The sequence below is a fragment of the Kovacikia sp. CALU 1929 genome (assembly GCF_056784235.1).
Genome location: NZ_JBXBCF010000069.1, coordinates 57,672 through 115,342, shown reverse-complemented (window position 1 = coordinate 115,342; position 57,671 = coordinate 57,672). Strand labels below are relative to the sequence as shown.

Genomic DNA, 57,671 nt, shown 5'->3' with positions numbered 1-57,671 from the left:
CTGATAACCCTGAAATTTCACGCTGGTGAGGGTTTTGCCTGCCAGTTGGGCGATCGCCTCAAAGTTGGGCGGTGTTGGCTGAAGCTGACTGTATGCCACCAGGGCGGTGAGAGCCTCGGCATTATCGAAGCTGCTTTGCCAGGTGCCATTCCGGCGTTGGGCAAGTAGCCCTTGCAGTCCCCGGTCAATTACGTCGGGGCGGGCTTTTTGGGCGATCGCAAGCTGCAATGCCTGTGCCTGGGCAACGGTTGGAGAATTGAGCCAACCCCACCCCTGGGGCAGGTTGACCGTTGCGGTGCGTCCCGTTTCCGAGATCGTTTCCTGGATCTGGTCTGCCATTGCCGTGGCTTCCTGCTGCCAGTTAGGAAAGCGGAAGAGGTAACGGGCCAGTTTGATCTGAGTCACTGGGTCAAACTGAGTACGGGCAGCATACAGGTCTGCCAGAAAGTCGCTGCGCTGGTCGCCCAGTTCTGCCAGGGCAATCAGTGCCTCCAGGCGAATCTGGTTCTTGCATAAGGACTCTTTGCAGAAGTCGTATTGTCCCGGATTTGCCAGCAGGTTGCTGAGGTAGCTTTTCAGGGAGGCTTCTAAAGCTGCAATTCGTTGAGTCTCAACCGCGGCGCGGGTCGCCTGGGCGATCGCCCGCGCTGCATAGGGAGTGACAAATGGATCTGACCGTTCTGCTCCGGGATAGGCGGCGAAACCGCCATCTGGTTTACGCAGCCTTTGCAATCGCTCGATTGCCTGACTTGCCTGTTGCTTCGGGGTAAAGCCTGCGAAGGTCTGCCCATAGGTTTTGGACAGCACCTCCAGGTTGGCTGCGATCGCCAGTTGACTGGCAGCCGGTTCTAAAAAGGGCAGATCGGCTTGATCTAACACTTGCCTGGCTGGAGCAGTCAGGGTTGGCATCAGGGTACTGGCAAGGGAAATATCCAGTCCGCCCACGTCTTGCGCCACATCCTTTTCAACGTTGATCGGAATTTTAGCTTCGCTAGTAGTAGAACCGGCTTCAATCACCTGCTCAGTCACATTCTGGGTGCGAATCTCCAAAGGTACCTCAAAGGCATCGGTGGCGCTGCCCAGTTGGGCATTGAACTGGACTTTTGCTGCACCACTACCCTGCACCTCAACCGGAAAGCGGTAAGCAGTCGTGCCAGCGTTGTTTACCTGTCCCTGGGCGCTACCATTCTTGTCAAGCTTGAGTGGTGGGGTGACAGTGCCGTTGACCGAGGCATTGCCCCCCTGCCCGGTGTTGTTGGTGACGGCAGCCCCCATCTGGAAGCGATCGCCCGGACGGGCAAACTGGGGCAGCAAGGGACTGGCAATTAACGGCTTGGTGCTGATAAAGGTGGCATCACCCCTGCCAAAATGCAGATTGCCATCGGTGGCAACGGTCATCACGCGCCAGGTAGTCAGGTCATCGGGTAGTTTGAAGGTGACTGTGGCATTGCCAATCGCATCCGTGATGACAGAAGGATTGTAGTATGCCAGCGCCTTGAAGTCAGTACGAACGCGGGTACTACCTGCACCGGGGGCAATTCCGCCCCCATAGCCCCAGCCTTTTTCCAGAGGGGATGCCAGCGGCTCGATCACTACATCCGGACGGTTATCGCTCAATCGGGTGGAAATGGGTTGCTCAGCATAGACCGTCTTTACCAGGTCGGGGGGACGGAAGCCAGTCAGTTGTAACACCGCTTCATTCACCACCATGACGGTCAGTTGACCCTTAGCAGGTTGGTTTTGGGCATTTCTGAGGGTCAACCGCACCGTTTGATCGTCCCCTGGCTTGAGCGTAGGGGTTACCTGGGTATCCACCTGCAAATACTGGGTATTCAGATCCGTGGTGAAGGGGGCAAAGCCAATGCGGACCAGGTTATTCAGGCTGCCAGGTTCGATCTGTGCCAGGGGCTTGCCCTGCCTGACCAACACCGCTTCCACTGCTGCATTCGGAATCATGTCGGGGGTGATCTGAAACTGTACCTGGGGTGCGCCGCCGGTTACTTTAGTCAGTGTCCGGTAGAGGGTGTTGTGGCGCACGACCGAAAAGTAGAGTTCTCCATCCGGGTAAGGTGACTGAATCAGAGCCGTGGCGGTATCGCCTAAGCGATAGCTTTTTTTATCCAGCTTGATTTCCAGTCGGTTGTTGCGGTAGCGACTGCCCCAACCCACGGGAGAGTCGCCCGTTGCCCAGATTTGAATGTCTGTCGCGCTGGTCTCATTGCTACCACCCAGCATTGCCCGGATGCGGTAAGAGCCAGAGATGGGCGGAGTCAGGAGTGCTGTTTGAGGTTGCACATCTGCCTGCACATCTTTGCTGTCTACCGTTTTGTATTCCACCTGGTTTTGCTCGATGCGGCTCCCTTCCACCAATCTGGTGACACGGCTGTAGTTCATCTGCTGCAATTCCAGACGGACTCGTTGGCTGGGATAGGGTTTGCCAAAAGCATCAGTGACAATTACCTTCACCGGAAATTCTTTGCCAGCCGTTGCTACAAAGTCACTCTGTAGCCCAATCAGGCGATCGCCTGGTAGTGCCAGAAATGTTTTGGAATCGGAAACCGAGAGGTTGGATACATCGGATACCTGGGCATCCACCCGGTAGGTCATCGGGTAGGGCAGGTTTTGTTCAACCTTTACCGTCTGGCTACTTTGCCCACTATTGTTTAACACCTGACTGGTTTGCAGCACATCGGTAGCCACCACAGGCGCTTCTTCTGGCCAAAACCACTGCCGCCCAAAGGAGAACTCCTCCCAACCCCTGGGCTGAAACTGGGTCTGCTGTCGGGTCACATAGTAATTCGCCTTACCACCCTCCACGGGAGAACCAAACAGATAGGTACTTTGAGTTTTTGCCTCAATGTTTCTTCCCCCCAGCGCAATCATCGTTGGAGTGGACACAGCCTGAATGCCTCTCCCCGGCTCCTCTGCCCCTCTGCTCCTCTGCTCCTCCGCCCCCCGATCCTGCTCTCCTCCACTAAGAGACAGTTCCACTTTGAAGTTGGGTGGCTTAAACTCAGCCACGCGAAATTCACCCAGAATCTCAACGCCGTTGCCTGCTTTTGCTTTGACATAGTGGTAACCCAGGGGTTGGCTTGGCTCCAGGGGCAATTTCAGCGAAAAGGTGCCAAAGTCATTGGTCGTCTGAGTTCCCAGTTTTTTGTTTAGTCCATTGGGACCTTCCAGGGTGAGAGTGTAGCTGACCTTTTTATCCTGCTTCAAGGCACCGTTTTGCAGGTAGTAGGCAAATCCAGTCAGGGTAACGGTTTCTCCAGGTTGGTAAAGTTGGCGATCGCTAAAAATCGTTCCCCGTGACTCTGGCTTGGTACTCTGCCATCCGGCATCAATCCCGTACTCGTAGGCTCCGCTGTACTCATTAGTGCGGGTAAATGCCCAGTCGCGCCCCTCTTGAGCAATGACTAACAGCTTGGGCGGTTCTGCAAAGCGGCTTCCCCCCATGCATTGCTGTAAGTTCTGGGAAGTCAAGAGCAGGGTGCCATCCTTACCCGTGGTGCCCGTCGCACAGGCGGAGGCATCCCCTGGAGCGGTTGCCTCTAAGCGAGACTGATAAATCTGAACGGGGGCATTCGCCACGGCTGAGCCATCGGAGAGATGGTGTACTCGCACGATGCCAGACTCCGGAAACCACTGGGCAAACACTCCCAGATTGGTCAACTGTACCAGCCCGTAGGTAGTCGGTTCCCGCCACCGTTCCTGATTACCCTCTTTATAGGCGTTGGTGCGTGCCTGGACACCGTAAGCCAGCATTCCCGTAGCCCCCCCCAGTTCCTTTGGCAGTGGCACGGTGATATCAGTTGCCTGATTGTTCGGGTTCTGGATAGGTGTGCTTCTCCAGGCGGAAGGGTTGGGCAATAGTCCACTGCCACCCTCTTTGGGATAGGCAGAGTCATAGTAGACCAGGTCAGTCGGCTGAACAACTGAGAATGCAGACTTGTAACTGGACAGGTTGACCGTAGAGATGTTCAGTTGCAGGTCCTTACCCGTCGGAAAGATATTTAAGCCGGAAGGTGCCCAGATATCGGGGGAAACATCTCCCGTCTCGTACTGTAAGGTGACGGGTTTACCCAGGGTTTGCCCAAATTTGTCCTTCAACCCAGAGCCAAGGGTAATGGTGTAGGTGGTTGCCGGTTCCAGTGCCCAGGGATTGAGGTTGATGGTGCGATCGCCTTCATACGCCTGCACCAGAGGTACATCCTGCTTGGGAGCAGGGTTGATAGAAATACTGGAAATCGCCGACTCTGCACTTAGCCCATTGTTGAACTCCAGTTGAGCCGTTCCTTTAGCAAACCGCCCATATGCTCCACCGGCATCGGGCTGACCGTAGTAACCCAACTTCTGAAAGGCTAACGGTGAATAGGTTTCAATCTGACTGGCAAACACCGCTTCACTTGGTAGATTGCCCCGTGCCGGACGCACACCCGGAGCCACCTCTAGCCGGTAGCGTGTGGATTTTGCCAGTGCTTGCTGCGGCTCAATGGCATAGGTCCAACGTTTTTCAGACTCATCGAATTGCTCTGCGGACGATGGGTTTTCAGGGTTGTCCTCCTGCTTCTGCAAATCAACTTTGAGTAGTACCCCTTTGGTTTCTCCGGGCAGCATCAGTTTCAGATGCTCTTTAAGTGAAGACAGGTCTAGCTCGGTGTTAGAGGTGATTTTGAGGACAGGCTTGGTATCAAACGGTTCAACCGTTTCTCCGGAAGAAGAACCTGTTGATGAACCAGGCAGGTTCATTAGCTTAATTGCTTCGGTATTGAAGGTCCAGGCAAGGTCTTTGTCGAGGCGATGGTTTTTTAGATCTGCCAGTCCGGCTTTGAGGGTTACTTTTACTCGCGTTGCCTGGGGAGTTGCCTTGTCTGCCTGAAAGCCGACCATGCGCGGGGTCAAAAAGCGAAACTGACCCGGTAGCGGTGGTAGGATTTCAAATTTTTTGAGGATGTCTTGCTGGTCTTTGCTCTCCAGGCTTTCGACCGGGACGAGGGGTTCCTTGAACCGAATCCGGATCTGAGCCGTCGGTGCGGCTTCTCCCAGTGGACTGATCTGTTCAATCCAGTCAGGCAATTGGGGGTTTGTCAGGGGCGTTACCATTGGCAACGGCGCACCCCCAGGAGTGATATTTGCTGCACTACAACCACCCAGTTTGAAAACAAGGATGAGTCCAACCAGGAACAGCCCAATGAACTTGACCCGACCCCAATCACGCATGAACTCTCTCCCCCACAGGCAACGCTAAAAACGCTGATGACATCATACCTACATGGGAAGTTGCTTGGCTTTCCGGGATGATCAATAAATCTTTACTGAGGGTGGGTATCGGGCACTTAGGGACTCGCAAATTAATAAAGTTCCAACGTCATTCCCGCGCAGGCGGGAATCCATCGTGGAGCAGATTGTCTAGCGGGTACTTTATTTTTGGGCACATCCCTAACAACCAACCACACCCCTGTCTATCCACACGTCTTGTTGGCAAAATCACAGTTATAAATTGCCGGAGCTTGCCAGCTTAGGGGAATTTCCAGTAGATCTCTTGTGCCGGTAAAGCCCTGGCTGATGAATAGCAGCAGGGCTATGGAGTTGAGAATAATATGGACGTTGCGCCAGCGATTTTTGCGATCTTGATAGATTTCTTGAACAATTGCCAGGGAAAAAATCATCAGCATGATGGCAGCCATGCCGAAGTAAAAGTGAGACACGTACCATTCATCGTTCCGACGAAAAATTTCAGGCTGAAAGCCGAGAACCATCACCCCCATACCCGTCAGGGTGGCAAAAATTGCCCGCCAGATTTTAGATCTGGCATTGTAGAGAATCACCAATGAGGCGATCGTGGCAGCAAACATGGCAAGGATGAAGTAAAACCGAAAGGGATCCTTCGCCAGCACTTCAGCTTTATACATCTTTGTAAATAGTGGATGAGCCAGCCCAATCAAAGAAATGCCAACCACGGCTCCACTCAACCATTTACCTAGTTGCACATGTTCCTGCCCAACCACGGGCGCAATTTTGCTTTTCCCATCCTCCTTCACCTGCAAGCGACGCTGGCGGGTCTGCCAGGCTAACCGGGTTACCATTCCAATCAGAGGAAAGATAATCACCACTGCCAGTGCCGGATGTACGATTCCAAGAAGGTCTTCAAGATTCAGCATGGAACATCCCCCTGTGGTTAAGAGAAAGCTTGAGAAGTCTGGAATGGTAGTAGATTAACAGGTTGGAATGAATCTATGCTGAGTTTTGAGAGAATATTAGCTGAAATGGTTTATATAGCTATCGTCTTCGCCAACGGTTTGCATTTCTAGCAGGTGGTTTGCGTGGATTAGACGGTCCGCGATCGCCTGTCGCCATCGCAAACTGATTCTTAAATCTGCCAACACTTCCTGAGCCTGTTGCCGATAAAACGCACTTCTAACAATGTCTACTTGCTCTAGCAATTCGAGATTGTCAAACACAGTTTGAGGAGGAATGGAGTCCATAGGGGTGAGGGTTGGGGAATGGGGAAGTAGGTCGTCGTTTGTCATTCATTTGTCATTGGTCATTCGTCCTTTGTTGCCTGTAAATACTAATGACTAATGACCAATGACTCCTTCACTAACAGCCATTTAGGGCAGATCGGTGCTGCCCATCAGGTAGCGATCGCATTCGCGGGCGGCTTCCCGTCCTTCGTTAAATGCCCAGACAACCAGGCTCTGACCGCGACGGCAGTCACCAGCGGCGAACACACTGGGAATGCGGGTGGTGTATTTGCCATAGTCGGCTTTGATATTACTGCGGGGATCGCGATCGAGTCCGAGGGCATCGATCAGCATTTGTTCAGGACCGAGGAATCCCATTGCCAGCAGCACGAGTTGAGCCGAGATCACTTTTTCTGTACCGGGGACATGCTTGGGAATGAACTGACCTTTATCATTCCGCTCCCATTGCACCTGGACGGTATGAATCGCTTTTACATTCCCGCTGTCGTCCCCTTCAAATTTCGTTGCCGTTGTGGTGTAAACACGGGGATCATCCCCAAATTTGGCAGCGGCTTCTTCCTGACCGTAGTCCATCTTGTAGACTTTGGGATATTCGGGCCAGGGATTGTCTGAGGCACGTTCCTGGGGAGGTATGGGCATAATTTCTAGCTGAGTGACGCTATTACAGCCGTGGCGCAGGGATGTTCCCACACAGTCAGTACCCGTATCACCACCGCCAATGATGACCACATCTTTGCCTGCTGCCGAGATAAAGTTCTCATTTGGCTGTTCGTCCAGAATTGCCTGGGTATTGGCGGTGAGGAAGTCCATAGCGAAGTGAATGCCTTTCAAATCGCGCCCTTCAATGGGGAGATCACGCGGTTTGGTGGCTCCAATACAGAGGACGACGGCATCAAAGTCATTCAACAACTTCTCAACGGGCAAATCCTTACCAATCTCTGTATTGCAAACGAAGGTGACTCCTTCCGCTTCCAGCACATTCAGCCGCCGCATCACTACGTCTTCTTTGTCCAGCTTCATGTTAGGGATGCCGTACATCAGCAAGCCACCGGGGCGATCTGCGCGTTCGTAGACTGTGACCCAGTGTCCGGCAGTGTTCAATTGAGCGGCGGCGGCCAATCCAGCGGGACCAGAACCAATAATGGCAATTTTTTTGCCCGTCCGTTTTGCTGGAGGATTGGGAGTAATCCAGCCTTCCTGCCAGCCTTTTTCGGCGATGGAATACTCAATGTTTTTGATTGTGACGGGTGGGTTATGGATACCCAGCACGCAGGAACCTTCACAGGGAGCGGGACAGACTCGTCCGGTAAATTCTGGGAAATTGTTGGTTTTGTGCAGGCGATCGAGGGCTTCTTTCCACAATCCGCGATAGACCAGATCATTCCATTCCGGGATCAGGTTGTTGACTGGGCAACCACTTGCCATGCCACTGATCAGCGTACCTGTGTGACAGAAGGGTGTGCCGCAGTCCATACAGCGTGCGCCCTGGGTGCGAAGTTTCTCCTCTGGCATGGGCAGGTGAAACTCATCCCAGTTACGGATGCGATCGAGTGGTGCCGTTTCGGATGCTACTTCACGCAGGTACTCAATAAAGCCAGTTGGTTTTCCCATTAGTTATGCCTCAGTTTCAGGGTTAAGCTGGTAGTAGAAAACAATCATTGCGCTAATTCGAGGATTTAGGGAAGAGAATTATTCAAAATGCAGATACCAGAGAATCCAAGTAGTAACGATATTCGCGATGCGTTGATTCAGTTGCGAGAAGAAGTCAGTCAGCTTAACAGTAAAGTTGAAAAGTTAGACTACAAGTTTGATGCTTACCAGAAAGGTACAGACGGTATGGTGAGAATGGCAACTACGATTATCATTGCGACCGCTTCGGTAGTGGTTCTCTCTAGCCTCAGCCCTGAAATCACCGCCATTATCACTGCGTTATCAGCCAATACAAACTAAGCAATCCTTAAGTTTAAGCATCCTCCATCTATTGCGAAATCGCCTTATAATATCGAATCTTTAAAGAGTTATAATTTGCGCGATCGCTCAATCAAACTTCGACCACCTCTGAATCCTTACATTTTTAACCAGGCAAAAATTTGTTCTACGGTTAAGCTGAGTTCAACTCCAGGCAATACAGTCAAGACATCTTGGTTTTGAAACAATTTCGGTTGTTGATTGGGTTGAAAAACAATAATTGAGCGATCGCCGGGATCAATTACCCATCCTAATTTGCAAGCATAGGTCAGGCAGTGAAGAATATTTCCGGTCACACGATTAGAGCTTTGATCGGGAGCAAGGATTTCGATCGCCCAATCGGGAGCAATCATTACATCATCAATTAGCTCTCCATTCTCATCGAATTCAATGTGTTCCCATTGCAGCACTGTTACATCCGGGATAATCGATCGTCCTCCAAAGGTGCAACGCAGTTCAGGAAATGCATAGGCGACTTGCTTGTCCTCAGCCACTTCGTTCACAGTACTAACCAATTTACTTTGAAGCCGGGAGTGGCGTGTTTTGGGCATTGGCTTCTGAAAAATCTTGCCATCAATATATTCACTAGCGGGTTTTGTTTCTGGTAATTTCAGAATCTCCTCTAAAGTTAGTTTTTTAGGTGAAGTTTGTACCATGAGGGATTGCCTCTAAATTCATAATTTCATTTGGCTGATAAATTCCTGATAAAACTGCTGATGTGACCCAGAAAAGTTATCCATTCCTTCCTTCGTTAAATAGCCCTTACTTCTACCTGTATGGGGATTTTCGACATAGCTATCAATGTATTTCGGATAATTTGGATTTTCATGCCAGGTAATATTGAAGGCGGCATATTTTGGAAAGAATGTCATGTTAGCGTAAGCCTTGATGTGATCGTGTATCCACCAGGCTAGGGCAGTCCAGTCTTTTGTGCGATCGTAGTAGGGAATGAAAGAAGTCACAATCACACAGGCAGTGGCACCCATAAATTCACCGTCTTTCCGATCCCAAATATGCCCCGCGTAATTTTTCTTGTTTTCTGCACAGCTAAAATCCTTTTCGTTTCCCCGCTGATTTACATCGCAGGAACGGTAAGCAGAGCGGATGCTCATTCTGCCCAGTACATCTTGAATCGGTTCCAGAACGCGTTCACAAAGGTTTTTGCCTGCCGCGATCGCCAATTCCGGGTCATCTGGAATATTTGGAATTCCCTCAATTTGAGAGATTTCAGAGTAAAGAAATTCACGCATGAAAAAACTTTTGGAGAGCTGAACCCGCCCCAATTCCTCTAAACTCTTAACTTTGTCTGGTTTTTTCGTGAGCATTACTTCTGATTAGCTGATTTTCTTTTTTTGGGGGTTTGGGCGATCGCTAATTTATTATGGGAAATCCACAGTTTTATTAATTAACTTGCGATAAGGAACGAACGGTCAAAATTTCGTCAGCGCGTAGAGGCTCAATAGCAGACACCGGAACAGTGACAACAGCAATGGTTTCACCGATTGCATTAAAGACTTCCAAAATACAACCTGGCTCTCCACCTGTGGGATGGGGAACAAAATCAATTAACGTCGCAATATCCCCAACTTTGAGTTGATGCTCTGGGAGATCACGGGTTAGAGCGATCTCCTGGTATAGCTCAATTGCCATGACGGGACTCCTTACGGGGCTTGAGAGTGACAAACTGATACCAATTTAAACAGTATTCAGGGCAGATAGGGCATCGAGAATAAATGCATACCCTGTGATGGAAGCAATTAGCTCAGGAGTTAACTGAGCAATCAGTTGATCAACTTTAAGTTGGAGTTGGTCGACGGTATATGATCTTCTTTGTGCGGTGGGTTTCATACAAGTCTTCCTCGCTTGTTGGGTTTGTATACTTCAAGCTTATGGGTGTCTTGTCTCACCGCACTTTACTTTTTCATCATAGGGACAACCTACATTGCAGAACTTTTAGGTTACTCTACTAGTGCTTCACGGCAAAAACTTTATGTCAGCGGGGTACGTGGCTCAGTGGACACCCAGCCCCACTCATCCCCCATCCACGTCACAGGGGCACTTGCCAGAGCCGCTCTGCTGGATGCAGTCGGGGCATGTAGCCATAGGTTTGATCCAGGGTCTGCCTCAATTTCAACCCAGGGCGGAAGGCGATCGCTGTTGCCCCCCGAATTTTGGCATCAAAGTCTTTAGTTTTGACCCAGCCTATATCCTGGTTCGCTAGCAGAAGCGGAATATCCTGATTGAGCAAATAGCTGAGGGAAATGAGATCGCCGGTGTTGGTGTAATCATCTCCAATATCGCTAATAACAATCGGCGAAGGACTGTTGCGAATAATTTCAGCGGTTTCCCCGTTGAAGTAGCTCAGATCCCTATTCCACCAGGTATAGGAAAAGGCGCTGACGGTTAGAGATGCCAGACTACCGAGCACTAAAAGAGCGAATGCACTATTCCAGAGCCACTGTTTAATCGAATGGAGAGACAGGATCTGAGAGCCTTGCTGGTTGTGTTGCAGCAGAGAGAACCCGGTTGATAAAAAGTAGGCAACTGCCAGTTGAATACCGGGATAGGAAGAAACCAGATAACGACTGACCGCGGACCGCTTGCCTCCCAGAATCAGGTCAGGCAATGCCAGCACTAGAAACGGCACCAGAATGGACGTGAGCACAAATAGCCAGGTTGAGCGATCGCACCGACGACAGAGGGTGTAGATGGCGATGCCAATCAAAATCAATACTGGAAGTCGCCCCAGAAAGGTCAAAGGGTTGCTAAAACCCCAATCCAGATCGAAGAACAGGGAGGTGAAACTGAGCGTCCATAATTTCGCCAGATAATCAATACCTGGGGAAATTTTCGACCAGTCGGTAGTTGCCAGTGCCCGTTGGCGATTTGCCAGCAGGACATACCCCCAGGGTCCGAACAGAATCACACCAGCCGAGATCGCCAGCCAAAAGCGCCCAACCATTCGCCCTACATTGGTATAGCGGGGTTTCTGGTCAATGGATCGGCGAGTTTCTGCCAGGGCTTCAATCCCTACATAGACCACCTGCCCCATCACCGTCAACCCAAAAAATGGCTGCGTATACAGCCCCAGTGCTACTGACAGGGCATACCATCCCCAGGCAACCCATCTCCTTCTCTGCCCTTCTCCCTCTTTGCCCCTGCGTGCCTTTGCCTCTTGCCGGAGAGCGCGCAACAGTAACCATTGACTAGCAATCACCAATACAGTCAGCAAACTGTACTGCCGTGCTGTTTGGGCAAACAGAACATCAAAGGGAGAGAGTGCCAGCAGAGTGGTTGCCAGCAATGCCACCCCAGCAGAAGCAAACAATTCCCAGGCAAGGGCATACATCAACGGCAGCGCCAGCAGGCTAATCAGGGCTGGAAGAAACCGGGATGCCGTCAACGAACCGCCAAATGCCTGCATCCAAAAGCGGGCGATCGCAAAGTAAAGCGGCGGATGCTGGGGATCTTCCACGGCTAGCGAGTGAACTGTATCACCAAGGGTACTGTCTGGCTTGATCTGCTGAAAGGCTTGCAGTTCGCCCATGGAACCCACACGATTTTGAAACAGATCCTGATCGATTTCTCCACGGGTGTATCCCGCAGCCCGCATGGAAGTGTAGACCTCGTCGTGCCAGTACACCTTATGGCTGAGGTTGATAAAGCGAAATGCGATACCGACCAGCAGTAGAAAAACCAAAGTTGCTTTAAGCCAGTTAGGGAAACGCACGCAGGTAAACCCCCGTTGATCAGGCACAAATATAATCCGACAGTCTAGAATAACCCAACAGTTTAGAACAACCCGATAGTTACAGCGAGTTTCATTTGCCTGGAGCCTACGGCAATAGCCTATGTATTCTATAAACAGCTACAGCAATTCTCAGCTTTGTTAGGTACGTTATTGGTCATTGGTCATTGGTTATTGGTCATTGGTCATTGGTCGCCCACAAATGATTAATGACTAATGACTCATAACAAACTGCTAGCTTATACCGCATCAGCATGAGAACCGCTGTAGAGGATGAACTCAGTTTGTAGCAGATTTGGTATTTTCCAGAGCACATGATGAAAGAACTCTACCCGCCGATTGAACCTTACCAGACTGGCATGCTTCAGGTCTCTGAGCTACACCAGATTTACTTTGAAGTATCGGGTAATCCAAAGGGCAAACCTGTTGTGGTGCTGCATGGAGGTCCCGGTGGGGGCAGTCCGCCCTTTTATCGTCAGTACTTTGACCCAGCCCGCTGGCAAATTGTTTTATTCGACCAGCGGGGGTGCGGGAAAAGCAAGCCCCATGCAGAGCTACGGGAAAACACAACCTGGGATCTGGTGGCAGATATTGAGCGGCTGCGATCGCACCTCAACATTGATCAATGGGTCGTTTTTGGTGGGAGTTGGGGTAGCACCCTGTCCCTCGCCTATAGCCAGACCCATCCCGATCGCTGTTTAGGACTCATTTTGCGGGGAATTTTCATGTTGCGCCGCAAAGAAATACTCTGGTTCTACCAGGAAGGTGCCAGCTATATCTTTCCCGATGCCTGGGAAAAGTACCTCAAACCGATTCCCCCGGAAGAACGCCATGATCTGCTGACGGCTTACTACAAACGCTTAACCAGTCCCGATCCGCAAATTCGGCTAGAAGCTGCTAGAGCCTGGTCTATGTGGGAAGGCAGCACCAGTAGGCTACTGCAAGACCCCAATTTAATCGCCCGATTTGGCACCGCTCAGTTTGCCGATGCCTTTGCCCGGATTGAGTGTCATTACTTTGTGAATGGGGGTTTTCTGCAATCGGAAGATCAATTGCTGAAGCAGGTCGATCGCATCCGCCACTTACCCGCGGTGATTGTGCAGGGGCGCTATGACGTGGTTTGCCCGATGATTACTGCCTGGGAACTGCATCAAGCCTGGGCAGAAGCTGAATGGATTGTGGTTCCCGATGCTGGGCATTCCATGTCCGAACCGGGAATTCGGAATGCTTTGATCGAGGCAGGCGATCGTTTCGCAGCGTAGGCTAAGCTCACTTCCGCTCCGGGTGCCTTGCCTCTTCGCGGGGGATACCGAGCCGATTTACCTCTGCAATCAGTTGGTACAGCCGTCCGAGGTCGCGCTGGTTGAAATGAAACACCAGGCGGGAAACGCCTACCGAGGCATCCTGCGCTTCTTGCGGCAGGGGAGCGCTCTTTTCAATCCGCCCTTTGATCAGGATGTCGCTAAAGTTCTCATTCAGCCACTCTACGTTCTCATCCGAAAGCTCGGAATTGAGGCGAAGCACCAGTCGGGTGCCGACATAACGGCAGGAGTGGAAGACCCGGTAGAAGCTGGCGATCGCCTCACAAGCCACGTCTACCCGATCCGTAATGGTATATAAACTAGGGTCTTCCGGGCTGATCAATCGCCGTTCCAACAATTGCTTGTTAATATAGGCGCTCCAGTCGTGCCAGTAATCTCCCCCCGGTCTGTCAATCAACACTAGGGGCATGGGAGCCGACTTACCCGTCTGGCTCAGGGTCAGACATTCAAACGCCTCATCCTGGGTGCCAAAGCCGCCAGGGAAGAGTGCCAGAGCATCACTTTCCCGCAGAAAAAAGAGCTTACGGGTAAAGAAGTATTTGAATGGGATGAGTTTGCGATCGCCCTCAATGAAGGAATTGGCACCCTGCTCAAACGGAAGCTGAATGTTTAACCCAAACGATTTATCCCGTCCGGCTCCCTCATTGCCAGCCTGCATAATGCCGGGACCTGCCCCCGTCATCACCATAAACCCCTGCTGAGTAATGGCTTTGGCAAATTCGACTGCCATCTGATATTCCACCGTGGTAGGGGCAATGCGTGCCGAACCAAAAATCGAAATTTTGCGGATATGACGATAGGGATAGAAAATGCGGAATGCCCGCTCCATATCCTGAAGGGAAGCATTGCAGATTTTCCAGTCGAGCCGGTCAAAATCATCCTCTGCCATGCGAACGATGGTGGCGAGTGCTAACTGAATTAACTCCCCATGCTTTGTATGGGGCAAGCGATCAAGCAGACGAAGCACATCGGCATGAAGCGACTCAGATGCATTTGGCAGTGGAGATGTAGCCATGAATCCCTCCAAACGGGCAGCATTCTATTGTATCGAGATTCGAGGCTTTCTCGTTTACGTAGCGTGCCCCTGTTGAGAGAAATTTATGCTGCCCTTTGGCAGACCGAAAAACCAGATCTGGCTCTGTCAAGCCGTTGACCGCTATGAAAAGGGATGGCTACCGCTCCATATCCACTGATGACCAATGACCAATGACCAATGACCACTAACCACTGACCACTCAAAGGCTGCAAAAGGGGATGGCTACCGCTCCATATCCACTGCCCCCATCAGCTTCAGGCTGGTTTTTTGTGCCTCGGTTAGCCCTGTCGCGGCGGTAATATTGGTTCCTTGGTAAGGGCGCAGTCCCCTCAAAAGCTTGAGGCATTCGCCGGTGGAGATGTCCCAGAGGCGAATGGTTTCATCTTCGCTACCGCTAATCAGAATCGGCTGGGGCTGTGGGGCATGGGAAAAACCAGGGTGGTTCATCGCGCTAAAGGTGAGGGACCAGATGTGGCTGGTATGCCCCTCCAGGGAAGTGAGTAATTTGCCAGTCCGACTTTCCCAGAGCCGAATGGTTGAATCTTCTCCACCACTGGCGATCACTGTACCGTCTGGACTGAAGGCAACCGCCTGGACACGGCTATGGTGTCCATTCAGGACATGCAGGCACTCACCCGTTTGCACATCCCAGACGCGGACGGTGCGATCGCGACTGGCGCTGGCAAGCCAAGCCCCATCTGGGCTAAAGGTCAAATCCCAGATCCGCTCTGTGTGTCCCTCCAACCTCTGAATTCCTTTGCCTGATGTGGCTTCCCAGAGTTGAATCACCGGGTCATCCCCAGCACTGGCAAGGAGTTGCCCATTGGGGCTGAAGGCAGTTGAAAAAATGCGTCCCCTGCCTTCCCGAAGAATATTACGGCATTCTCCGGTGGCAACATCCCACAGCCGAACGGTAGAGTCAAAACTGCCGCTGGCAAGAGTAGAGCCATCGGGGCTGAACTGGACTGAGCAGATCCAGTGGGTATGTCCCTTCAGGACATGCAGGCAATCACCAGTGTGAACATTCCACAGCCGAATTGTTTGGTCAAACCCACTGCTGGCAAGCAAGGCTGGCGTATTTCCCGGCAATGGGGCTGGAGCAAAGGCAACAGCAAGGACCCAGTTGGTATGCCCATGCAGGGTTTTGAGGCATTCTCCAGAGTCCATGTTCCAGAGTCGAATCAGATTGTTTGCGCTGCCACTTGCCAGGATCGGAGTGATCTGAGAAATTTCTGGCTGTTGCTTGGAATGGTGACCTCCAGGGGTCTGGGGCTTTCCATCGGAGGGGGTTACTGGGATCTCTGGTTGTCCCTGATTGGCTCCTGGCTGACAGGGGCGGATTGTGACCGTTAGAACCGCATCACTGTAACCCTTCAGGGTGGTCAAACACCGTCCGGTACGGCTATCCCAGAGCTTGATTTGCTGATCCAGGCTACCGCTGGCAAGCAGGTGATTGTTGGAGTAAGCGATCGCCCAAACATGATTTTTATGTCCTCGCAGGATCTTGAGGGATTCTCCAGTACGGCTGTCCCAGAGGCGAATGGTATGGTCTTCGCTGCCACTGGCAATCCGATAGCCATCGGGGCTATAAACGACGGAGCGGACATAGCGGGTGTGCCCTTCTAGCTGGTTAAAGCAGACCCCATCGGACAGTCGCCACAGCTTAACCGTGGCATCGGCTCCGCCCGTAGCAAAAGTTTGCCCATCGGGACTGGTCGCGATCGCCCAAACTCCCCGGCTCTGGGCATTCAGGGTTTGCAAGCATTCCCCCGTATGGGTATCCCAGATCTTCAAACAATCATCCCCACCGCCGCTGACCAGCCGTATCTGACTCAAACCCGACTTGCCCGCCCGCAATTCTGGTGGCATTACAGGCACAAAGGCAAGCCCGCCTACCCAGTTCTGATGCCCGATGAGAGTTTGCAAGCATTTTCCGGTAGCCGGTTCCCAGAGCTTGACCGTACCATCGGCGCTGCTGCTTGCCAGTAAAGTTCCATCCGGGCTAAACACAACCGCCAGTGTCCAATCACAATGTTCCTCCAGGGTTTGCAAGCATTGTCCGGTTTCCGTATCCCAGAGTCGAATGCAGGCATCTTCACCGCTACTAGCCAGGAGACTACCATCGGGGCTGAGGGCAACACAGCTACCCCAGCTAGTCTTAGTCCGAAACTTAAGCCACTTTTTACCCTGATCAATTTGCCACAGGTAGATATCACTCATATCAGTTGCCGCCAGGAACCTGCCATCGCGGCTCAGATCGACGGACCAGATGTTGCCCAGAGTTTCTGTAAACACTGATTTAGTGAGGTCTGTATGGGCAAAGTTAACTCCATGCAGAGGCACGCCTTGAAGATCTGCCTGCCACACCACCAAATTAGAAAAGTCATAGCCGCTCAGATCGATGTTGAGGTGACGCATCAGGTTAAGCAAATTACCCGCTGCGTATCCCGGCGTGTGGGCAAACTCTGCCCGTAGTTTCTGGAGGATTTGCTTTAGCTTCCGTTCGACATTTTTGAGGGTGTGGAGTTGTTCGTAGAGGCGATCGCCAATTCGCTGCAAAATAATCCGCACCTGGCTTTCCCGGATGTAGCTTTTGGTCTGTGCTTTGATGAATCCATGGCTCATTAACAGGTTAATGTCCTCGGCGCAAATTTCCTGGCAGACCTGTTCCACAAACTGCTCAATCAGGTACTCCATCACGACGGGTTGTTGGGTAAACCCGTGGGGACTGCATTCAATCACAAACCGTCGCCCCAGCGATTTGAGCACTTCTGGCAACTGGCGCTTGAGGCTGGGAGAAAGGATGTCATCGCGCAGATCGGACAGGGACACCAATTCCCGATTAATTGCCAACCAGTACATCACGTCTTTTTCGGCATCAGACAGACGGTCAAGCTGGCGATGCAGCAGATCCCGAATGTCATCAAAGACCAGGGCACCCTGGTTGAGGGCATCCAGAAATAAAGAAACCTTACTGTTAAACAGATCTTTAATCACCGAAGCTACCATCTTCAGTGCCAGAGGATTACCCGCGTAGTGCCCGATCAGGTGTTCCCATTCGGTGGCTGATGCAGAGAAGCTACCCCGGATTTTGAACAATCCCTGCACATCCTGGCTGGTCAATCCTTGCAGTGGAAAGGATCGGACTGGGGTGTATTCCCCTGCTTGAATGTCTACTTCCTTCGGTTCTTCTCGACTGGTCAACACCAGGCAACTCTGGTGGGCAACCTCTCCTACCAGCATCAAAAGTTCACCGTAGTCTTCGTAGCCTTCCCGATAATGTCCGGCGGGGTGGCTGTTTCCCGGATGAGATAGACCATCTTGCAAAATCATTTCAGCGTTGTCGAGGATGAGCAAACAGCGGCGCTGCTTCAGATACTCCATTAACTGAGACAGTTTGCCATCAACACTTTCTGCGATCTCAACGCCTTCACCATTGGCAAAAAATTGGAGCAGGTTAGTCAGTAGCTCCCTCAGGGGTGGAGCATTGCGCAGCGATCGCCAGATCAGCCAGTCAAATTCTTCCTGCACCTGCTGTGCCAGCTTGACAGATAGGGAGGTTTTACCAATGCCGCCCATTCCCAAAATGGCAACCAAACGGCAGCGTTGGTTCTGCCTCTCCGGAGAAGAATCGCCCACAATCCACTGGGACAACGTAGATAGTTCGTCCGTGCGTCCAAAAAAAGTTGAAACATCAACCGCCTCTCCCCAATCGCGGTGCCTGACATCTGGGGGAGGAGCAGCGGGGCGCTTGGAGTGATGACGCACCCACCGCCCAATCACTGCCTTAAAGTTTTGTCGAGTCACCTGTTCAGCAAAAGCATCGGATAACAACCGCCAGATCTGGGCACCGACCGCACGAATATATTCAGTTGCAAAATTCCAGTCTTCTGCAATTTCAGAATAGGTTTTTCCTGACCATGCCTGCCGAAAGACTAATTCTTGAGTGTCATTCAGCCGAACAGGGTGTAAAACGTTATCAATAATCGTCAGGGCTTCTTCAAGAGTCATCTTCAAAGCACACCCGAAACTTACTTTAATTAAACGGAACGTAGTAGTCAGTTTGCTCACCCGTTTTGATGAGGTAAACACTGAAAACAACTGCTATAAACGTAAAGATGAGTGCATAAGAAACATCCTTTTGATTGCTTCTTTCATTGCGACCACCCTAAGTTCAAATCACTTTAACATCACATCTTCGACTCGTTATTGTGTCTGATTGAACCAGATTCTGCCATTACCCGTCGGGGTAGTTTTTCTATAACGAGAGTTTCTTTGCCAATCAACAGGCTTACAAAGTTGTGTAAATAGGTGAAACTGCACCGTAAGCTAGCTACACAGCTACAGTTTCTTACAAGGAACCTATTACACTTTCTTACTGTCAAATCCAGATCTGACCGTTAAAGTTTGGATAAAGACAACAGTAAGACAGTCAACCAAGAATGGAGTGCTAGGAAGCAAGCATTATCAGTGTGAGGACGATTTCAACCTATTTGCTTTCAGTTCAGGTGGGGCGTTCATGAGTTCCCCAACTGATTGATTTAATTTGTCCAATTTAACAATTCATCCAAGCCCCCGGAGTGAATGATGAGTCTTTCAGATGTGAATCATCCTTTAGAAGGTTCCGAAACCTTTCTTCAAGCTGTTTTAGAAGGCTTTGTCGATGGCATTTTAGTGTTAACTGATCGGCAAGAAGTCATGTACGCTAACGCAACCGCTGACTCGATCTGTACCCAACTCGACAAAGAGAAGATAACCCCATTGCCCAAAGAGCTTCAGCAGGTTTGTACGGCACTGGTTGAAAGTAAAGATCTGTATGGCGATCGCCCCCTGATGATTGAGTCAGATGTGGATACTGGAAAAACCACCCTGCGCATCCGGGCACAGTGGCTCAAATTACAAACTGCTCAGCATCCCTGTATTTTGTTACGGCTGCAAGACCAGGATCAGGCATCTCAGGGATTGGCGATCGCGGAGGCACAGAAATGGAACCTGACCCCGCGTGAAACCGAGGTCTGGCTCCTGCGTCGGGCAGGTTGCAAGCGGCGGGAAATTGCAACGGAGTTGTATATTGCAGAAGACACCGTCAAGAAACACCTGAAAAATATCCAGTTCAAGCGCCAGTCTGTGCTGGATGAGGAAGAGTGGCAGTCGAGTCAGGCATCTTGAGAGTGGAGAGTTGAAAGTTGAGAGTTGAAAGTTAAGATTTGGAAACATTGAGTCTCTTTTCTTTATTCCTCTCTGTTGATTCTCAATTTTTAATCTCAACTCTCCACTCTCAATTCCCCCTCCTCCAATGACTATTTCTCTCTCTCTAGATGCCCTCGATCGCTATCGGCAACAATTTCCAGGACTGCGAAATAAGGCGTATTTCAATTACGGTGGACAAGGTCCGATGCCGGAGGTCGCGATCGCGGCGATTCTTCAGTCTTATCAGCAGGTGCAGGAGTTGGGTCCGTTTTCGGGTAAAGCCTATGCCTGGGTTGTGGAGCAGATGGAGGCACTCAGACGGGACATTGCGGCTGAACTGGGAACCTCACCCGAAACGATTACTCTGACAGAGAATGTCTCGGTGGGTTGCAACATTGCCCTCTGGGGAATTGATTGGCAACCCGATGACCACTTGCTGATCACGGACTGTGAACATCACAGTGTGATTGCGGCTGTGCAGGAAATTCAGCGTCGGTTTGGGGTTGAGGTTTCAACCTGTCCCTTGGGGGAAACACTGAATCAAGGTGATCCAGTGGAGGCGATCGCCCGTTATCTGCAACCGAATACCCGTTTGGTTGCCCTCAGCCATATCCTGTGGAACACTGGACAGGTTTTGCCTTTAGCGGAGATTGTGTCCGTTTGCCATCGCCATCCCAGCCATTACCCGGTCAGAGTTTTGGTTGATGCGGCGCAATCGGTGGGCGCGATGCCCCTTTGCCTGGATGAATTGCAAGCAGATTTTTATGCTTTCACCGGGCACAAGTGGTGGTGCGGTCCAGAGGGGCTAGGTGGACTGTATATTCGACCAGAAGCCAGGGACAACCTTCATCCAACCTTCATTGGATGGCGTGGTGTTACCACCGATGGAGCAAGTTACCCAACCGGATGGAAACCGGATGCACGGCGGTATGAGGTGGCAACCTCCGCCTTTCCCCTGTTTGCCGGACTGCGGGCGGCGATCGCGCTCCATTCCCAGTGGGGCACCCCCCAGGAACGGTACCAGCGGATTCAAACCTTGAGCCGCTATCTCTGGGAGCAACTGATGGATTTGCCCCATGTTTCCTGCCTGCGGCAGTTTCCTCCAGATGCGGGACTGGTCTCGTTTCAGCTACCGGGTCAGTCCCACAAGCAACGGGTGCAATATTTAGAAAATCAGAACATCATGGTTCGGACCATTCTGAACCCTGACTGTGTTCGCGCCTGTGTTCACTATTTCACCCTGGAGTCTGAAATCGACCAGTTGGTTGAAGCAATTCAGGAAAGTTTTCTCTATTGAACCTTTTGCCCTGATTTTCCGTCTAACTCTATAACAACCACGTCACTGATTTGGCGTTGCTGAATAGCAGGATGAATTGGAACAAAGTTTCAATTCATCCAAGCTCTAATTCGTACCCAGAATCAGCAACGCCCTGATTTCCTAACCTGAGGTAGCCCCCGGTTTCTGACAAAATAACTGGGGCAATGAGAGCAAGTCTAACAAGAAACTGAGGAGATCTTTGTTGCCTTGCTTGGGCAATTTCTGGTTGCTATGGATTTGTTACACCTGTGAGTTTACTGGACAGAACAATGAATGCCCCAATTTTTAACGGACGGATAATTTTCAATCTTCTGGTTGTCTTCATGAGTGTGGGAACGATCGCGGCGGTTTCTCCCATGCCTGATGGAGTACCACCCATCGTTGGCTCTACGATCAATATTCCCCTGGATAAAGACATGCTGGGTGTGTTTCTGGCAAAGTGAAGCAGCAGGGGGCAGGAGTCCTGGAAGTTAGATCGGTAAGCGATCGCAACTCATGAACAAGGGCAGAGATTTACCCTACCATCCTTCCTCCCTGACCCGACACCTTCTACTGGCGAACAAAACCCGCACTGATTCCCCGTTCTGGGTCTTTTAGAAACACGTCTGGATTGACTAAGGTTGTGCAAGGAATTGGGGTACTCCAGCACAGTTCATCTGGCTGCTCTGGAGACCAGTAGAGAAAGTTGGGGGCTTGTCTCTGGACTACCGGAACACGCCTGAGGGGTGGGGGCAAAACAAGTCGGGATAGGGAGTTGCCATGCAAAGTAACCGCGACCAGCAGGGCAGGTAGTGCAACGGCGATCGCCCACCTGACCTTGAACCTTTGGATCAGGTCAGGGTAGCGATTCCAACGGAGTTTAGCTGAAACCCAATCATGACAGACCAGTGCCACCGACAGGGCTGGTAACAGGATGAGATAGGACAGGGAGAACCGGAAAAAGGGGGCTGTTTTCAGGAAAAATGTGATGCCAGTGATCGCGATCGCGATTACCCAATATTTTCCTGCATCACTTTCGGTTGCTCTTCGCCTGAACAGATAAACCAGGCAAAAACCATTGACGATCAGCATGAACGCCATAAAGCGGGTGGTGGTGGATGTGTTTAACCACCGCCAGGATGCCCACAACCAGCGCGGCATTCCGGCTGGTGGCTCACCAAACCAGGAATTCCATCCATGGGTGGCTTCAGCGGTTTTCTGGGCAACTGTTAATGGCAATGACCAGGGCAAATCGAAACAAAGAACGGAAGAGGGGTAGAGGGGACAACCGGAAGTCTTAATATTATAGGCAAACACAGGGATCAGCAACAGGATTGCGATCGCGCTGGCAACCACGAATCGATGGAGCTTAAACCCTTTCCTGTAACTGTAAAACAGGCTGGCAACAAACAGGAGCGGAATTGCCGTCAGCTTCATCGTAACCGCCCCGATCGCCAGGAACAGAGGAATTAGCTGAATATTCAGAAACTTCTGTTCTGAATATTCAACATTGATTGCTTTACTGTTGCAAATGGTTAGAAAGCACCAGGCAATCACACTTACCAGGAGTAGCACTGGTATATCCGGCGAGGGCGATATAACAATAGTATTGACTCCATCCAGCCGCGCAATGGGTGGAATCATGAGCAAGAAGATAACCATAAACCAATCGCTGATGGTTCCCTCTTGTTGCAGTATCCGGTTGGAGTGAAGCAGGAATTGGCAGACCACAAGCAACAAAGCAAACCCATTGGTCATTGCAGTGGCTCGTGCATTCAGTAGTTCTGGATTCAATGGAGCGGCTAAGGCAAACCAGGAGGATGTAAATCCATAGTTTGCAAATATAAGGGCAATACCACGAACACTACCGTACTGGGCAAGCCACTGAATGTTGCCATAGTGATAAAGCCCTGTGTCGATCCAGGTCACTTCTTGAGTCATCCAGGTAGCTACCACAATCATCACTGCCAGCAATCCTGCCAGGAGCTTGCGAAGGTCTCCCTGGGTAGGTTGGGTTGAGGCAGGAAACCCAACATCTGCATGGGATACTGCCAGAAGTTTGCGGGAGTTTCCTGATCGTAGAATATTGGCAAGTTCTGTGCGGCTGGCGCGAAATGCTAACGCGCACAGGCACAGAATGAATGCCACGATCGCTCCAACCAGGGGTGACAGCGGCAGAAACAGGGAAGTGGTAAACAGGGCAATGGTCAGTGTAACCACGCCTAACCATTCTGCTATTATCAGGCGATCGCCAATCTGGTTGAAGCGGTCTGCCCTCAAACCATTGAGCAACCCCAGCCCAATAATGCCACTAATGATTAGGAGTAGGGTCCAGACCGCAATGAAATAGAGCATGGAAGCGCCTAAATGATGTCTATGGCTGTGTGTTAACTCCCAAGTTTAACGGATCGGATGGGTGCTGTCGTTTCTCCCAAAAGAAGCCAAACACGTTGGCAACCTGGGACAGAAATAGCAGGCAGGTCAGCAGCAACGCCGAGGGGGGAGCCGTAACCCCAAACGGATGGGTGAGAAGTTGAAAGTAGAAGGTCAGAGGTTCCACCTTCATCGGATCGCAATTGCGCCGCGATCGCACTTGATGGAAACAAAACGCACCCCGACCATAGTTAAAATGCTGTCGCCAGAAGGATTTGAGCGACAGTTTGTGAAAGTGATGAATCTGCACTTTGGGCGCATAAACCATGCGATAACCATGATGCAGCCAGCGATCGCACAATTCCCGATCTTCCCCCGCCGCCAGCGGAAACGAGGTGTCAAAACCGCCCATTGCCTGAAAGCGATCGGCAGGTAAGGCAAAGTTATTGGAAGCAAAAAATTTAGACTGATGCCAATTCGCGTTGTAATAGCCGTACAGATAATCAATTAACACCTGGCTGGCAGTGGAAAACAGGTTATCTGGTAGGGCATTCAGGGTTTTGCCCCCAACTAGACTATCAGGCGTTTTGGCAAAACAGGTTTCCAATGCCTTCAGCCAACCAGGTGTTGGGGCACAGTCATCATCGGTAAAAACCAGATATTTTCCCCTGGCATGGAAGGCTCCCGCATTACGCGCCTTCGCTGGTCCACTATTGGACTGCCGGATAAATCTGAGATTCAAGTTGGCACAAAAAGGAGAAATAACTGGTTCCATTGAGGTTTCACTCCCGTCATCCACCACAATTACTTCAAAGCGATCGCGGGGATAGTTCAGCCGATCAAGCGCCTGTAAACAGTTCGTCAATCGTTCAGGGCGCGCATAGGTGGGAATGATAATGGAGAAGAGAATGGATGGGGTTTTCATGGCTTTGTTCCTCACTCTCCAATGCGGCTGTAGCGATCGCTGACGAAGCGGTTTAGCAGGCGATCGCCGTGAATGAAAACCTTCTCCAGGCGATGGCTGTGCCGACCGAGTAGCAGGCTTTTGACGAGGGGTTTGATGTATGCCTTGTGCCGCCGAAAGCCTAATTTCTCATACCGTTTTTGGAAGTATTTATCATCGGTTAAATCCCATTTGCTGCGGAAGTGCTTGAGGCTGGCCAGATCCCAGGCATCGCTCCAGCGCAGCATGAAGAAGGGCAGGTCAGACCACTGGAGGGGGGGACCCGGAACGTAGGTGACGATGACGGAACGTTCTGCATAAATGGTGCCACCGGCACGAGTCACCAGCATACAAAAATCGAGGTGTTCACGGGTGCTAAGTAAGTTTTCATCCAGCGGTCCAGTGCGTTCAAAGATGGCAGTCCGAGCCAGCATACAGTGGAACTCCACATAGTCACACTGGGTTTGCTGGAGGCGATCGCTCACTTCTCCCACACGCCGATTGGCAAAATCGCTCTTGTGGTGGAACCGGCGCACGACAGTATTTTCGACTGCCTCTTCCTTGATATAGGTTTTTCCACCAGGATTGTGAACCATTTCGTGAATTGGTTGCCCAATGCAGGTCAGCGGTCCCACCACAGCGGCTCCGGTTTCTTCGGCACATTGGATGAGTCCCTGTAACCAGCCCGGTGTCACTATCACATCATTGTCAATGAAGACGACATAGGGAGTGCTAACCTGGCGCAAACCAAGGTTTCTGGATTGATTGGGGGAGAGGTAGCGATCAACTCTGATTAGTTGAAACTTCTTTTCCTGAGATTGTTGTTCAAGATATTGCTGAATGTGTGCAGGAGAACCCCCATCAACATAGACCAGATTGAATGGAATATCTGTGTACTGGTATATGCTTTCCAATGATTCACGAGTATAGCTAAACCGTTCGCGAGGAACGACAACAATCGTGACCTGGGGTTGACTAACCTGTGAAGTTTCCATTGGGAGATCTCCTGAGAATGGATTGAACGAATTGGTTTAATGGTGAAAATTCAACTGCTCTTAGATGGCTCTATGAGCATTCTCCATGAGTCTTCGCGCAGGCTTTTTAGCAGAGGCAGGGTGATGCGCCGGAGGACATAACGGGGGTGGATTTGCAGTGCCCGTAACAGGTTTAACAATGCTGCCTGACGCTGACCCAATTCGTAGGATATAAGGGCATGGTTGTAGATAAATTCAGCAAACATTTTGGGGTGGGCATTGAAAATTGGTTGATGTTTGCGGACAAGCTGATTAAAACTGACCTGACGGAAAGTGGGGTCGCGAGAAATACGCGGACCTTCATGCACCAACTGTTGATAGGTCACAGTCGGCAAACCGAGAATGGAGCAAACGGGATTCAAGCGCAAAAAGATTTCGGTATGCACACGGGATTGGAACGATTCGTCATACCCACCCAGACTGAGCAGCAATTCACGCTCCACCACCAGGGTTTGTTTGGAGAGAAAGGAGTGCCCTGGTTCGATCGCCTCCAAAAAGAAATGCTTTCCCTTTGGTAGCGTTGGGGGAATACGTGTCTGTTTCACCTGCCCATTCAGACCCATCACTTCTAATCCAGATAGCACGGCAACGGGTGGGGGCAGGGTGGTTTGGGCGAGGGCAGCCAGGGAAACTTCTGCCATGTGGGGTAATAATTGGTCATCGTCATCCAAGTAGGTAATCCAGCGTCCGTGAGCGGCTCTGGCTCCGGCATTGCGGGCGGCGGCAGTGCCCCGATTTTCGGGGAGGCGAACCAGGCGCAGGCGGGGGTGATCTGGTAACTGGACTGGCTCCGGTGAACCGTCATCAACCACCACCACTTCAGATGCCTCCACCGTTTGGTTGAGCGCACTGTCTACGGACCGTGGCAGCAGTTGAGGGCGATGGTAGGTTGGAATGATGATGCTAATCAGCGGGTTCATAATCAAGTCAGGAAGAAGTTTTAGAGCTTTTTGATGTCCCAGGAGCGGGGTTGGTAGAAGAAGCAACGACTGGTCGATCGCGTGGATTCCACCTGGAATCGGAAAGATTGCACTTTATCGAAGGTAAAGACACCTCGTTTGAGATAAACATTGGCGCTGTAAACCCCTGGCAGCATGCAACAGTAGGGCAGGTGCAACCGGATTTCGGAGTGACCGGGAGCGACTTCCAGACATTCGTGGTCACTGGCGGAGGTCATGGTCAATACGCGATCGCCACCTGCCGAAGCCGAGGAGATGGATAGACCGACATTCAGGTTGTCAACGAAATCATGCGCCTGACATTCGACACACAGGTAGACCGGCTCTCCAGTTTTGAGCGTTTCTACCAGATTTCCGGCTTCATCTTTAAAGCAGAGAGAGCGGATATCCAATCCCCGACTTTCGGCGATCGACTTTTCGGGCAGAACCATTCGTCCCAATGCTTTTTCGGTGCCATCCAGACGCAAATCCGCTTCGTATTGGCGAATCACTTCCTGGGAGTCACCCTGGGCAATTAACGTGCCATTTTTGATGTAAATTGAAGTGTCACAGACATTCAAAACGTGGTAGGGATTGTGGGAAACCAAAATAAACGCTGTTCCTTTTTCCCGCAGTTGAGCCAGCCGCTGGTGGCATTTCATTTTGAATTTAATGTCGCCCACTGCCAGCACTTCATCAATCAGCAAAATATCGGGATCAATATAAACAGCACAGGCAAATCCCAATCGGGCTGCCATACCCGAACTATAGGACTGCACTGGAGCATCAATCGCTTCTGCAATTTCGGCAAAATCAACAACAGCATCAAAGCGTGCCTTAATTTGTTGAGTCGAAAGACCCAGAATAGACATATTGGCGTAAATGTTTTCGCGTCCAGTCAAGATGGGGTTAAAACCGGCTCCCAATGCGATCAAGGGGGCGATTCGTCCTCGCAACCGCACCTGTCCAGTGTCCGGTTTAATTAAGCCACTAATGATCCGCAGAAGCGTACTTTTACCGGCTCCATTGGCACCCACTAAACCGAGCGCCTCACCCCGCCGAAGCTGAAAGTGAATATCCTTCAGTGCCCAAAATTCACTTTGACGCAGTACTCCACTCTTGCGTCTGCCGCCGGTCAGGTCTGTGGCAATGTCCTGGACTCCGTAGAACAGCGATCGCTTTAAGTTGCGGCAGAACTTTTTAGAAACCCCTTCTACCGAAATCACCGTATCGTCTGTTTCCAGGGAAATGGGAATCGTTGGCTGGGAAATTTGAAGCACCATCAGGAACTCACCCGCTCAATCACATAGGGCATTGCTACTCGAAACGCAATCCAGGTCAGGATTAATCCAATCAAGGTAAATCCGCTCACTAACCAGAAACCCGGCACTTCAGTTAGTACACCTGTAGTTGCCAGTTCTCGCGTCGTCACCAGCAGCGGTGTTACTGGATTGAATTGCACCAATGCCCCAAACAATCCTTCCCTGGGGACGGGGTAAACCACTGGTGTAATAAACAGCCAGAATCCTGTGAGCATACTCAAACTCCTGGAAACATCTTGATACAGCACCCCAACCGGAGCCAGCAAGACTCCCACCAGTGTTCCCAGCATGACCAGGTGAATCAGGGCAACCGGAGCCAGAATCAGCGTCCAGCCAACCGGCACCCGAAAGTAGAGAAACAGTGCCACAATCAACACCAGCTTGATGGCAAAGTTGAACCCCACCTCTCCTATCTTTGCCAGCACGATCGCCTCCCTGGGAAAATTCACCCTGGACAGCATGGGTTTTGCCAGGGCGATCGCCTGCACTGGACCTGTGACTGACTCAACAAAGGTTTGCCAGAGAGCAGTACTGAACATGACATAGGCGGGATAGGGAATATCGGTTTCGCCCACGGTAAAGACATTGGCATTCTTTGCCAGGGTAAAGCCGATCGCCATCCCAATTGGCGGCAGGAATGCCCACAGGACTCCTAGCATGGCTTGCCGATATTGGGCGCTGATATCACGTACCATCAACCGCCACGCCAGTTCGCGGGAGGCAAGCAGGTCATGCCACATGGACTGGAATAGGAAGCGGGGACGCCTTAGTAAGCTATCGGGAGTGTAGATGATTTCGGGGGGCATGGGAGGGGGAGGAGAGGTTGGTAGTTGATTAGTTGTTGGTTGTTGGTTGTTAGTAGGGAAGGGGAGGGAGAGAGGGGGAAAGGGGAGAGGGGGGAGAGCCAACCGCTAACCGCTAACAGCCAGGAAACGTTCTGCCAGGTCAAGGGGGTTTGGAACCTGACAGAACGGTTTTTAACAGGGGTGGGGGGGAAGGGGGATGGAAGTAGCGTTGTTGGGTTTTGGTGTGGCGGTGGGTGAGGTAGTGGTTGAAGGGGTGTTCGAGTCTGGCAAGGGCGCGGGTCAGGAGGGGGCTGCCAATGCCGAAGGTAAGTTTGCGGACGAGGGGTTCCAGGATGGTGCCGTAGCGTCGCCAGCCCAGACGTTTGTACTTAGTTTGGAAGTAGCCATCTTCTGAGAGATTCCATTTGTCGCGCAGACGGTGCAGGCTGGCAAGAGTCCAGGCATCGCTCCAGCGCAGCATGTAGTAGTGCAGATCGGTCCATTCCAAAGGTGGTCCAGGAACGTAGGTGACTAAGCAGGCAGGTTCAAAGTAAACGGTGCCGCCTGCTCCACGAACACCCATGCAGAAGTCTAAATGCTCTTTGGTATTGAGGATTTGTTCATCCAGGGAACCCAGGCGATCGCACACCTGTGTTCGCACCAGGACGCAATGAAATTCTGCTAATTCAGTTTCTTGACGCTGTAACTGAGGGCGCAGTTGATCAACGGCATGTCCCTGCTGATACATCTTTTCCCGCAGGCGGTGTCTGCCAGTGCGGTCAACCCAAACATGAGACTCGCCTCCAGCAAAGTGAACTTCTGCATGGAGCGGTTCATGCTGACACATCAAGGGTCCTACCACCGCCGCATTGGTTTCTTCAGCACATTGCACCAGTGCCTCTAACCACCCGGGTGAAACAATAACATCATTATCGATAAAGACCACATACCGAGTTTTGACCTGTGCCAGCCCTAAGTTTCTTGCCTGGTTGGGATAAAGATAACAATCAGTCCGAATCAGTTGAAACCCTTTGTCCTGAGACTGTTCTTGCAGGTAATGCTGCACCTGAGCCGGTGAATTGCCATCCACATAGACCAGATTGAAGGGCAGGGTGGCATGGGCGTAAATACTTTCTAGCGATCGCTGGGTGCAGCTAAACCGTTCGCGGGGAACAACCACGATGGTGACTAAGGGTTCAGTGGCAGAGGTCATGTCCATTGGTTTCTTGAATGGATTAACTAACAGACTCAAGATTTAGCTGAGAAATTGATTGGATTAATAGATTGGAATCGGTATGGCTCAGATGTTGATAAATGTTGACTAGGCGATCGTTTAATTGATGAATGCTAAAGTGAGTTTCTACATAAGCGCGACCGGATGTGCCCATTGGTTCCCAATATTCTGGATGAGCCATTAATTCGCCGATTTTTGCTGCCAGAGCATCCACATCCCGTTCTGGCACCAGAAACCCAGAAATACCATCCTGTACCAGTTCTGGAATGCCGCCATGATAAGTACTGACCACGGGCAAACCCATTGCCATTGCCTCCTTCAGGACATTCACAGGTGCATCCTGATTCCCATCCTGAGCCGTCACACTGGGAGCGACAAAAATATGCGATCGCTCTAAAATCTCAATCAACTCCTGCTGTTGCTTTTGCCCCACCAGCCTCACCTGAGCCTCTACCCCTAGCTCCCAGATCAGCCCTTGCAGATGCCCTCGGAGGGGACCTTCCCCAACAATGGTGTATTCCAGATTGGGGTAGATAGACAGCAATTTTGCGATCGCCCGAATGCTGTATTCAATTCCCTTCTTTTCAACCAAACGACCTGTTGTAGTAATTCTGATGGTGCCGTCTGGGTCGGGGTAGCGCGGCTTAAAGACAAACCGACTGCAATCAATGCCTGATCCATGTACGGTAATTTTGGCAGGATCGCAACCCAACTGAACTGCCCGTCGCCGGAAAAACTCACAGTTTGTTAAAAAGAAATCTCCCTGGCGAAACAGTTGCCCATAGACCTGTTCACCCTGCTCCTGCACATAGGTACTGATGTCATAGCCACGAAACACCGTAATTAATTTGCCCTGCAACGCCCCCACATCTCGCAGGAATAGGGCAGTTAATCCATCCGTACCAAACTGAGCGTGAATGATGTCATAGGGTTCCTTGTCCAATAGCGGCGTAATCGCATACACCATCCAGAGCGAAGCTGCCCGCAGACCATATTTAAACACATTCAGCGATCGCGCCACCAATCCAGGACGCTTCAACCCATTGCGAACCAGCAGCCCCATTCCCTTCAGCAATCGCCAGATGATATTTTCGGGAATTTGCGGCACATAGTAGGCGCGATCGCACAATCGATACTGCTCCACATCCGGATGCATTTTCGATAAATCCCCAGGAAGATGAGCATAAACATCCACCTGATAACCGCGATCGATTAAGCCGGTAATCTGATTAATCACAAACGTCTCCGACAATACCGGAAACTGCCACACAACAAACGCAACTCTCATAGAACTGGTTGATTCCATAAGCCTTAACACCCTGCAATCAAGACTGGTCAATCAAGACTGGACTTCAAAAAAGCGAAACGAAGGTGTATACATCCCATGAAAAAAGGTTTGGCTTTTCCTATCCTCTTGCCGATACCCCTCCCAACTTCAAACGAATCATTTCCCACGCACTGATATAGCGAACCAACACCATTACCCAGGACACCTTCAACTTTTGATCCAGCCCTGGCAGGCGTGGATCAAATAGCGTATTCCAAAAAAACATCAGCGGTGGCACAAGCTGTTTAGCCAGTTCTATGAAAAAGAGCAGATTCCGTTGGAGGAATGAGCGATCGCCCATCTGCAAATCATAAATCCCCCCAACCAACCGTGTTGTTCGTTTATAGAGATCCCGATAGGACGATCGCGCCGGATGTAACACCTGCACATCATCTGCATACACCTGCTGATAACCAGAGGCATATACCCGCTTGCCCCATTCCAGATCTCCTCTAGACTTGAGATTTGAATTAAACCAACCCACCTGATCCATCACAGTTTTGAATGTAAACACATTCGCAGTGGCACCTGCGTTGAACTTATTCAAGAGTTGCTCTTGAGGAAATGCGGTCACTTTCTCATAAAGCGAAACTGAAGTCGCCTGATTTAGTTCTTCAAAGAATATCTCAATCCTGCCAGCTATCAATCCGCAATCCGGATTATGTACTAGATGACTCACTCCTTTTTCAATCCAATCATTTGCTGGAATACAATCTGCATCGGTGAAGGCAATAATTTCCCCACGAGCAAGCGCAATTCCACGATTACGCGCTGCATAGGAGCCGGGAGTCGATTCACAAGTGGCGATCGCACAATCAAAACCATCCACCACACCCGCAACATCTTCATCCGAACCATTATCGACCACAATCACCTCATAGCGATCGCCACAGTACGTCTGTTGATCCAGCGCTGCCAAACAACGCCTTAACCGTTTGGCATCATTGAAAACTGGAATGATCACCGATACCAGAGGTTCTAACGACGGCATCGATTGCTCACAAATTTGCGGTTGATCCTGAGTGCTAATCATAACGGCTACACCACTGGAACTAAACGCTCGTTCTCACTACTTTTATACGGCTGCTTCCATTCCTCTTTAGTGAACTCTTCGTGGTAAGACCGTTCCGTATTCACATTCCAGAGATCATGGTTTTCACCCAAAATGTTTCTCACCGCCAACATGCCTGTCAGCATCGAATGATCCTGATTGTTATAGCGGTGCATCCCGTTACGACCCACCGTTTGCAAATTCTCAAACGTTTCCAGATAGTCCTGAAGCACCTGTAAATGCTGGCGATACTCCCCGTCATAAACCGGGTATGCCTTGGGTTGCCGAATCACCACCCCGTCTTCCACGTCGCCCTGCTCAACCCCCAGACCGAGGGCGATCGCCTCCCGACTTGCGAGTGCAATTAACTCCTTTTCAGACATTTCCCAAAGCGTATCCCCCTCACTGCAAAAGTACTCCATACCCAAACAGGTCTTGCTCAGGTCAGGCACCATTGCCGGACTCCAGTTCTTAAAGTTCTGAATCCGTCCCACTTTAAACTCTGGACTATGGATATAGATCCAATTGTCAGGAAACAAATGCTCGCGGTTGACCACCAACGACACAATTAAAAAATCCCGGTACTTTAGCTTTTGAGCAGCTTCCACCACATACTCAGGTGGTAACGGGTCAAGCCGCCGCAATAGCAACGTCACAGGCATGGTCGAGATAAAATCATCCCCCGCAATTCGCACCAGGCGATCGCCCTGGCGTACCAGAATATTCTTGATCCGGGTTCCTTCCCGCTCAATCCGAATCACATCCGTTTCCAGTTGTACCGGAGAACCTTTTTCCTCCACAATTTCCTGGCAGCGTTCCCACATCATTCCGGGACCCAGGATAGGGTAATCAAATTCCTTAATCAGGCTTTTGGCATTCTGGCTACCAAACACCGCATTGATCACCGCTCGCTTCAGTGACATTCCCTGAATTCGTTGGGCTGCCCAGTCAGCCTGAATTTTATTACAGGGAATTCCCCACACCTTTTCGGTATAGGTTTTAAAGAAAATCCGGTAAAGACGTGCGCCGAAGCGATCGGTGACCCACTCTTCAAAAGTCTCTAGATGCCGACCAGGAAACAATCTTGCTCTCAGTTTTGCTTTCAAATAACTCAGTAGGATCAGAAGACTCTGAATCACTCCCAGGTTTAGCAGGGTGTTAAATAATGACAGGGGATAGTTATAAAATTTGTTCTGGTAATAGATGCGCGATAGACGCGGCACCTTAATGAAGTGGTCTCCCAGAATTTCCTTCCATACCTTTTGAACTTCATCAATCTTGGTGAAAAATCGATGCCCACCAATATCAAAGCGATATCCTTTATAAGTTTCGGTGCGTGAAATTCCCCCTACCTTGTCAGATTTTTCTAGCACGATTGACTGGATGCCTTGCTGTGCAAGTTTATAAGCAGCCGTAAGTCCAGCAGGACCCGCACCCATAATTACAACCGGATAACGCTTCATGACGTAACTCCACAGGTAAATAACACCAGGAATGATCAAACTTGAGAAAGATTAGCTTGACTGGGTTTGTGAGATTGAAGGTGATAGCGAAAGGTCCCCACTGCAAAAGCCAGCCCACTGTAAAAGAAATACAACCAGTGCCAGAAAACAACCCGCAGGGCAAACCATACTCCACGTTTGTGGGCAAAAAAGCGGTACACCGGCCAGTTGAGGATGAGCAACGCCAACGCCAACCCGACTGCAACGTAAAGACTGGCAGACCACCAAACCCCGATCGCCAGCACCGCCAGCAACCCATAGATCAGCACCACACTGACCCGACTGGAAGTTTTTAAGTTAAGGTCGTTGATGAATTGGCGATCGCGCAAAATCAACTCTGTCCAGGGCAGTGCCCGGTAGAAGAACTCAGCCCTCAGCAGGGAACCCACCTGCCACCGCTTCAGATGTTTCACCTGCAACGTCTTACACAGGCGAATTTTGTACCCTGCCTTTCGCAAACGGTAGCCCAGCTCAATATCTTCCACAGATGGCTTTGTATAGGTTTCATCAAAACCATCCAGCTTCAAGAAAATGTCTCGCCGAATTGCCCCACAGGCTCCCCAAAAGGTAGACGCTTCTTCCTGCGCCATCTGGTGAGTGTAGTGATGAAATAAATTCTTGTATTGAGAAAGAAAGTTTTCCGCTCCGGGCGAATCATCGTAGGAACCAATTACAGCCACCAGTTCCGGGTCATTTTCAAACAGAGAAATCAACTGGCTGATTGCATCAGGGGCAACGGTGACATCCGCATCCACAAAAAACAAAATATCGCCCCTGGCATTTTTTGCACCTAAATTTCTGGCGTGGGCGGGTCCCCTGGCAACCTCATTTTTCAGCACGGTCACCCCAAGGTCATGGGCAAACCGCCAGGAACCATCGCTATCCCCATCCGCAACCACGACTATCTCAACAATTGAGAGGAGATGCCGCAAACTCAACAGGCATTTTTGAAAACTTTCGCCACCGTTATGTACCGGAATCACAACCGACACAGATAACTTGGGATTAGGCTGAATTTCTAAAACTCCATCAGTCATGACAGAACCATTCACTCCTCGGTGCCCCTGAAAACGTAAGTAAAACAAGCATCCCAACCCTTGGTCTGAAAAGGCTTAACATCGGTTGCCTACCTAACACCCATCAGGTTGACTCGCAAAAATCTATGTCAATTTGATCTGAGTCTGAGCAGATGAACTCTTGCTGAGTAACGGTCATAAGCGCCCTGTTATGGACAGTTTCATAGAGGGTTGGTATTAGATGAGTGAACCTGATTTTCATCTTTTGGCTTTAGACCTCAGGCTGGAATGCAAACTCACTTGTGCTCAAAATCAGAAACCGAAACTGTATTGGAAAAACTCTTGCGTTTACTGTCTACCAAAATTAGCTGAGTAACATTGCTGATAACTACTAGAGAAAAACCTTAATCACCAATCCGTAATTTTTCGACAAAATTATCCAGTCTTCATCATCGCTTTATTTAACTTGAAGGTCGGATAAAGAAATATGAAATTTATTTAAAGTTACCCATCAAAACACCTCTATCCCCTTTAAATTCCATCAAATTTTCAGGCGATTTTCTCAAACCTATTCCTCTATCTCCAGATAGATATAGTAGTTTCTATGTCAGGATTTTATAGCCCCGTAAATGAGGAAATTAATAACAGGTCAACCCCTTAGAATGCTTACGGCAAGGGCATTGTGAATATCATTTCAAAAAGCAACCCGTTGTATATATTTTTACAAAGCTCACCTGGATTTCTATACGAGCTGGAATAAATTGATAAAAATGAATGCTATGGATGCTGATATATAGCATTCATTTTTTTGCTTCTTCCCTAAGAAGGATTAATAGGACTTTGAAAGTGTTATTTGGAGATTTCTGAGAAAGATAGGAATCTTATAGCACTGATTTAAGGACCAAACCTATACCAGCGATCGCTAGACTCTTCAAGATTTCAGGAATCTAATGCTTAACCCGAAAATCCTTGCCCAACTGCTACACCCTTACAGAATTTGACGGTTTGAACAACACAACATTGGTTAGAAGAAGTGAAATTCAACTAACCAGAAGGGCTGATGTGAAAGACTAATCTGACACCTGCCTGGCGTAAGGAGATTTCCACCAAACAAAGTACCCCACCGCCTACGGCACCTCCCGCGCTTCGCGCCGCTGACGCTAGAGCCAAGGGGAGGCTGGGAGGGGTTTTAACGAGGTAAAAATATTCCTGGAGATCACCTAAGGGATGTGCCCCAAAATAAAGTACCCGCTAGACAAGCTGCTCCACGATGGATTCCCGCCTGCACGGGAATGATGTTGGGACTTTACTAATTTGCGAGTCCCTAAGTACATTCTTTACGGCGTTGCTGATTTTGGGTATGAATTGAGAGTTGTATGAATGGAACGAAGTTTCAATTCATACTGCTATTCAGCACCACTTACCTTACCGAGGTTTCCGTGATTACCAGGCTCGTTTCCTCCCGGCGTGAATTTTTGGTTTCTCTAGCGGCGATCGCCCTTGGCATTAAAGCCTGTCAGCCCCAGACACAAACTCCTCAAACGTCATCCAGTCCAGCCGCTGGGTCTCCGGTATCCCTGTATGGGGCAGGCGCGACCTTTCCTTCCTTTCTTTACCTGCGCTGGTTTAGTCAATTTAATCAGCAGCATCCGAATGTACAGATCAGCTATCAGCCAGTCGGAAGCGCCGCTGGAATTCAGCAGTTCCTAACGAATACGTTGGACTTTGGAGCCAGTGAGGTGACACCGACCGACGAAGAGATGGCTAAGGTCAGCCAGGGGGTTGTGCTGATACCTACAGCCGCAGGTAGCGTTGCTGTTGTTTACAACCTGCCTGAAGTTAAAAGTGGGCTGAAACTTTCTCGCGAAGTGCTGCCAGAGATTTTTCTGGGCAGGATTAGCCAATGGAACGACCCCAAAATTGCAGACCTGAATCCGGGAATCAATCTTCCAAACGAAAAAATCATTTTGATTCATCGCTCTGATGGCAGTGGTACAACCGCCGCGTTTACATCCTACCTGAGTGCAGCCAGTCCAGAGTGGAAGGAAAAAGTGGGGGCAGGATTGAATGTTGCCTGGGCTGCTGGGGTGGGGATTAAAGACAATTCTGGAATTGCTGCCCAAATTCAACAGGCAGAAGGCACGATTGGTTATGTGGAGTATGCCTTTGCTAAACAGTTAGGGTTGGCGATCGCAACCCTTCAAAATAAAGCAGGGCAATACGTCCCCCTAACCGATGACACCGTCTCGAAAGGGTTAGCCTCCATTACCCTATCCGATGACCTGCGAGGCTCCATTGTCGATCCAGAGGATGCCGATGCCTACCCCATCATCACCTATAGTTGGATACTGGCATATAAACGCTACAGCGATCCACAGAAAGCTAAAGCTCTCAAAGAAGTGCTTCGGTGGGGTTTGACCGAAGGGCAGAAACTTGGTCCTGATCTGGGCTATGTACCGATTCCGGCTGATATTGCCCAGCGATCGCTGGCTGCATTAGATCAAATTGAGGGGTAGTGGGACAGCCTGGGAACGAGATGGATAGACGATGGGAACATGCGGTCACTTTTATATTTCCGCTTACTCCATTGCGATTGATCTCTAACTCTCAACTCAAAACTCTCAACTCAAAACTCCCACCACCCTTTACTCTTGCCTACCCCCCCCTACTCCCTACTCCCCATTAATGATAGATTGATGCACTAAGACAGCATTTGTATCATATTTGGCTGTTTGTGCTGTTTGGGAGGAGTTTTTTATGACCCAAGACCAGCCACCGTCTCCAGACTTACCGGATCAAGCACCAGAGGGAGTGTCAGAACCCCCCTCTGAAATTTCTGAGCCACTACCGGAACCCACTGAACCATTACTGGAACTCTCTGGGCCATTCTCAGAACCAGTCGAGGATCCCTCAGAACCCTTTGAGACCCCGCTAGAACCCTCTGAGACGCTATCAGAGATCTCTGAGCCATTTTCAGACGTAGTTGAGGACCACTCAGCCTCATCTGAGACTCTGTTGGAAACCTCTGAGGCATTACCACAAACCATTGAGGCATCTTCAGACCTAGCCGAGACACTATCAGAGCCATTATTATTAGAGCCATTACTATCAGAGGTAACACCGTCAGAATCCGCACTTTCAGAGGAAATACTCTCAGAGGCAGTACTGGCAGAGGAAACACTGGCAGAACCATTGGATGACTTTACTCCTTCTGAGACAGCCCAGACGGCTGAAGTGTCGCCGCCGTCTTCTGAGGTGCCCCAAGTTGTTGAACAGCCTATTTCTCAGACACTTCAAGCGTATTGGGAGCGGGCGCGTCCGGTTATCAAAACTCAAACCATCCGGGTTTTGCAGGTAACGATTCAAGGGCTGGAGAGTGCTGTTTCAAGGCTGGAAGCGGAACCCAGACAAGAACTCCCTTCGCCATCTGACCCATTGGCGGCTCCTGGATTAGCCGCTTCCGAATCGAAGACTTCTGGATCAGTAGCGTCTGATGGGTCAGTAGCGTCTGAATCAATGGCTTCTGACAAATCTGGTTCTTCGTTTTCGGTCGATAAGTGGTGGCAGAAGGTGCGTCCTGCCTGGGAGCAGTTTCAGGTCTGGTGGGCAAAGTTGTTGACCTGGGTACGATCGCGCCTGCCAGCGGACTGGAGTGAGAATCTGTCCGACCGGGCACTGTCAGGGGCGATCGCCGGTCTCCTGGTCGTTCTTCTGTGGATAACCTCTGGGGTGTTTTCTACCAAGCCCAAACCCACCCCCGTGGCGATCGCCCCTTCTCCCAAAGTGACGGCTCCAGCCCCCAAACCACCGACTTCTCCCCAGGTCAAAGGGCGCGAACCTGCCAAGCCCACACTCTCAAAACCGGCTGAAGAGAAACCTGTGGCTCAAAAACCCGCTGTTCGAGTCAGTCCTTCTCTCATTCCTAAGCCATCTCCACCACCACCTCCGCTGAAACTCACGCCTGAGCAGACGCTAATTGCCCGCATTCAAGACCAGGTAGCCGAGATTAGCAACCAGTACCTGAACGGACTGATTCAATCCGTGCAGGCAAACTTCCGCAGCAGCCAGTTAACTGTAAAAGTTGGGACTGGCTGGTACGGGTTAAGCCAGCTTCAGCAGAACAAACTGGCTAACGAAATGCTGGGACGTGCCAAAGAACTTGACTTTAGCAAGCTAGAAATTACAGATCCCGAAGGCGCGTTGCTGGCACGTAGCCCAGTCGTTGGACCGGAGATGATTATTTTAAAGCGTCAGACTGAGAGCCAGGAAGCGGCTTACAGCAGTTCTTAGATGAGTAAACCACAACAGCGCGTGGATGGGGGGATGGGGGGATGGAGGACGGCTGCTAATCTCCCCTTACCGCTGCTCCATAAGCCTTGACCTGGAGGTCAACTCCTGTAATGGCAGTGCCTACAACCACCGCATATGCCCCCAGGTTGATTGCCTGTCGAGCCATTTCGGGTGAGTGAATGCCTCCCTCACAAATGGCGGGAACTTTGAGTTGCTGAACTATCTGGGTCAGGAGATTAAAACCAGGGGGAGAAAACTGCCGGGTTTCAGCGGTGTAACCGTAGAGGGTCGTGCCAACCAAATCAGCTCCCGCGTTAGCAGCGGCGATCGCTGCCTCGATCGTGTCCACATCTGCCATTACCAGCTTTCCCAGTTCCCCATGAATTTGCTGGATTAGCGAAGACAGGGTTTCCCCACCCGGACGCTCCCGCAGAGTGGCATCAACCGCAATGATATCCGCTCCTGCCTGGGCGATCGCGGCAGCATGGTGAAACTGGGGGGTGATGTAAACCTCAGACCCCGGAATTTGCTGTTTCCATAAGCCAATCATGGGAGCAGCGACTTGCTGCCTCACGACCGTCACATGGGCAGGCGTATCGATTCGGACTCCCACCGCACCCTGGTTGACGGATGCCTGTGCCATAGCAGCAATCACCGCCGGTTGATGCATGGGCGAGTCCACTGGAGCCTGACAGGAAACAATTAATCCACCCTGCAACGCATGGATGGGTGCTAGAGAAATTTCAGTCAAATGTCTTTTTCCCTCATAAGAACAGTAACCGTTCCGGCATCGCCGATTCTGGGGATGGAAAAGGGTCTGGCTGCTTGAACCTTCGTTCCCATTCATACCCAAAATCAGCAACGCCCCAGGCGATCGGCTGCACCAGCAAATCAGCAATGATATAGAAAAGATTCATCACTGAATAGAAACTGAACCACTATGCACTTTCAGTGCATAGGTTCCCAAGGGGCTGAAAGCCCCATCCCTTGGCTTCGTTGTCAACGCAACGGGCGATGAGAGTTAAGTCTGTTAGATCGTAAAGCATGACTCGTTTGGTCGAGAAGTGTGTAGCAGCTAAAGCCTCCCACTAAAGTGGGTAGTTTTGACTAGCGTGCTGGGACAATAAACTACCGATTTAGGTTTAGGCGATCGCTTCTTAAAATTATCCTGGGATCATAGAGCATTTAGGCAACTTAACGGTAAAGCTTGTCCCTTTTTCCTCAGCACTTTCAATTTCAATTGTTCCTTGATGCGCCTCAATAATATTTTTTGCTAAAAATAGTCCCAATCCCCATCCCGTTTGCTCTTCAGCGGAAATGGTTCGACGAAATTGCTGAAATAGGATAGATTGTGCTTCGGAATCGATCGGATTACCTTCATTGTGAATAGTCAGCTCGATTTGCGTTGCAGTTTGCTGAAGTGTGAGTGTGATTGGTGTATCAGAAGCACCATACTTCACGGCATTTGTGGCTAGATTTTCAATCACCCGTCGAATTTGTTTACGGCTGCAATTGCTTTTGATAGCTGAATCAGCAACCAGAACAAAACGCTCTCCGTAAGTGAAGCTTAAATCTTCCACGACTTCTTGAAGCAACTGATCTAAATAACATTCTTCCAATTCAAGCTTTAACCTCTGCCCTGACCGTATTCGACTAGCATCGAGCAAGTTTTGAATCATTGAATTCATTCGATCGATCGCGTTGATCATTCTTGCCGCCACATCAATGTGGGCATCTCCTCGCTCCAACCGACGAAGAATTAGTTGAGTCCCCATCTTGACCACATTAATTGGATTCTTAAGGTCGTGGGTTAAGGTCACCATAAACATCTCTTGAATATCTTGTAGGGTCTCGAAAAATTGAGTCGCCGCATCATTGACAGCTTGCTCGATCGAATCAATGATGATGTCTCGTTCTCTCACGCCTAAAGGGGCTTCTTCCTCTAAAACCTGAAAGATCACCTGACGAAGGATGTGATACTCAAAGATCAGTTGAGTCATCGAGTAGTCAGCATAGCCTGCCCGTTCATGTCCATGCAGCTTGCCAATGCGAGTGTTTTCTACGTGAGTAGCTGCGATTTGGGCAGGTGTACTTTCAATCTGAGTTGAGAGGGCATCAACCAGTTGGTCTAAGAACAGTGGTAAGGAATTTTGCAAGACAAGAGAATCTTGATGCAGGGATGCACTCACTTCATTCCGTGCCCGCACCTCCCACAGTTGCATGATCTTGTCTATATTTCGCTTAAGACGGGCTGAAGCTGAGTTGGACACCATTTGTTTAGAAGTTGGGGATGGAGCATGAAAATAACACACAATTCAAGATGTTAATCCATCAAAGTTCAATCACAAAATGACCCGTGCGAAATAAACCCATGAATTCGGACAGGCTTACAGCCATTTCCCCTTTCATCCCCCATCCCCCCGTCCTTTTACTTTACTGATCTAAAAATCGCTGGCGCTGGATTGGGTTTGGCTGGGAATCAGAATTAAGGACCAATAGGGAACTTCACTGGGATCAACCTCAGTAATCGAAATCACCCGTTGATTGGGTTGAGTGGCTCGTTCAATGTAGAGGGCACGATCCAGCAAACCTAATTCATCTAGAACGGCGTAGGTTTTGGCAAAGTGTCTACCCAATTTGATAATCACCGCCGCATCCGCTACAGCGAGGCGATCGCGCAGGGTGTCCGCATCCAGAGTCGCGGGCATAATGCTCAAGACATCATTGCGGAGCGTAATCGGTGCGCCCAGCATTGCCGCACTCGCCATTGTGGAAGAAATTCCCGGCACCACCTCGGTCAAAAACCGTCCCGCCAATCGCTGAAACAAATAGATAAAGGTGCCATACAGCATTGGCTCTCCCTCACACAGTACCGCCACATCCTGTCCAGCCTTTAAGTGTGCGGCAATCTTTTCTGCGGCAATGTCGTAATAGGGTTGAGCCGATCGCTCAACTTTAAACGGAAACAGCATCGGTATCTCAATCTGATCAGGGCGAATGAACTCCGCCACGATCGCCCGTGCCAGCGCTTTGCCATTTTCCCCTGCCGGATAGGCAATTACTGGAACCGAGGTCAAAATTCGGTGTGCCTTTAGCGTTAGCAATTCTGGATCACCGGGACCAATGCCTAATCCATACAGCCGACCGGCTTGAGGGGAAAGTTGTGATTCAGTCATGCCTATCCTTAAGTATTACTACAACTCACTCTCCCTGGCTAACGCATTCACGGCAGCGGCGGCGATCGCACTGCCACCCCGCCGCCCCTGTAGCGTCAGGAAAGGCACACCGAAACCGTTGGCGGTAAGCGCTGCTTTGGACTCTGCGGCTCCGACAAACCCGACCGGAAAACCCAGGATCAGGGCTGGTTTTGGCGCTCCCTCATCCAGCAGTTCCAGCAGATGAAATAAAGCAGTGGGGGCATTGCCGATCGCAACCACCGCTCCTTTCAATTGAGGAGTCCACAGTTCTAACGCAGCCGCCGATCGCGTATTGTTGATCCGCTGTGCAATCTCTGGCACTTCAGGTTGATTGAGGGTACAAATAATCTCATTCTCGGCGGGTAATCGTTTGCGAGTAATCCCATTTGCCACCATTTGGACATCACAAAAAATGGGCGCACCTGCTTCCAGCGCATCTCGCCCTGCTTTCACAGCCCCCGGTGAAGCCGCTAAGTCCTGAACGATATCTGTCATCCCACAGGCATGAATTAACCGCACTGCAATAGGAGCTAAATCACCTGATAGACAACTCAAATCAGCTTCGGCACGAATGATGGAAAAAGATTTACGGTAGATGTCATCGCCATTGCGAAGATAGTCCATGTGGGAAGGGGAAGTTTTGAGTTGAGAGTTAAAAGTTTTGAGTTGAGAATTGAAAATTGAAAGTTTTTTGGGTCTCGGTCATTGGTCATGGGTAATAGACTCCATCACCTAACACCTAACACCTAGCACCTCCTACCCACCAAGCCGATGTAGCCTATCACAGCAGAGGAGGTAAGATTTAATTCTCAAATTTTTCTTAAGACATGAGCAGCAATTTTAAGCAAAAGTGGCTATCCATTGTGGGGATTGGAGAGGATGGGTTGGAGGGGGTCAGTCCAGTCGGGCGATCGCTGATCGCTCAAGCCACTGTTCTGGTAGGGGGAGAACGCCACTTTGCGATGTTGCCCTCCGACGACACGCGAGAAAAACTTCTCTGGACTTCCCCCATCGAAACCTCAGTGAATCAGGTTTTGCATCGTCGGGGGCAATCCGTCTGTGTCCTCGCCAGTGGCGATCCAATGTGCTATGGGATAGGGGTGACACTGACCCGGCACATTCCGATCGCAGAAATGACCATCCTTCCGGCGATCTCTGCTTTTAGCCTTGCCTGTGCCCGCCTGGGTTGGTCACTACCCGACGTAGAAACCCTCAGCCTCTGCGGTCGAGATCCGGCTCTCTTAAATGCCGTGCTTTATCCAGATGCCCGAATTTTGATCCTCAGTGCAGACAAATCAACTCCGGCAACCGTCGCCCAACGCCTGACTCAACAAGGCTACGGTGACAGTCAAATCCTTGTACTAGAACGCATGGGGGGTACCCACGAACGCATCATTGCAGGTATCGCGTCTGCCTGGATTGCCACCGACCTGGCAGACCTGAATACGATCGCGATTCACACACACCTCACAACCACCATCCCTGATACCCCGCCCTCCGCACCCCGCTACTTCTCTCCCCTCTGCCCCGGACTCCCCGACATCGCCTATCACCACGACGGACAATTAACCAAACGCGAAGTCCGGGCGGTCACGCTGTCTGTGCTTGCACCTTTACCGGGAGAGCTATTGTGGGATATCGGTGCAGGCTGTGGCTCGATCGCCATTGAGTGGATGCGGAGCGATCGCCGTTGTCGGGCGATCGCCGTTGAACACCATCCCGTTCGCCTGCAATACATTGCTGATAATGCAGTTACGTTGGGAACTCCCCATCTCAAAATCATTGCCGGAGAAGCTCCGATCGCTCTCAACGGGTTGCCAGAACCCCATGCCATTTTTATTGGCGGCGGATTAACGACCCCCGACCTGTTAGCCACCTGTTGGCGATCGCTGCGTCCAGGCGGTCGTCTGGTTGCCAATGCCGTTACGGTTGAAAGTGAGCAAATGTTATTCCAGGGGCAGCAGGAACTGGGAGGCGAACTAACCCGGATGGCAATTCAGCGAGTAGAACCCGTTGGCAAATTTCTGGGATGGAAGGCAATGGCTCCGGTAACGCAGTGGGTTGTGGTAAAAGGATAGTTTTTTGGGTGCTGACATAAAGCATGAATCGCCCACTCTGCGAGAAGCAAGACACATCCCCAATCCTTTCCTTAGAGAGAAGAGCGCTAGAACTCCTGTTCCCTCGCCCCTTGGGAGAGGGCTAGGGTGAGGGCAGACTTTGGGGATGCACAGAAGGTTTATGGATACTGCACTAGGGCGAGGGGTGACATTACCTCATACGAGTGTAAACTGCTATACCTTGAGTAACAAAACCGATGAATTGTAATAAATATTTACTTTAATTTACAAATCATGATAATCTCAGGAAGTAAAGGTTGAGTTTTATTTCTCTAGACCTGCGAATTATCAGTTTTGTTCAATTGCAAATTTCACAAGGATAGGATTGTTTCATGCCATTTACCATTGATTCAGCTCGTGGGATTTTCCCCGATACTTTAGCGGCTGATGTGGTGCCCGCTACGATCGCGCGCTTTATTCAATTGAATGCTGAAGACCAGTTAGCACTAATCTGGTTTGCTTACCTCGAAATGGGCAAGACAATCACGATTGCTGCTCCAGGAGCCGCTAACATGCAGTTTGCTGAGGCAACGATGGAGCAGATCCGGAAGATGCCTTTTAGAGAGCAATCGCAAGTCATGTGTGACTTGGCAAACCGTGCCGACACGCCAATTTGCCGGACCTATGCCACCTGGTCTGCCAATATTAAGCTAGGGTTCTGGTATCAACTCGGACAATGGATGGAAAAAGGAATCGTTGCGCCCATCCCCGAAGGATATCGCCTCTCTGCTAATGCAGCGGCAGTGTTACAAGCCATCAGACAACTAGATCCGGGTCAACAAATCACCGTTTTGCGAAATGCTGTGGTTGATATGGGGTTTGATACGGGCAAGTTGGGGAGCTATCAAAGAGTTGCTGAACCTGTTGTAGTGCCTAAAGAGATTTCGCAACGGACTCAGGTCACGATTGCAGGAGTCGATAATCCGACGGTTTTGAGCTATATGAATAATATGAACGCGAATGACTTCGATTCGTTGATTGAGTTATTTGCTCCTGACGGTGCTTTGCAACCTCCTTTCCAAAAGCCGATTGTCGGAAAAGAAGCGGTTCTGCGGTTTTTCAGAGAAGATTGTCAAAATCTGAAGTTGCTGCCAGAACAGGGCATGGTTGAACCTGCCGATGATGGTTATACCCAGATAAAAGTGACTGGGAAAGTGCAAACTCCCTGGTTCGGTGCGGGTGTAGGGATGAATATGGCTTGGAGATTTCTGCTCAATCCTGACAATAAGATTTACTTTGTCGCGATCGATTTGCTGGCTTCTCCTAAGGAATTGTTGAATTTCGTTCGTTAGGTCAAACCAAATGTAGCTTGCTTGCATAACGCACTTTACATTTAGCATTGAGCGCTCTTCCTAAGGGCGCTTTTTCGTTGGCTTTTTCCATGCCACAGAACAGGATTTCCATCCTTAATGTAAAAACAGGGTCAGGCTATAGAATTATGAGACAAAGCTTATTATAATTTTACAAAGAGCGTTTTTGCTCAAGACAATCAAATCTATAAACACTAACTTTGATGATGCAAGTGAGTAACATTGAGTGGTCTAAAACGGAAAAGAAAATTGCTCAAACTGCTTTCGATAAAGCTTACGAACGAGAAATCAGCGCTTTGATAGACGAAGTTCGTAAGCAAGCAAGTACTGTTTCCGTTGTTGATGATCTATGGAGTTTGCATGACTTCCTAAGTGCTAGAAGACACGACATTGATGGCAAGTATGAATATACCTATTCAGCCCTGATGTTTGTCTTTGCAAGGTTGATTAAAGAGGGTTGGCTACAGCTTGAAGAACTGAATGGGTTGGATTCAGATAAACTCACCAAAGTAGCGGCTCTGACCCGCATGTGAGGAGGTTCTGTGTTAATTGTCATTAGGAGCAGAGTTTACGACTCAGCCATAAAAGGGCACTGTCTGCATCCATCACCCACTCGCCTGCTGGCATTGGTGGACGTTGGATCATCACAATTGGGATGTTTAACTCGCGGGCGGCAATCACCTTAGTGTAGGTAGCATTGCCACCACTGTTTTTACTGACGATCGCCCCAATCTCATACTGCTGCAACTGCGATCGCTCTGCCTCCAGTGAAAAGGGTCCCCGTTCTAACAACACCTTTCCAGGTGGTATGGGAGAACCGGGTAAAGGGGGTTCGATCATTCGCATCAGAAACCAGAGATGATTGTCGCTTTTTGCTGATAAGGGCTTAGCTCTTGCAGCTAAAGACGTTACCTTCAGGTGGGCAAAAGCAGAGAGTTCTTGCCGACCGACGGTGAGAAAGATCCGCTGGGCAAGTTCTGGTAACACTGCTGCTGCTGCTTCATGGCTGTCTACTTCGATCCAGCGATCTCCCTCTCTTTTATCCCAGGCTGGACGAATCAGCATTAAGTGAGGAATACCGGCGGCAGTAGCGGCAGCGGCGGCATTGCCGGAAATTTGAGCTGCAAAGGGATGGGTGGCATCAATCAAGGCATCAATCTGCTGGTGCTGTAAATAGTCGGTCAGTCCTGCGACTCCGCCAAACCCACCGATGCGGACGTTTTCTGAGCGCCCTTTCGAGGGCTGTACAGGCTGACGAGTTCGACCCGCTAAGGAAGTAATGACTTCTACACCTGGTATTTCAGTCGCTTTAGCCGCCAGTTTTGTAGCATCCCCTGTTCCACCCAGGATCAACACTCGTTTCTGGTTAGCCATCTCGCTTTACAACATCGCGTTTGCCTAACCAGAGTCTAACTAAAATTTGACATTCCTAAATTCTGACATTGCTGAATGTAGGTATGATTTAACCCACCCTGCGGGAAGCAAGCGACATCCCCAACCCTTCTCCTTAGGGAGAAGGAAGCTAGAAATCTTGTTCCCTCGCCCTTTGGGACAGGGCTAGGGTGAGGGCAGGCTTTCCGGTTCATATCTCGATTCAGCAACGCCTAAATTATTGGGGTTTATATAATCTTGGGTTTGGTGCTACCAGCACTCACAAGCGGAAATCCAGTGGTGCTGAATAGCAGAATGAATTGGAACGAAGTTTCAATTCATACAACTCGATTCATACCCAAAATCAGCAACGCCGAAATCTGGACACCTGACCAACTGCGCCCTCCGAACTCCACCCGGACTGAACAGCCTGGAGAACAAGCGATGCCCCACTTACGCTCCAGTCTGCTAGAGGTCTAGAATTAGGCTAAATGAAACGAAAAATAGCTATGAATTCATCAGAGCGGTTCCGAGGATGCTTGTTAGGGCTTGCTGCCGGAGATGCGATCGGCACAACGGTTGAGTTTAGATCCCGTGGTTCATTTACACCTGTGAAAGACATGGTTGGGGGAGGTCCATTTGCACTCAAGCCAGGTCAATGGACAGACGATACCTCAATGGCGTTGTGTCTGGCGACCAGTCTGATTCAAGCTGGCGGGTTTGATGCCGCCGATCAGATGAATCGTTACTGCAACTGGTATGAGTCCGGTTATTTAAGCAGTACGGGGCAATGTTTTGATATTGGTAACACCGTCAGTCAGGCGTTGCATCAATACAAAGTATCGGGCAATCCATTCAGTGGCTCTACGAATCCAAGATCGGCTGGCAATGGCTGTCTGATGAGGCTTGCACCTGTGGCAATGTTTTACTTTCCCGATCGCGATCGCGTTTTACACTTTTCTGGGGAAAGTTCTCGCACTACTCATGGTGCAGCAGAATGTATTGATGCAAGTCGTCTATTGGGGGATATCCTGTTTCGGACACTATCGGGAGCCAGCAAAACGGAGATCCTGTTTGAGAATCAGCCAGCAGTAATCGAATCGCCATCCATTCACGCGATCGCGAAGGGCGAGTATCGCAGTAAACCGATGCAAGATGTTTGTGGTTCGGGATATGTGGTAGAGAGTCTGGAAGCCGCCCTCTGGTGTTTCTGGACTACAGAAACCTATGAACAGGCAATTCTAGCCGCGACCAACCTGGGGGATGATGCCGACACCACAGCCGCTATTTGTGGTCAGGTTGCCGGCGCATATTATGGCGAATCAGCGATGCCGAGCCATTGGCTGAGCCAACTGACCATGCGCAACGAGATTACTGACCTTGCCGATCAACTGTATGCCGCTACCCGATGACAAATTTGCTGCACCGGAACGATCCTGAGCCAACGGACTTACCCGGGTGGTTGCATTGGGTTGACAGTTGCCCCAGTACAAACACTTGGGCACTGACCCACGCTGAGTCCTTGCAGCATGGAGCGGTTGTTTTTACCCGCCGTCAAACCGCAGGACGAGGACAGCAGGGGCGCATCTGGCATTCCCCAGCCGGAGTGTTGACGGCAAGTTTTATCCTGGATTTTCCAATCACTCAATTATCAGGACTGTCGCTGGTCGTTGGTTTGGCTGTGATTTATGCCATTGAAGATTTACTCCCTGAGCAGCAGGGAAGATTACGTTTGAAGTGGCCCAATGATGTGTTAGTCGAAGGGCGCAAAGTAGCCGGAATCCTGTGTGAAGTGACTGCTGGGTGTAACTCTGGACATACGCGGGTCGTTGTCGGGATTGGAATCAATCGCTGTGTTGACTTTGTTCAGGCTGGGTTAACCCCAGAACAGGTCGGTCACGCCATCAGTCTGGATCAAATCTCCAGGGTCGTGCCAGAAGAGTTCGCCTTATTAGAGCGATCGCGCCATTATCTGGGACAGGTCAGGGACATCATTACTCACAAGTCCCATTCACCCCAATTTCCTGGGATTGTCCCCCTATTTCCCGAACTGCACCAGCGCGATGGATTACGCGATCGCTTCCTTACCCTGGAACTCAATGGATCAGCGGTTTCCGGACAAGCGATGGGGCTGGATGACCAGGGACAGTTACTATTGCGATCGTCCGATGGCACCATTCGACCCTTCCCCTCCGGCAGAGTCATCCACTTCTAATCCCTTCCCCCTCTTACTCCCCTCCTCCCCTCTTACAACCAACAACCAACAACCAACAACCAACAACTACTCCCCCCATGCCCCGTTCCGGTTACACTCTTCCCGTCTTCGCTGTCGCCGCCGCTAAAGCTGCCTTGTTGCATCTGCAAAGCAATACCCTTGAACCTGTGCAAGTAGTTAGCCTGGATTTACTACCAGGTGAAGCCACCATTCCAATTCAACAGGTCGCTCGTCTGGAGGTCGATAGTGCATTGGCAATTACAACCAGTGACCCTGGCGATAATTTAGACCTGACGCGCAACACACCTATCTGGGCATGGGTCAGGCGGCAACCCCGGCAAACAGAACCGCTGTTGCTGGAAGCAGGAGAAGGCATTGGCATAACCACGTCGGGCAAGCCAGCCATTTATCGCTACGCCCGCCATTTATTTGAAGCAAATATGCTGCCGTTGATTCCCTCGGATCAAATGGTCACGGTGTCCATTGTCATGCCAGAAGGGCGGCAACTGGCGCAACGCACCTCTAACGAAGCCTTTGGGGTGTTGGCAGGACTTTCACTGTTGGGAACCAGCGCTATCTCAAAACCGCTCTCCGCTGAAGAACATCTGGAGGATCTTCGGCAGCTTCTCCAAACTAAAGTGCAAACCCAATCCCATTTAGTTTTTTGCATTGGTAGCCACGGGATGCAAATTGCTCAAAATCTGGGGATACCAGAAACCGCTATTGTGCAGACGGGTAACTGGGTGGGGGCATTGCTAATCGAGGCGGGCTTACGGGGTGCCAAATCCGTATTGTTACTGGGCTACCAGGGGAAATTGGTGAAGCTGGCTGGGGGCATTTTCAATACATCCAGTCATCTGGCAGATGCCCGGTTAGAAGTTATCAGTGCAGCGGTTGTTAGAGCAGGAGGTAATTTACCTGCGGTGGAGTCTGTGTTGGCAGCTAAGACAGCCGATGCAGCCTACAAAACCTTAGTTGAATTGCAATTGGCAGATGCAGTGTTTTCGGCATTAGCAACGACGATTTCCCAGAAGGCACAGGCGTATGTGCAGAAGTATGGGGATGTAACTCTCACTATCGGTACGGTTTTGTTTGATCGCCAGGGCCAAATTATTGGGCAGGATGCGATCGCCACTCAATGGATAGCACAGAATGTTAGAGGCTGATAGCGGCTAAAAAACATTGATTCCTGTTAACAGTGCGATCGCCAATCTCCCGTAGGATGGGTAGACGCAGAAAACCCATCGCTCTGCCCATCCTACGCTGGTTTGGGTATAGTCTTTATCGGAAATCTCCTTAGCAGAGAAGCCACTGGAGCAACCAGAGTTGCAGCACAACTTTCATCACAACTAACTGTTAAGAGAAACCCGACTCAAATCATACAAAAACCTGGATACCGTTTGGCATCCAGGCTATCTAACTAAAAGCCTATCCGAAAACTATCTAGGCTCAATCTTAAGCTTTAGCAATTAAGGCTTTTCGGACAGGCTTTAAGGAGAGTCTTAATCAACCGAAAGCTATTTCACGATCCCAAGTAATTCAGTGGTTGCGGCTGCATTGGATAGGGAAGGTGCCGCAGAGACCTGGGTGAACAAATGCACAGGCTGTTGAGCCACTGTCGAAACTGCCGTGCGGGCATGACTTGCCACCTGGACGATTTTGGCATCGTAGGTCTGAGTCAACAATTTGGGATACAAACCGAAACCAATCACGGGCAGCAGTAAACAGGCGGTGATAAACACTTCGCGGGGTTTGGCATCCAGAAGCACCAGACCCTTCAGTTCGGCGTTCTCCTTGCCGTAGAACATTTCACGCAACATTGAGAGCAGGTAAATCGGGGTCAAAATCAGACCCACAGCCGAAAGCAGAACAACGACCGTCTTGAATACTGAGGTGTAGGAATCGCTGGTGGCAAATCCGATAAATACCGCCAGTTCACCTACAAATCCGCTCATCCCAGGCAGCGCCAGAGATGCCATTGAGCCAATCGTAAACAGAGCAAATACAGTTGGCATGGCTTTGCCTAAGCCGCCCATCTTGTCCAGCATCAGGGTGTGGGTGCGATCGTAGGTCACACCAGCCAGGTAGAAAAGTGCTGCCGCAATCAGTCCATGAGACACCATTTGCAGAACGGCACCGCTCAATCCTATCTCTGTGTAGGAAGCAATCCCCAGTAGGACAAATCCCATATGGGAGATAGAAGAGTAAGCCATCCGCCGCTTCAGATTGCGTTGAGCAAAGGAAACAATCGCTCCGTAGACAATATTAACGACTCCCAGAATTGCCAGGGCAGGTGCGAAGTAGAAGTGGGCATCGGTCAGCATCTCCACATTCATGCGGATAATGGCATAACCGCCCATTTTCAACAGCACCCCAGCTAGAATCATCGACACGGGAGCCGAAGCCTCACCGTGGGCATCGGGTAACCAGGTATGGAGTGGGAAGATGGGAAGCTTCACTCCATAAGCAATAATTAGCGCGGCATAGACCAGTAGTTCAAACGTGAGCGAGTAGTCCTTCATGGCTAACTCACGCATGTCAAAGGTTACGTTGCCACCGTAGAATGCCATGGCTAAAGCAGCAACCAGGATGAAGATAGACCCGATCGCCGTATACAAAATAAACTTGGTTGCCGCGTAAAGCCGCTTTTGTCCGCCCCAAATGGAGATCAGAATGTAAACTGGCACCAACTCTAATTCCCACATCAGGAAGAAGAGGAGAATATCCTGAGCGCAGAACACCCCAATCTGGGCGCTATACATTGCCAACATCAAGAAATAGAAGAGACGGGGCTTTTCCTTCACCTGCCAGGCAGCCAGCATGGAAAGAGTAGTGACCAGACTTGCCAGCAGCACCAGTGGCATTGAAATACCATCCACTGCCAGAGTCCAATTCAACCCTAGTTGGGGAACCCAGCTATATGTTTCAACCAGTTGAAAGTCAGGATTCTGGAAATCGTAGTTCTGCCAGAATGCGTAAACAATCAACGCAAAATCAATAAAGCCAACTGCCAGAGAGTACCAGCGAACCGTCTTACCGTACTTATTGGGAAGTACTGGAATGAGGAGAGAGGCTACCAGAGGCAGCAAGGTAATTGTCGTTAACCAAGGAAAGTGACTACTCATCTGACAACACAAGATCCGTGGGAGTTAGGGTATCGGGTCTGACAAAGGTTGATCGCACAACCCATGCTTAATCCGCAAAGAAGCCTGCCTATCCCAAGTGTTGGACTGGAAATGAACCAGACGCGCTTGCAATTTAACGAGCAAAAGGGAAAGTTAATTGGCATTGCCAGGACGTTGCGAGGCGCTAACCATTGACTAATCCCACAGAGGTTTCCTTGCCAGACTAAGCGAACGTTTTTGAGGTAAGTCGTCTGTGAATAATTACCTACTGGACTATGCTACCCCACTTTATTAAGAAAATTTAAGCTTCCTATTGTTGCTATGACACTTTTTGAATAAATATCTCTAAAAATTGAGAAAAAGAAAAATTTAGAAAAATCTAAAAGCCTTTTCACGCATGGATGTTACCCATTACTGGGGACATTTCTGGGTGTCTACCAGAAGTGACACTTTTTGTCCTTTTGTTTCAAAACCTTGAGAAATACGCCACTTTTGAATGACGATACGAGGTTGGCTAACCCTTGCGTCAGGATTTTTCAGCCATGCCAAAGTTCCAGGACATCCTCACCTGGCAAAAAGCAGAAAAGCTCATGCAGCCTTCCTTCATCCGTTTAATTGACAATATTCGCAAGCAGCTTGATGAGCAGACTAGTTGGAAAGGCACTTATATCGACACGCCCATCTGGTCAGATGATGTCAGCGAAGAAACGAGGTTTAAGGTCAACCAACTTCAAGCTGAACTGGAAACGGCATCCCCGGACCGTGCGGATGAGATTGAGCAAATACTGGCTGGGCTACCTTCCCCTTTCCCCAGTTATCAGCTTTGTCTGGAGCATGGGGAAGAGCGAATCACCGTTGACCTGTGGGACTTGTGTTACCAAATTTGTTTTCACAACTATGACTCCGCCAGCGGCACTTCCCACATTTCTCCTACCGCAGAGATCGATGGGGTTGAAGTGGATGCCACTCTGTTGGATGCCACTGGAGAGGTGGACTGGAATCGACTGGATGAGAAAACCCAAAGGATTGTAGAGCAGGTGTTTGCTGATTTACCCGATAGAGTCTGAAGACACACCAGAGATTGCGATCGCCCTGGCTAACCTGTGGGACGTATCGATAGAAGGCTGCTCACATCATCCATTCCTCTCGCTTTAAGACTGCCTTGGAATGGCAACCTTGAAGGCTGAGCCTGGGGAACCAGGCACATAAAGGAGAATTAAGACAAATAAATAGGTTGAATATAGTCTGTTACCTTCAGAGAGGCTGATCGCAACCTTCTGCCGATCCATTCCCTACCATGATCAATAATGATGCGGTTGATCAATTTTTAAACGCTATTCAACGTTAGAAACCTATCCTTTCTACAGGCATCAAGAGCTAATATGACTGGGAATTTGCAGAATATTCAAATACAAGCGGGCGCAGTTTTTGAGGCTGATCAGGCAGTGCCTTGCAGTTTTGGCAACGACGCAGAAGCGGTTCAGGCGGCGAAACAGGGCGTTGTGGTGGGCGATCGCTCCCACTGGGGGCGGATTCAGCTTACGGATGCGGATCGTCTTACCTTTCTGCACAACCAGACCACCAACGACTTCAATCGCCTCAAGCCAGGGGAGGGTTGCGATACTCTATTTGTCACGTCCACTGCCCGCACCCTTGATCTGGCGACCGTTTATGTGCTGGATGATGAAATTCTGGTCATCGTCTCGCCCAATCGGCGGCAACCAATGATGACCTGGCTAGACCGCTACATTTTCTTTGGTGACAAAGTCAAATTGGCAGATCTGACCGACCAGACGGCGCTCTTTAGCTTAATCGGTCCTGCCAGTGACGCTTTTTTAGCCCAGTTCAATGGGTCAGACTTAGCCGGTCAACCCTACGCCAGCCATCGTCTGGTTAGTATTGCTGGACAGTCAGCCCGGATTGCGGTAGGCAGCGGGTTAGCCCTGCCCGGTTATACCCTCATCGTGCCAGTGGAAGGGGCAGCAACGGTCTGGCAGGCATTGGTAGAAGCAGGAGCCGTCCCAATGGGCGATCTCGTCTGGGAACAACTTCGGATTGAGCAAGGACGACCGGCACCAGATCGGGAACTAACCGAAGACTACAACGCCGTTGAAGCCTGTCTCTGGCAGGCAATCTCAATTAACAAAGGCTGCTACATTGGGCAGGAGACGATCGCCCGCCTCGACACCTATAAAGGGGTGAAGCAACAGATCTGGGGTATTCGGTTGCAGTCCCCTCCCCCTCCTGGCAGTGTAATTACTGTCGGTGAAGAGAAGGTCGGCATCCTCACCAGTCTGACCCAGACCGAACAGGGACCCTTTGGATTGGGCTACGTCCGCACCAAGGCAGGCGGTACAGGGCTGAAGGTTCAAATTGGCGACAGTGTCGGAGAACTGGTTGAAGTCCCCTTTTTGCAGCGTGATCGGGAGTCGAAGGAGGAGTAAATAAGAGTTGAGAGTTGAAAGTTGAGAGTTGAAAGTTAGGCATTAAATTTGGGGTAAAGCATTGCCTGAACGGGTTGTCCCCCGATCAAATGACCCTGAATTAGAGCTGAAACTTCATCCGGGCGCACCCGGTGATACCAGATATCTTCAGGTAGAACTCTGATCATTGGTCCATTGCCGCACTGTCCCATACAGCTTGATTTCAGAATGGTATAGCCGGAAATTTGGGTTGCCTGGAATGCAGCGAATACCGCCGCCGCTCCTTGCTTTAAGCAAGTTCGGTTCTGACAAACCAGGACATATCTGGCATGTTCAGGTAATTGAGTCGAAGCCTGGGCAGCAAGTGGCATGGATGGGTCTTGATGTAAAGGCAGAGTCCGTGCAGGGTGAACCCTGAATAGCAGGCTGAACCCTGAATAGTTGTTGTACATGACTGCTCCACATCTTCATCATAAGATCCCAAAGATCAGAAATCTATTCCCTAATCCCCACGCCCTAAGGATCCTGGATTTAATAACCCCGCAAACTGTACGGGCGGGTTTAGCAGTCCAATTTGCCTGGTGCGATGGATTTGACGGTAAAACCCACCCCTACCCAATTCCGAACTTATTTAATTCTCATTCCTAACTCTCCCCTCAAAACTCAAAACTTTCAACTCAAAACTCAAAACTTTCAACTCAAACTCTCCCCCGCCCCTACTATCACCATCAAATTTGGCTTTTTTTGCATTGAAGAGTAGGATATGTCAACGATGCACTTGGTTTGAGGAGCGATTACGGCAGTGCCGTTGTCTTTGGGCATATGACTAGAGATCGGGGAATTCCTAAACGTCAACCGGGTAAGCCTCCAAGCCAGGGAGGGGATCCACAATGGGCTAACCAGTCCTCATCTCGCTATCGACCTTTACCGCCCAATCAAGCATCTGCACCGCGATCGCCCCACCCTCCATCTCCCGAAAATTCTGCGGTTCCTCCAGAAGCAGAGCTTTACCGTGCTCCTCGTCGTCAGAAGCCTGCACCAGCCTCTCAAACCAGATCTCGTCCTGCTGCCCGATCGGTGCCCTCTCATCAGGTCATGCCTGATCAGTCAAGTTCACGGTCTGCCCCAGGATCACCTCGACCGGAGCCAGATCGTTCCCGGTGGCAGCGCTGGCTGTATAGCTGGAAGCTATGGCTGGCGGTTACTATTGTCCTTTGTACAGGATCGGGAGCCGTGGCATTGCTACTGCTATTGCAGCTTCCTGGGTTACCGAATTGTCCGGCAATTTTTTGGCCCCTCGCTTCTGCTTCACTGCGGTTTGAATGTGCCCGGTTGGCAGCCAGTAAGCAAACGACGAAGGACTATTTAGAGGCGATCGCCCTGATTGACTCCCTGCCGCCTGACCACCCCATGCGGGAAGAAGCGAACCGGCTAGTAGAGGAGTGGTCACAGGATGTACTGAGATTAGCAGAAGAGGATTTTAACGCTGGCAGGCTGGAAGCTGCGATCGCTTCTGCCCGTCGCATTCCTAGTCAGGTGACTGCCCACAAGCTGATTGAGGGGCGGATTAAGCAGTGGCAATTAGTCTGGGCTGAGGCAGAGGAGATTTACAAGAAATCTGAAGAGTTCCTGCGTCAACAAAACTTTCAGCAGGCGTTTACAAATGCCGTTCGGTTGCTGGAGGTTGAAAATCGGTATTGGCGAACGACTAAATTTGACGAATTGAGCCGCCGCATTACGGTCACACGAGAGGATGGTAGAAAGCTGGGGAGAGCACGCCGCTTGGCAGACAACGGAGGGCTGAAAAACCTGCTGGAGGCGATTAAGTTAGCGGAGTCTATTCGCCCCGAAAGTTATCTCTATGAGGCGGCTCAGAAAGCCATCCCGACCTTTGGACGCAAAATGATACAGATGGCACAGGCAGCCCTTGACCGCCAGGATTTGAAAGAAGCGCTGAATATTCTGGATAAAATTCCCGCAAAAGCCAATTTGAAAGATGAGGTGAGGGATTTTACGATTCTCGCAAATGCCCAATCGCAGGTCTGGCAAAATACTGTCCCTGCCGTGGAGGAGGCGATATCCCAGGCGCAACGAATTGGGTCCAACAGCCCTATTTACGGTAAAGCACAACAACTGATTACCCGCTGGCAGTTAGAAATCGAAGCGATCGCCCAGCTAGACAAAGCCCGATTCGTTGCCCAGGCAGGTTCAGTCGAGGCACTGAATGCTGGAATTACAGAAGCGAACCTGGTTGGACGCACCAACCCCCGTTGGGATGAAGCGCAACAGCAGATCCGCCGCTGGAGAACACAAATTGAGACGATTCAAGACCGTCCCGTTTTGGAGCAGGCAGACCAGCTTGCCAGTAGTGACGACATCCTTTCTCTGCAAGCGGCGATCGCCCAGGCAGAACAAATTGGTCAAGGACGTGCCCTGTCTAAGGAAGCTCGCAGCAAAGTTCAAAAATGGACTGCCCAGGTACAACGGATTCAGGATGAGCCAATTTTGCTTCAAGCACGGGATTATGCCAATGCAGGCGATCTCAAGGGGGCAGTCAATCTGGCGCAGCAAATTCGATCGGGACGTTCATTACACGGTGAGGCACAGGCAGATATTCGCCGATGGCGCGATCAGTTAGACGAAGAAGCGGCTAAAGCACAGGCAATGGTAGCCATGCAAGAAGCTCGTCAGTTAGCCAACTCAGGTTCCCCCAGCGCCCTAGCCAGTGCCATTCAAGCCGCTGAACGGCTGACTTCCTCAAGCACCTTACAGGGCGAAGCCACCCTCGCCTTGAATGAGTGGAGCCAGCAACTTTTGCAAGTGGCAAAGTCCCAGGCAAGCTACGACATGCCAGGAGCGATCGCGATCGCCCAAAAGATTCCATCCCGTGCTGCTGCCTATTCAGAAGCCCAACAGTTGATTGAAACATGGAAGCGAACCTTAGGACTCTAGCCCCACTCTTACCTGGCTTGGCGGTGTTGGGGGTACCCATCACCACCCTATCGCCTATTCTTAAAACCCCGCCTGCTAGCGCCCACCCCAGTTTTTCCTT

The 57,671-nt window shown here is 50.4% G+C and carries 48 protein-coding genes (2 of these 48 cut by a window edge); 18 read left to right on the top strand and 30 right to left on the bottom strand.

Features of this window, described 5'->3' with window-relative positions; translation table 11 throughout:
- The 4 genes from AC1S52_RS15975 to gltD form a co-directional block, all read right to left on the bottom strand.
- Window positions 1-5,220: the 5' portion of an alpha-2-macroglobulin family protein gene (locus AC1S52_RS15975; RefSeq protein ID WP_482030022.1), read on the bottom strand. Its footprint begins 597 nt before the window's first position; the window shows 5,220 of its 5,817 coding nt (coding positions 1-5,220); it begins with the start codon at window positions 5,218-5,220; the stop codon falls past the left edge of the window.
- A gap of 242 nt (window positions 5,221-5,462) precedes the next feature.
- Window positions 5,463-6,161, bottom strand: a complete 699-nt coding sequence (locus AC1S52_RS15970) for a DUF4079 domain-containing protein (RefSeq protein WP_482030021.1) — start codon at window positions 6,159-6,161, stop codon at window positions 5,463-5,465.
- Between the two features lie 96 nt (window positions 6,162-6,257).
- Complete coding sequence (locus tag AC1S52_RS15965; RefSeq protein ID WP_482030020.1) at window positions 6,258-6,530, bottom strand: hypothetical protein; 273 nt, start codon at window positions 6,528-6,530, stop codon at window positions 6,258-6,260.
- A gap of 81 nt (window positions 6,531-6,611) precedes the next feature.
- Window positions 6,612-8,096: a glutamate synthase small subunit gene (gltD, locus tag AC1S52_RS15960; protein ID WP_482030019.1), complete on the bottom strand. Its 1,485-nt coding sequence runs from the start codon at window positions 8,094-8,096 to the stop codon at window positions 6,612-6,614.
- A gap of 87 nt (window positions 8,097-8,183) precedes the next feature.
- Here gltD and AC1S52_RS15955 point away from each other — a divergent pair, with 87 nt between their 5' ends.
- On the top strand, window positions 8,184-8,435 hold the full coding sequence (locus AC1S52_RS15955; protein ID WP_482030018.1) for a ssr2422 family thylakoid membrane protein: 252 nt from the start codon (window positions 8,184-8,186) through the stop codon (window positions 8,433-8,435).
- Window positions 8,436-8,551: 116 nt separating this feature from the next.
- On the opposite strand, the gene AC1S52_RS15950 is transcribed toward AC1S52_RS15955, so the two are convergent.
- The 5 genes from AC1S52_RS15950 to AC1S52_RS15930 all read right to left on the bottom strand — a co-directional run bounded on the left by AC1S52_RS15950 (window position 8,552) and on the right by AC1S52_RS15930 (window position 12,210).
- The gene (locus AC1S52_RS15950; RefSeq protein WP_482030017.1) at window positions 8,552-9,109 is read right to left on the bottom strand and encodes a Uma2 family endonuclease; all 558 of its coding nucleotides are present in this window, start codon (window positions 9,107-9,109) and stop codon (window positions 8,552-8,554) included.
- A gap of 18 nt (window positions 9,110-9,127) precedes the next feature.
- On the bottom strand, window positions 9,128-9,778 hold the full coding sequence (locus AC1S52_RS15945) for a hypothetical protein (RefSeq protein WP_482030016.1): 651 nt from the start codon (window positions 9,776-9,778) through the stop codon (window positions 9,128-9,130).
- 76 nt (window positions 9,779-9,854) lie between these two features.
- Window positions 9,855-10,103 carry a DUF4926 domain-containing protein gene (locus tag AC1S52_RS15940; RefSeq protein ID WP_482030015.1) on the bottom strand — a complete coding sequence of 83 codons (249 nt, stop codon included), beginning with the start codon at window positions 10,101-10,103 and terminating at the stop codon, window positions 9,855-9,857.
- A gap of 45 nt (window positions 10,104-10,148) precedes the next feature.
- Entirely contained in the window at window positions 10,149-10,301 is a 153-nt protein-coding gene (locus tag AC1S52_RS15935) for a hypothetical protein (RefSeq protein WP_482030014.1), read from the bottom strand.
- A gap of 199 nt (window positions 10,302-10,500) precedes the next feature.
- Window positions 10,501-12,210 (bottom strand): glycosyltransferase family 39 protein, encoded by a 1,710-nt coding sequence (locus AC1S52_RS15930; RefSeq protein WP_482030013.1) that lies wholly within the window; start codon window positions 12,208-12,210, stop codon window positions 10,501-10,503.
- A gap of 308 nt (window positions 12,211-12,518) precedes the next feature.
- Between AC1S52_RS15930 and pip the strand changes: the two genes are divergently transcribed.
- Window positions 12,519-13,463, top strand: coding sequence for a prolyl aminopeptidase (pip, locus tag AC1S52_RS15925; RefSeq protein ID WP_482030012.1), 945 nt, complete (start codon window positions 12,519-12,521; stop codon window positions 13,461-13,463).
- 7 nt (window positions 13,464-13,470) lie between these two features.
- Here pip and AC1S52_RS15920 read toward each other — a convergent pair whose 3' ends face one another.
- Window positions 13,471-14,538 (bottom strand): LOG family protein, encoded by a 1,068-nt coding sequence (locus AC1S52_RS15920; RefSeq protein ID WP_482030011.1) that lies wholly within the window; start codon window positions 14,536-14,538, stop codon window positions 13,471-13,473.
- 243 nt (window positions 14,539-14,781) lie between these two features.
- Window positions 14,782-18,570, bottom strand: a complete 3,789-nt coding sequence (locus AC1S52_RS15915; RefSeq protein WP_482030010.1) for a WD40 domain-containing protein — start codon at window positions 18,568-18,570, stop codon at window positions 14,782-14,784.
- Between the two features lie 576 nt (window positions 18,571-19,146).
- Between AC1S52_RS15915 and AC1S52_RS15910 the strand changes: the two genes are divergently transcribed.
- The 3 genes from AC1S52_RS15910 to AC1S52_RS15900 all read left to right on the top strand — a co-directional run bounded on the left by AC1S52_RS15910 (window position 19,147) and on the right by AC1S52_RS15900 (window position 21,510).
- Window positions 19,147-19,728, top strand: coding sequence for a helix-turn-helix transcriptional regulator (locus AC1S52_RS15910; RefSeq protein ID WP_482030009.1), 582 nt, complete (start codon window positions 19,147-19,149; stop codon window positions 19,726-19,728).
- A gap of 127 nt (window positions 19,729-19,855) precedes the next feature.
- The gene (locus AC1S52_RS15905) at window positions 19,856-21,046 is read left to right on the top strand and encodes an aminotransferase class V-fold PLP-dependent enzyme (RefSeq protein WP_482030008.1); all 1,191 of its coding nucleotides are present in this window, start codon (window positions 19,856-19,858) and stop codon (window positions 21,044-21,046) included.
- 290 nt (window positions 21,047-21,336) lie between these two features.
- Entirely contained in the window at window positions 21,337-21,510 is a 174-nt protein-coding gene (locus tag AC1S52_RS15900) for a hypothetical protein (RefSeq protein WP_482030007.1), read from the top strand.
- A gap of 106 nt (window positions 21,511-21,616) precedes the next feature.
- Here the strand turns inward: AC1S52_RS15900 and AC1S52_RS15895 are convergent, their stop codons facing one another.
- The 11 genes from AC1S52_RS15895 to AC1S52_RS15845 all read right to left on the bottom strand — a co-directional run bounded on the left by AC1S52_RS15895 (window position 21,617) and on the right by AC1S52_RS15845 (window position 34,592).
- Window positions 21,617-23,401, bottom strand: a complete 1,785-nt coding sequence (locus AC1S52_RS15895) for a DUF8201 family protein (protein ID WP_482030006.1) — start codon at window positions 23,399-23,401, stop codon at window positions 21,617-21,619.
- A 19-nt stretch (window positions 23,402-23,420) separates the two neighbouring features.
- Window positions 23,421-24,344 carry a glycosyltransferase family 2 protein gene (locus AC1S52_RS15890; protein ID WP_482030005.1) on the bottom strand — a complete coding sequence of 308 codons (924 nt, stop codon included), beginning with the start codon at window positions 24,342-24,344 and terminating at the stop codon, window positions 23,421-23,423.
- A gap of 11 nt (window positions 24,345-24,355) precedes the next feature.
- Window positions 24,356-25,357, bottom strand: coding sequence for a glycosyltransferase family 2 protein (locus tag AC1S52_RS15885; RefSeq protein WP_482030004.1), 1,002 nt, complete (start codon window positions 25,355-25,357; stop codon window positions 24,356-24,358).
- A 50-nt stretch (window positions 25,358-25,407) separates the two neighbouring features.
- Complete coding sequence (locus AC1S52_RS15880; RefSeq protein ID WP_482030003.1) at window positions 25,408-26,316, bottom strand: glycosyltransferase family 2 protein; 909 nt, start codon at window positions 26,314-26,316, stop codon at window positions 25,408-25,410.
- Between the two features lie 20 nt (window positions 26,317-26,336).
- Entirely contained in the window at window positions 26,337-27,617 is a 1,281-nt protein-coding gene (locus AC1S52_RS15875; protein WP_482030002.1) for an ABC transporter ATP-binding protein, read from the bottom strand.
- Window positions 27,617-28,462 carry an ABC transporter permease gene (locus tag AC1S52_RS15870; protein ID WP_482030001.1) on the bottom strand — a complete coding sequence of 282 codons (846 nt, stop codon included), beginning with the start codon at window positions 28,460-28,462 and terminating at the stop codon, window positions 27,617-27,619. Before AC1S52_RS15870 ends, AC1S52_RS15875 begins: the two co-directional genes overlap by 1 nt.
- A gap of 139 nt (window positions 28,463-28,601) precedes the next feature.
- A complete protein-coding gene (locus tag AC1S52_RS15865) occupies window positions 28,602-29,660 on the bottom strand; it encodes a glycosyltransferase family 2 protein (RefSeq protein WP_482030000.1) in 1,059 nt (352 codons plus the stop codon).
- Between the two features lie 16 nt (window positions 29,661-29,676).
- On the bottom strand, window positions 29,677-30,963 hold the full coding sequence (locus tag AC1S52_RS15860; RefSeq protein WP_482029999.1) for a glycosyltransferase: 1,287 nt from the start codon (window positions 30,961-30,963) through the stop codon (window positions 29,677-29,679).
- A 118-nt stretch (window positions 30,964-31,081) separates the two neighbouring features.
- Entirely contained in the window at window positions 31,082-32,035 is a 954-nt protein-coding gene (locus tag AC1S52_RS15855; RefSeq protein ID WP_482029998.1) for a glycosyltransferase family 2 protein, read from the bottom strand.
- A 5-nt stretch (window positions 32,036-32,040) separates the two neighbouring features.
- Window positions 32,041-33,516, bottom strand: coding sequence for an NAD(P)/FAD-dependent oxidoreductase (locus tag AC1S52_RS15850; RefSeq protein WP_482029997.1), 1,476 nt, complete (start codon window positions 33,514-33,516; stop codon window positions 32,041-32,043).
- Between the two features lie 35 nt (window positions 33,517-33,551).
- A complete protein-coding gene (locus AC1S52_RS15845) occupies window positions 33,552-34,592 on the bottom strand; it encodes a glycosyltransferase family 2 protein (protein ID WP_482029996.1) in 1,041 nt (346 codons plus the stop codon).
- Between the two features lie 1,355 nt (window positions 34,593-35,947).
- Between AC1S52_RS15845 and pstS the strand changes: the two genes are divergently transcribed.
- Window positions 35,948-37,087, top strand: a complete 1,140-nt coding sequence (pstS, locus tag AC1S52_RS15840) for a phosphate ABC transporter substrate-binding protein PstS (protein ID WP_482029995.1) — start codon at window positions 35,948-35,950, stop codon at window positions 37,085-37,087.
- A 241-nt stretch (window positions 37,088-37,328) separates the two neighbouring features.
- Window positions 37,329-38,861: a hypothetical protein gene (locus AC1S52_RS15835; RefSeq protein ID WP_482029994.1), complete on the top strand. Its 1,533-nt coding sequence runs from the start codon at window positions 37,329-37,331 to the stop codon at window positions 38,859-38,861.
- 55 nt (window positions 38,862-38,916) lie between these two features.
- Here the strand turns inward: AC1S52_RS15835 and AC1S52_RS15830 are convergent, their stop codons facing one another.
- The 5 genes from AC1S52_RS15830 to AC1S52_RS15810 all read right to left on the bottom strand — a co-directional run bounded on the left by AC1S52_RS15830 (window position 38,917) and on the right by AC1S52_RS15810 (window position 42,682).
- Window positions 38,917-39,612 (bottom strand): N-acetylmannosamine-6-phosphate 2-epimerase, encoded by a 696-nt coding sequence (locus tag AC1S52_RS15830; protein WP_482029993.1) that lies wholly within the window; start codon window positions 39,610-39,612, stop codon window positions 38,917-38,919.
- A gap of 13 nt (window positions 39,613-39,625) precedes the next feature.
- Window positions 39,626-39,778 carry a hypothetical protein gene (locus AC1S52_RS15825; RefSeq protein WP_482029991.1) on the bottom strand — a complete coding sequence of 51 codons (153 nt, stop codon included), beginning with the start codon at window positions 39,776-39,778 and terminating at the stop codon, window positions 39,626-39,628.
- A 246-nt stretch (window positions 39,779-40,024) separates the two neighbouring features.
- Window positions 40,025-41,083 carry a sensor histidine kinase gene (locus AC1S52_RS15820; RefSeq protein ID WP_482029990.1) on the bottom strand — a complete coding sequence of 353 codons (1,059 nt, stop codon included), beginning with the start codon at window positions 41,081-41,083 and terminating at the stop codon, window positions 40,025-40,027.
- Window positions 41,084-41,302: 219 nt separating this feature from the next.
- Window positions 41,303-42,037 (bottom strand): precorrin-2 C(20)-methyltransferase, encoded by a 735-nt coding sequence (gene cobI / locus AC1S52_RS15815; RefSeq protein WP_482029988.1) that lies wholly within the window; start codon window positions 42,035-42,037, stop codon window positions 41,303-41,305.
- Window positions 42,038-42,055: 18 nt separating this feature from the next.
- On the bottom strand, window positions 42,056-42,682 hold the full coding sequence (locus AC1S52_RS15810) for a precorrin-8X methylmutase (protein ID WP_482029987.1): 627 nt from the start codon (window positions 42,680-42,682) through the stop codon (window positions 42,056-42,058).
- Between the two features lie 203 nt (window positions 42,683-42,885).
- On the opposite strand from AC1S52_RS15810, the gene cbiE reads away from it, so the two are divergent.
- The 3 genes from cbiE to AC1S52_RS15795 all read left to right on the top strand — a co-directional run bounded on the left by cbiE (window position 42,886) and on the right by AC1S52_RS15795 (window position 46,018).
- Window positions 42,886-44,136 carry a precorrin-6y C5,15-methyltransferase (decarboxylating) subunit CbiE gene (cbiE, locus tag AC1S52_RS15805; RefSeq protein ID WP_482029986.1) on the top strand — a complete coding sequence of 417 codons (1,251 nt, stop codon included), beginning with the start codon at window positions 42,886-42,888 and terminating at the stop codon, window positions 44,134-44,136.
- Window positions 44,137-44,507: 371 nt separating this feature from the next.
- Window positions 44,508-45,467 carry an orange carotenoid-binding protein gene (locus tag AC1S52_RS15800; protein ID WP_482029985.1) on the top strand — a complete coding sequence of 320 codons (960 nt, stop codon included), beginning with the start codon at window positions 44,508-44,510 and terminating at the stop codon, window positions 45,465-45,467.
- Between the two features lie 224 nt (window positions 45,468-45,691).
- On the top strand, window positions 45,692-46,018 hold the full coding sequence (locus tag AC1S52_RS15795; protein WP_482030029.1) for a hypothetical protein: 327 nt from the start codon (window positions 45,692-45,694) through the stop codon (window positions 46,016-46,018).
- Window positions 46,019-46,040: 22 nt separating this feature from the next.
- On the opposite strand, the gene cobK is transcribed toward AC1S52_RS15795, so the two are convergent.
- The gene (gene cobK, locus AC1S52_RS15790; protein ID WP_482029984.1) at window positions 46,041-46,859 is read right to left on the bottom strand and encodes a precorrin-6A reductase; all 819 of its coding nucleotides are present in this window, start codon (window positions 46,857-46,859) and stop codon (window positions 46,041-46,043) included.
- A gap of 312 nt (window positions 46,860-47,171) precedes the next feature.
- Between cobK and AC1S52_RS15785 the strand changes: the two genes are divergently transcribed.
- The 4 genes from AC1S52_RS15785 (at window position 47,172) to cbiD (ending at window position 50,237) form a co-directional block, all read left to right on the top strand.
- The gene (locus AC1S52_RS15785) at window positions 47,172-47,336 is read left to right on the top strand and encodes a hypothetical protein (RefSeq protein ID WP_482029983.1); all 165 of its coding nucleotides are present in this window, start codon (window positions 47,172-47,174) and stop codon (window positions 47,334-47,336) included.
- Window positions 47,337-47,365: 29 nt separating this feature from the next.
- Window positions 47,366-48,268, top strand: a complete 903-nt coding sequence (locus AC1S52_RS15780) for an ADP-ribosylglycohydrolase family protein (protein ID WP_482029982.1) — start codon at window positions 47,366-47,368, stop codon at window positions 48,266-48,268.
- Window positions 48,265-49,071 (top strand): biotin--[acetyl-CoA-carboxylase] ligase, encoded by an 807-nt coding sequence (locus tag AC1S52_RS15775; protein ID WP_482029980.1) that lies wholly within the window; start codon window positions 48,265-48,267, stop codon window positions 49,069-49,071. The genes AC1S52_RS15780 and AC1S52_RS15775 overlap by 4 nt, the downstream gene beginning before the upstream one ends.
- Before the next feature lie 77 nt (window positions 49,072-49,148).
- Window positions 49,149-50,237: a cobalt-precorrin-5B (C(1))-methyltransferase CbiD gene (gene cbiD, locus AC1S52_RS15770; protein ID WP_482029979.1), complete on the top strand. Its 1,089-nt coding sequence runs from the start codon at window positions 49,149-49,151 to the stop codon at window positions 50,235-50,237.
- 351 nt (window positions 50,238-50,588) lie between these two features.
- Here the strand turns inward: cbiD and AC1S52_RS15765 are convergent, their stop codons facing one another.
- Window positions 50,589-52,196 (bottom strand): NAD(P)H-quinone oxidoreductase subunit 4, encoded by a 1,608-nt coding sequence (locus AC1S52_RS15765; RefSeq protein WP_482029978.1) that lies wholly within the window; start codon window positions 52,194-52,196, stop codon window positions 50,589-50,591.
- Window positions 52,197-52,738: 542 nt separating this feature from the next.
- On the opposite strand from AC1S52_RS15765, the gene AC1S52_RS15760 reads away from it, so the two are divergent.
- Together AC1S52_RS15760 and ygfZ are read left to right on the top strand one after the other, a co-directional pair.
- Entirely contained in the window at window positions 52,739-53,263 is a 525-nt protein-coding gene (locus AC1S52_RS15760; protein ID WP_482029977.1) for a hypothetical protein, read from the top strand.
- 315 nt (window positions 53,264-53,578) lie between these two features.
- On the top strand, window positions 53,579-54,640 hold the full coding sequence (ygfZ, locus tag AC1S52_RS15755) for a CAF17-like 4Fe-4S cluster assembly/insertion protein YgfZ (RefSeq protein WP_482029976.1): 1,062 nt from the start codon (window positions 53,579-53,581) through the stop codon (window positions 54,638-54,640).
- 35 nt (window positions 54,641-54,675) lie between these two features.
- On the opposite strand, the gene AC1S52_RS15750 is transcribed toward ygfZ, so the two are convergent.
- Entirely contained in the window at window positions 54,676-55,071 is a 396-nt protein-coding gene (locus tag AC1S52_RS15750) for a (2Fe-2S) ferredoxin domain-containing protein (RefSeq protein ID WP_482029975.1), read from the bottom strand.
- A 370-nt stretch (window positions 55,072-55,441) separates the two neighbouring features.
- On the opposite strand from AC1S52_RS15750, the gene AC1S52_RS15745 reads away from it, so the two are divergent.
- Both AC1S52_RS15745 and AC1S52_RS15740 read left to right on the top strand, forming a co-directional pair.
- Entirely contained in the window at window positions 55,442-57,571 is a 2,130-nt protein-coding gene (locus AC1S52_RS15745) for a hypothetical protein (protein WP_482029974.1), read from the top strand.
- Window positions 57,547-57,671: the beginning of a 3D domain-containing protein gene (locus AC1S52_RS15740; RefSeq protein WP_482029973.1), read on the top strand. 835 nt of this gene lie beyond the right edge of the window; only the first 125 of its 960 coding nucleotides appear in the window; its start codon is at window positions 57,547-57,549; the stop codon falls past the right edge of the window. Before AC1S52_RS15745 ends, AC1S52_RS15740 begins: the two co-directional genes overlap by 25 nt.

What these genes read in the sequence shown, in the direction of transcription:
- AC1S52_RS15970 (WP_482030021.1), bottom strand. Translation starts at nt 6,161, where the DNA reads ATGCTGAATCTTGAAGACCTTCTTGGAATCGTACATCCGGCACTGGCA.
- AC1S52_RS15965 (WP_482030020.1), bottom strand. Translation starts at nt 6,530, where the DNA reads ATGACAAACGACGACCTACTTCCCCATTCCCCAACCCTCACCCCTATG.
- gltD (WP_482030019.1), bottom strand. Translation starts at nt 8,096, where the DNA reads ATGGGAAAACCAACTGGCTTTATTGAGTACCTGCGTGAAGTAGCATCC.
- AC1S52_RS15955 (WP_482030018.1), top strand. Translation starts at nt 8,184, where the DNA reads ATGCAGATACCAGAGAATCCAAGTAGTAACGATATTCGCGATGCGTTG.
- AC1S52_RS15950 (WP_482030017.1), bottom strand. Translation starts at nt 9,109, where the DNA reads ATGGTACAAACTTCACCTAAAAAACTAACTTTAGAGGAGATTCTGAAA.
- AC1S52_RS15945 (WP_482030016.1), bottom strand. Translation starts at nt 9,778, where the DNA reads ATGCTCACGAAAAAACCAGACAAAGTTAAGAGTTTAGAGGAATTGGGG.
- AC1S52_RS15940 (WP_482030015.1), bottom strand. Translation starts at nt 10,103, where the DNA reads ATGGCAATTGAGCTATACCAGGAGATCGCTCTAACCCGTGATCTCCCA.
- AC1S52_RS15935 (WP_482030014.1), bottom strand. Translation starts at nt 10,301, where the DNA reads ATGAAACCCACCGCACAAAGAAGATCATATACCGTCGACCAACTCCAA.
- pip (WP_482030012.1), top strand. Translation starts at nt 12,519, where the DNA reads ATGAAAGAACTCTACCCGCCGATTGAACCTTACCAGACTGGCATGCTT.
- AC1S52_RS15920 (WP_482030011.1), bottom strand. Translation starts at nt 14,538, where the DNA reads ATGGCTACATCTCCACTGCCAAATGCATCTGAGTCGCTTCATGCCGAT.
- AC1S52_RS15915 (WP_482030010.1), bottom strand. Translation starts at nt 18,570, where the DNA reads ATGACTCTTGAAGAAGCCCTGACGATTATTGATAACGTTTTACACCCT.
- AC1S52_RS15910 (WP_482030009.1), top strand. Translation starts at nt 19,147, where the DNA reads ATGAGTCTTTCAGATGTGAATCATCCTTTAGAAGGTTCCGAAACCTTT.
- AC1S52_RS15905 (WP_482030008.1), top strand. Translation starts at nt 19,856, where the DNA reads ATGACTATTTCTCTCTCTCTAGATGCCCTCGATCGCTATCGGCAACAA.
- AC1S52_RS15900 (WP_482030007.1), top strand. Translation starts at nt 21,337, where the DNA reads ATGAATGCCCCAATTTTTAACGGACGGATAATTTTCAATCTTCTGGTT.
- AC1S52_RS15895 (WP_482030006.1), bottom strand. Translation starts at nt 23,401, where the DNA reads ATGCTCTATTTCATTGCGGTCTGGACCCTACTCCTAATCATTAGTGGC.
- AC1S52_RS15890 (WP_482030005.1), bottom strand. Translation starts at nt 24,344, where the DNA reads ATGAAAACCCCATCCATTCTCTTCTCCATTATCATTCCCACCTATGCG.
- AC1S52_RS15885 (WP_482030004.1), bottom strand. Translation starts at nt 25,357, where the DNA reads ATGGAAACTTCACAGGTTAGTCAACCCCAGGTCACGATTGTTGTCGTT.
- AC1S52_RS15880 (WP_482030003.1), bottom strand. Translation starts at nt 26,316, where the DNA reads ATGAACCCGCTGATTAGCATCATCATTCCAACCTACCATCGCCCTCAA.
- AC1S52_RS15875 (WP_482030002.1), bottom strand. Translation starts at nt 27,617, where the DNA reads ATGGTGCTTCAAATTTCCCAGCCAACGATTCCCATTTCCCTGGAAACA.
- AC1S52_RS15870 (WP_482030001.1), bottom strand. Translation starts at nt 28,462, where the DNA reads ATGCCCCCCGAAATCATCTACACTCCCGATAGCTTACTAAGGCGTCCC.
- AC1S52_RS15865 (WP_482030000.1), bottom strand. Translation starts at nt 29,660, where the DNA reads ATGGACATGACCTCTGCCACTGAACCCTTAGTCACCATCGTGGTTGTT.
- AC1S52_RS15860 (WP_482029999.1), bottom strand. Translation starts at nt 30,963, where the DNA reads ATGAGAGTTGCGTTTGTTGTGTGGCAGTTTCCGGTATTGTCGGAGACG.
- AC1S52_RS15855 (WP_482029998.1), bottom strand. Translation starts at nt 32,035, where the DNA reads ATGATTAGCACTCAGGATCAACCGCAAATTTGTGAGCAATCGATGCCG.
- AC1S52_RS15850 (WP_482029997.1), bottom strand. Translation starts at nt 33,516, where the DNA reads ATGAAGCGTTATCCGGTTGTAATTATGGGTGCGGGTCCTGCTGGACTT.
- AC1S52_RS15845 (WP_482029996.1), bottom strand. Translation starts at nt 34,592, where the DNA reads ATGACTGATGGAGTTTTAGAAATTCAGCCTAATCCCAAGTTATCTGTG.
- pstS (WP_482029995.1), top strand. Translation starts at nt 35,948, where the DNA reads ATGAATGGAACGAAGTTTCAATTCATACTGCTATTCAGCACCACTTAC.
- AC1S52_RS15835 (WP_482029994.1), top strand. Translation starts at nt 37,329, where the DNA reads ATGACCCAAGACCAGCCACCGTCTCCAGACTTACCGGATCAAGCACCA.
- AC1S52_RS15825 (WP_482029991.1), bottom strand. Translation starts at nt 39,778, where the DNA reads ATGAATCTTTTCTATATCATTGCTGATTTGCTGGTGCAGCCGATCGCC.
- AC1S52_RS15820 (WP_482029990.1), bottom strand. Translation starts at nt 41,083, where the DNA reads ATGCAACTGTGGGAGGTGCGGGCACGGAATGAAGTGAGTGCATCCCTG.
- cobI (WP_482029988.1), bottom strand. Translation starts at nt 42,037, where the DNA reads ATGACTGAATCACAACTTTCCCCTCAAGCCGGTCGGCTGTATGGATTA.
- AC1S52_RS15810 (WP_482029987.1), bottom strand. Translation starts at nt 42,682, where the DNA reads ATGGACTATCTTCGCAATGGCGATGACATCTACCGTAAATCTTTTTCC.
- cbiE (WP_482029986.1), top strand. Translation starts at nt 42,886, where the DNA reads ATGAGCAGCAATTTTAAGCAAAAGTGGCTATCCATTGTGGGGATTGGA.
- AC1S52_RS15800 (WP_482029985.1), top strand. Translation starts at nt 44,508, where the DNA reads ATGCCATTTACCATTGATTCAGCTCGTGGGATTTTCCCCGATACTTTA.
- AC1S52_RS15795 (WP_482030029.1), top strand. Translation starts at nt 45,692, where the DNA reads ATGCAAGTGAGTAACATTGAGTGGTCTAAAACGGAAAAGAAAATTGCT.
- cobK (WP_482029984.1), bottom strand. Translation starts at nt 46,859, where the DNA reads ATGGCTAACCAGAAACGAGTGTTGATCCTGGGTGGAACAGGGGATGCT.
- AC1S52_RS15785 (WP_482029983.1), top strand. Translation starts at nt 47,172, where the DNA reads ATGAATTGGAACGAAGTTTCAATTCATACAACTCGATTCATACCCAAA.
- AC1S52_RS15780 (WP_482029982.1), top strand. Translation starts at nt 47,366, where the DNA reads ATGAATTCATCAGAGCGGTTCCGAGGATGCTTGTTAGGGCTTGCTGCC.
- AC1S52_RS15775 (WP_482029980.1), top strand. Translation starts at nt 48,265, where the DNA reads ATGACAAATTTGCTGCACCGGAACGATCCTGAGCCAACGGACTTACCC.
- cbiD (WP_482029979.1), top strand. Translation starts at nt 49,149, where the DNA reads ATGCCCCGTTCCGGTTACACTCTTCCCGTCTTCGCTGTCGCCGCCGCT.
- AC1S52_RS15765 (WP_482029978.1), bottom strand. Translation starts at nt 52,196, where the DNA reads ATGAGTAGTCACTTTCCTTGGTTAACGACAATTACCTTGCTGCCTCTG.
- AC1S52_RS15760 (WP_482029977.1), top strand. Translation starts at nt 52,739, where the DNA reads ATGCCAAAGTTCCAGGACATCCTCACCTGGCAAAAAGCAGAAAAGCTC.
- ygfZ (WP_482029976.1), top strand. Translation starts at nt 53,579, where the DNA reads ATGACTGGGAATTTGCAGAATATTCAAATACAAGCGGGCGCAGTTTTT.
- AC1S52_RS15750 (WP_482029975.1), bottom strand. Translation starts at nt 55,071, where the DNA reads ATGTACAACAACTATTCAGGGTTCAGCCTGCTATTCAGGGTTCACCCT.
- AC1S52_RS15745 (WP_482029974.1), top strand. Translation starts at nt 55,442, where the DNA reads ATGACTAGAGATCGGGGAATTCCTAAACGTCAACCGGGTAAGCCTCCA.